The organism is Candidatus Thiodiazotropha sp. AKAK3, from assembly GCF_058244645.1.
On record NZ_JBSYOQ010000050.1, the window covers coordinates 115,343 to 173,013 of the forward strand.

Sequence of the window (57,671 nt, forward strand, 5' to 3'; positions counted from 1 at the left end):
AAACGGGGTGAAGGTAAATTCAAGCGTATCTCATGGGATGAAGCCCTGACATATGTGGCCAGTAAAATGGTTGAAATCAAAGATACCTACGGTCCGACTGCGCTAGTGGATCAGAGTTATGCCGGAGCCTCCTATGGGGTACTGCATAAATCGGATCAGATCGAGGGTCTGCTGGGTCGCTTCCTGGGAATGTTTGGCTGTCGCACCAGCTCATGGTCGGTGCCCTCATACCAGGGAACCACCTTCAGCTCGCGCATGACCTTCGGTACCATTGAAGATGGTAATGAGGATGATACCTTCGCCCATTCGAAGCTGATGATCATGTGGGGCTGGAATCCTGCCTACACCTTCCATGGCGGCAATACCTTCATGTATATGCGCATGGCTAAACAACGTGGATGTAAGTTTGTTTTGATCGACCCGCAATACACCGACTCTGCAGCCGCGTACGATGCCTGGTGGATTCCCATTCGTCCCAATACGGATGCAGCGATGATGGCGGGCATGGCCCACTATATCTTCACCAGCAACCTGCATGACCAGGAGTTTATCAACAAGTTCTGCCAAGGTATGGATGCCGGAACCATGCCTGATTGGGCCAAGGACAAGGAGAACTTTAAGGACTATATCCTGGGTAAATATGATAATGAGCCAAAAACCCCGGAGTGGGCTTCGAAAATCTGCGGTGTATCGGCCAAAGACATTATCAAACTGGCCGATATGTATGCCCGTACCAAACCGGCTGCTCTTAAGGCATCCTGGGCACCAGGCCGAAACGCTTATGGTGAGCAGTACAACCGCATGGCCGCAGCCCTGCAGGCGATGACTGGCAATATCGGCATCCTGGGGGGGTGCGCTGAAGGTGTTGGCAAGGCCTGGCATGCGGAAGCAGTGGCCTACCCCTATGATCAATACTCAAATATCTGGTTCCAGTCCATCAAGTCTGATCGTTGGGCACACTGTGTCCTAAACTATCCGAATGTAAAAAGAGAAGAGATTGGGCTATGGCCGCGTCAGGACAAAACAGACGGGCAGATCCCCAATATCAAAGGCATATTCTGGCAGGGATCTGATTGGTTCAATCAGCTAACCAATATCAATAAAGAGATTGAGGCGATCAACAAGATGGAGCTTGTGGTCTGCATGGATTCGACAATCACTCCATCAGGATTATATGCAGATATCCTGCTACCCATAGCAACGCACTTTGAACGGCATGATGTGGCGCTACCCTGGTATAAAGGCCACTACTATATTCATCGCCCCAAGGTCATAGAGCCCATGGGAGAGTCAAAATCCGATTTCCAGGTTTTCACTGAACTAGCCTACCGGATCGGCGGTGATGTCTTCGGTCAGGCCTTCAACCCAAAAGCAAACCGGGACTACTTTCATACTAATGACAATGTGGATGAAGCCTATCTCAAGGAGTGGTGGGAACAGAAAGTGATGGCTCACCAGCATGTGGATATGTCCTGGGATGAATTCAAACAACGAGGCGTCTACAAATTTAAACTCGACCAACCGCACGTTGCCTTCAGGGAACAAATAGAGAACGGGAAAGCGTTCCAGACCCCTTCCGGCAAAATTGAAATCCTGGCCTCACAACTGGCACAGATCACCGACTGGAAAACAACCATGTATGGCTATGAGATTCCCTATATACCTAAGTGGATCGAGCCATGGGAGTCACTGAACAGTCCTAAGACCAGTGAATATCCATTTCATCTGATCTCGCCCCACCCTCGTTGGCGTACCCACTCCATATTCAATAACTGCAGTTGGCTGCGCGAGACCTATGAACAGGAAGTGACGCTGAATGCCGCAGATGCAAAAAAACTCGGTATCAGAACTGGCGATACAGTTGAGATCTGGAATAAGCGTGGCCGGGTCGTGGTGCCGACCTATGTCACAGAGCGCTGTATGCCAGGGGTGGCGGTACTGCATGAGGGAGTATGGATCGACCTGGATGAGGAGGGTGTCGACCGGGCTGGCAATCCAGATATGTTAACCCTGGATGAGCCGAGTCCTGCCGGAGCTTTCGCCTACAACACTGTATTGTGCAATATCAAGAAAACGGATCTGGAGCATCGGCCTGGCTGGGACCAACAGGCCACATCACGAGCTCATGTCTTTAGGCGTGATCTTTAATCCTGGAGGTTAGATCAATGACAAGTAAAAAAGATAAGTCCAGGATTAAAGCTGCAGTAAAGCGACGCAAGCGTGAGACCTACACACCGGTAGTGCCTGATAAGCAGCTGGGATTCGTTCATAACAATGTTGACTGTATCGGCTGCCGGGCCTGTGAAATCGCCTGTAAAGATAAGAATGGACTGGCTGCTGGCCCCAGATTCAGACGGGTTCAATACATCGAGGGTGGTAAGTATCCGGATGTCTATGCCTATAAGGTCAACATGTCCTGTAACCATTGCGAATCACCCGCCTGTCTACCCACCTGCCCCACTGGGGCGATTTTCAAAAGACAAGTGGATGGCATAGTCGATATCGACTCCACCTTATGTATCGGCTGCCGGCGTTGTGAAGCGGCCTGTCCTTATGGTGCACCACAGTTTGATCCTGGGGATAACATCGTTAAAAAATGCAATATGTGTGTTGACGAGATCGAAGCGGGCCGCAAACCTTATTGTGTCATGGCTTGCATGATGCGGGTGTTGGATATTGGCTCCATCGATGAAATCTGGAGAGGCAGTTTAGAGACGATTGCTGTCGGTCCAGCAGATAAAATTTCAAAACAAGTAAAGAACATGGCCGACATTGAGTTAACTAAACCCTCCATCGGTTTTGTGGCGCACAGCAAAGGAAAGGTTAAATAATGAATCTGTCAGTTGATCAGAACGAAGACTCAAATCAAGCGCAGATAAAGAGCTTTATGCAAGCTATCGCTGATGACCTGCTAATGCTGACCCGCTTGCACATCAAGGAACCGGATGCGGAATTGCTTGAGATATTGGTGAATCATGAATTTCCCAAGACAATGGGCCTGAAACTTGTCAGTGAAGATGGTGAAAAGGCATCTCACTTTATGTGCCAGATGATTGAAACTTTGCCATCATCATTCGATGATGAGTTTCTCGATCTGCTGGCGGCGGATTATGCAGACATCTATCTGAATCATAGTCTGCAGGCATCGCCGTTGGAATCAGTATGGATCGATGAAGAGAAGCTGACCTGTCAAGAGAGTATGTTTCAGGTACGAGCCTGGTACGAAAATTATGGTCTGAAAGCGGAAAACTGGCGCATCCGACCGGATGATGACTTGGTCTTGCAACTTCAGTTCATCTCTCATCTATTTTCCATTGCTGATTCCGTCCAAGAATTAGAGGATATTGCCCGTTTTATGGATGAGCATCTGCTGCGCTGGCTTAGTCAATTTTCAACACGTGTTGCTCATCGGTCTGCGACACCCTATTTTTCAGCTGTCGCTCTTTTGACAGGGGCTTATTGTGAAGAGTTAAGGGATCTCATGGCCACGATCACCAACCAGCCCAGGCCATCAGAGGAAGAGATCGCTGAGAGAATGAAGTCTGGTTCGGTGAGCCAAGAGGTAACGCTGAGTTATATGCCAGGCATGGGGCCGGCAGTATAGGTTTTTTTATGATCACTCGAAAACAATATATCTCTTAGACTCATGAGACCTCTAAAAGATCTAATCAATAGGATACGACAAGAAGAGAGATTACCGGTTATAAACCCGGACCGTTGTGTGCACTCCCTGGTAGAAGTCGCCAGTTGTTCCGCTTGTGTGGATGTTTGTCCCGCACAAGCTTGGAGCCTGGATGATGAAGCATTACAGTTCGATGCGTCACTTTGTAATGGCTGTGGTCTCTGTGTACCGGTCTGCCCGGAGAGTGCTGTCACAGTCCAATATGAGATCCTCATCGGTGATTTGGGAGAGGGAAAGATTGCACTCTGTGCCTGTGAACAAACTGGGATGGAGGATAACCAAGGCGTTTTACCCTGTATCAACCTAATTGGTTTGAGCGACATACTTAAACTCTATCGTCAAGGTCATCTGCATTGGGTGAGCGCAACCGGTAGTTGTCCTGAGTGCCCGCATGGTAGCAGCACAACCCTCTTTGAACGGATTCAAGAGATCAATAGTGCACTTGTTGAGGAAGAACTCCCGCTCATTGAATATCACAAATTGAGTTTCAAGCAATGGCGACGTGTCCAATCCCGAATGGATGTAAATCCCGTAACGTCAAATCTCAGCAGACGGTCATTCTTACGAGATGTGATGGGCAGCGGCGTCGAAACCGCTTCCACCCTCTTCAAACTGAATGAACAAGCTGCGAATGTTTTTCCTTCACCGGGTGAACTGCTGCCTAATGGGAAAAAATCATCAACCTGGCCCTACGTACCACAAATCAACAGCAACCGATGTGATGGTTGTGATGCCTGTGTCAAAACATGTCCTCATAATGCTATTGCACTCATTACTGAGCCAAACAAAACATTTTATGAAATCAGACCTGAGGCCTGTACAGCATGTGCAATTTGCCGGGATATATGTGAGAAAGAAGCCATCACTATCTTAAAGTGGTCGAGGATGCCGCAAAAGAGTCTGACCCTAAATACCTTTACTTGCACAAGATGTGGCAACATTGCACACCCCCCTTCAGAAGCCCCCCAACAACTTTGCAGAATATGTGCTCAAGTCAACCATCACAGTAACCTTTATCAGGTAATGGATTAATAGAACCTATGCGGTAAATTGGGCGACCCTCAGAGCCACGATAGGCGATGAAATATAACATTTTCGTAACAATTGCTTTGTTGATACAGACAATGCAGTTTTCCTATGCTCTACTTGAAATCAAGTTCGAGAAGTCTGGAAACATAATACTATGACCAACTGGCACAAATCTGCTTGTATTGTTCTTTGTTTAAAGTTTTCCCTACTCTTGATGGCAGCACTGATCACCGCCAGCTGCTCATCTGAAACACCAGAGTCTGAACAAAAACCTGTCACCCCCAGTAAAACCATCGATAAGCAAAGTGAGTTTGCTCCGGGATTACCGTGGCTGAACGTTGAGCGTCCACTGACACTGAATGACCTGCTGGGCAAGGTTGTTATTCTGGATTTCTGGACATATGGCTGTATCAACTGCATCCATGTACTGGCTGATTTAAAAAAACTGGAAGAGAAATATGGCCATCAATTGTTGGTGATTGGCGTGCATACACCAAAATTTGATAACGAAAAAAACCTGCAAACCTTAAGGAAAATCGTGATTCGATACGGCGTCGACCATCCTGTAGTCAATGATGTGAATGGATTACTCGGAAGATATTATGGCATGCGTGCCTGGCCTACGCGGGTGATAATCGACCCTGAGGGTGAAGTACTCGGCAATGTGGTAGGAGAAGGTCGATATGATCAGATCGACAAAAAAATATCTGAGCTACTAGAGCAACACAGGCCAGCTATTGATCCTTCCCCCATACCAATGAGGCTTGAGCGGGAGGGAGATGATGACACACTCTTGTCAGCGCCGGGAAAAATCGCTGTATCAAAAGAGCATATAGCCATTAGCGATACCCTCAACAATCGTATAATTGTCACCGATCATAATGGCAAAATCGAGCACATCATTGGATCTGGTGCTGTTGGTCGCCGGGACGGCAGTTTTACTAATGCCAGCTTCAGCTCCCCGCAAGGAGTGGCTTTTGTTAACAATGATATTTATGTTGCGGATACCGGAAACCATTTACTCAGACTGATAAACCTAGATAAAAACAGAGTCAGCACCATCGCAGGTAACGGCTCTCTGGAACGAAAACGTAGCGGTCAATATCAAGCCACATCTATCGGTATGGCCTCGCCTTGGGCACTCGCTTTATTGGATGACAGGCTGTTTATTGCCATGGCCGGTAGCCACCAGATCTGGGTTTATAACATCAACAACAAGCAACTTGGCGTATTTGCCGGATCAGGACGCGAGGGTATTGTGGACGGCGATGCGGAGCAGGCCACATTCAGTCAACCAAGTGGGCTGAACATCCACGACAATTGGTTGTACATTGCGGATTCTGAAGCCTCCGCAGTTCGACGAATTCATCTGCAGAAAAAAGTGGTAGAAACTTTGGTGGGTAGCGGATTATTCGATTTTGGAGACAGGGATGGCAATCTGAAAAGTGCCAAGTTACAACATGCACTTGGTATATCAGTGAAAGATGAGACGTCGATTTATCTCGCTGACACCTATAACCACAAACTCAAAAAGCTCGATCTTGAGTCATCAACTGTGGAATCGCTAATTGGTGATGGCAAACCGGGCTTTTTAAGTACTGTAGATGGCCAACTTCAGTTAAACGAGCCAGGAGGATTGACCCTGTATGAGAACAGGCTCTATATCACAGACACCAATAATGATCGTATTGTTATCTATGACATTGAAAGCGGAAAACCGACACTCCTGGATATAATACCTAATGAGTAATACGGACTGAACAATCAATCCTACGACCCATCAGGTTAGAACCAGGATCTATGCATCAGTAAAATCCAACCCTTTTTATCGGATTGAATCCAAACTACTACAGACTATAGGAAGGGAGCAGCAGAAAAATGGGAAACCATTAATCCTTTTTATTGGGACGGCTTCCCTTCCTAACCATGCACAGCGCAATTGCGAATGGTCTATTTAGTCGAAATTCCTTATCGGATGCAGTCTTTCAAACTGACTCCAGGAATCAACGAAATCACGACAGTCGCAAGGATGATCACTGGACTGATCAACACTAATCCCAATGCGATAGGCTGGATGAGTAATAGATTGATGTCGTTGGCCAGTAGGTGAGCTGTCACTTCAAGTAACATACCACCAATTAGAAAAATGCCCGCCACAGAGACGATACGACGCAGATACTTACAATTTAAAAATGACATAGTACACCTCACTACTCGCGTATTAGTCACAACTAACATAATGCCGTTTAAATAGCTTTCTAGCACTGACAATCCTCAATCTGCACTATAAGCCTGACAAACCAATAATGTTCCTTCCTATCCTTGTTGTCGGCAATATTAATAGTTTCTAAAGTATTAAACTAGTCGTAAATACAATAATTTACATTTCATGAAGTAACCAGAAACCGTGATAAAACATTAACACTCTGTTTTTATTGTATTTTTTGCATAATTAGCAGCCTAATCACAACTATGATCCTATTTTTGAGGGAGCCATATATTGAATTAAGAACGCCTTATCAACCTCTATCAAGAGGATTGGAGGCTGCAAGCCCCTCCCCTTTCTGCTAATAATCTCTCGATGCATTCCAAAGTGGTGTCTCATCCGGGATCTTCGTTCAGATCTGCACGCGACCAAGATAAGGGACGAGCCAGCGATTTTGTTCCTATTCTTTTCGAAATTGGCGAAATTAGAGGACAACCATGTCAGATTTCTCGCTAGACCCAGATATTATCTACCTGAATCATGCTGCCGTAGCCCCCTGGCCTACCTGCTCCGTTGAAGAGGTAGTGGCGTTTGCCCATCAAAATGGCACCTACGGCTCTCAAAACTACCTCCAATGGTTGGCAAAGGAGGATGAATTACGCACTCTACTGGCCCAGTTGATCAATGCCCCCTCTAAGGATGAGATCGCCCTGCTGAAAAGCACCTCGGAAGGTCTCTCCTTTGTTGCTTATGGGCTGGACTGGCAGGTGGGCGACAACATTGTGTCAGTTGCTCAGGAATTCCCATCCAATCGCATTGTCTGGGAGTCTCTGCAGAGCCGTGGGGTTGAGTTACGCCTGCTAGATTTGGAGAGCAGCAAGCAACCTGAAGAGGCGTTGCTAGCGCTTTGTGATGAACGTACGCGGCTGATCTCCGTCAGTTCAATTCAATACGCGAATGGGCGAAAGACAGATTTGAATACTATTGGCGACTACTGTCGCTCGAAAGATATCCTGTTTGTCGTCGATGCCATCCAAAGCCTGGGCGCATCTCCTTTTGATGTAGTGCAATGCAAGGCCGATATTGTTGTTGCTGATGGGCACAAGTGGATGTTGGGCCCCGAAGGGCTTGCACTCTTCTATTGCCGGGAATCGATTCGGCAGAGACTCAAACTGAATGAGTATGGCTGGCATATGGTCGAGGCAATGGGTGACTTTGATCAGAAAGAGTGGCAGCCTGCAGATAGCGCTCGCCGTTTCGAATGTGGCAGTCCGAATATGCTAGGTGTTCACGCTCTGCATGCCAGTCTGACACTGCTGCTTGATCAGGGTATTGAATCTGTCTCCTCCAGGATTGAGGAATTGACTCAATTTATAATCGATCAAATCGATCTACTCGGTTTTCAGCTACTCACACCCAGAGCCCGGGAAATGCGCGGCGGAATTATTACTTTCTTTGTGCCTGACCAGGATAATCAACTCCTCTATCAGGCACTTATGGAGCAACGGGTGATGTGCGCCTATCGGGGAGGAGGCATCCGCTTTTCCCCGCATTTCCACAACACAGAAACACAGATTATGGAAGCCTTCAATCGCCTCAAATGCCTACTGTAGTGAGGTTATATTAATAGTTGGTAATTTTATGATTCAAATCAACATTTTTTTCTCTTTCTGATTTATATTATTAGTCAGGTCCAGGAAGTCATATCAGTAGTCTTGAACCTCTTTTACCGATGAAATTTCATGTTGAGGTTTTGACGCCCTGAGTCCTCCTAAAAAACATAACAGATGAGTTAAGTTGGAGAGAATTTGCCATGAAAAAAACCTTAAAATCCGCTGTGATTGCAGCTATCGCCGGTTCCGCCCTGCTTGCCACACTTCCCGCGCAGGCATTCTGGGGCCCTTTTGATTGGTTTGATGATGATGACTACTACGGTGGTCCTTGGGGCGGCGGTCCCTGGGGCTATCCTGGTTATGGCTACGGCTACCCTGGTTATGGGTATGGTTATCCGGGTTATGGCTATCCTGGCTATGGTTACGGCTATCCGGGAGCTTATCCTGGTTATGGTTATGGATACCCCTATGCTGCACCCGCTGCGCCAGCACCTGCAACACCATCAGAATAATAAGCAATCACTACGATAAAAACTCCCCGCTGTCATGGCGGGGTTTTTTATCTGCTATCATTTCAAGGCCTAAACAAAGATACTGCTTCCTGGCACCCCCTGCCCTTCGTTTTTTTATCTGATTTGACTGACTCTATGAATCTACCTGATAGACATATTTCTCTCGCCCACGGCAATGGCGGCCGATTGATGCGTGAACTGATAGAGATGCTGTTCGCCCGGTATCTTAAAAATCCTAACTTGGACGTCCAGGCCGATGCAGTCAAACTACCCATTGATAGGATGGGAGATCTAATGTTCACCACTGATGGTTTTACTGTACAACCACTAGAGTTTCCAGGTGGCAATATTGGGTCTTTAGCGGTACATGGCACTACCAATGATCTTGCAGTATCAGGTGCCATACCAAAATATCTCAGTCTTAATGCATTTATCGAAGAGGGTTTCGAGGTTGAGGCCCTGGAACGTATCATTCAAGGCATTGCCAGCGCAGCTAAAGCCATCGACGTAGCCGTGGTTGCAGGTGATACCAAGGTGGTACGGCGAGGCGAAGGTGGTGGTGTCTATCTAGCCACTACCGGCATTGGCATCAAAGCACCCGAGATCAACTTAGGGATCTCAAATATTCAAGCCGGTGATCGTATTCTTGTGAGCGGGCCTGTTGGTGACCATGGTATTGCGGTAATGCTGGCGCGTGAGCAGTTTGGTTTAAGTGGGGCGTTGATGTCCGATGCGGCAAGTGTTCTGCCCTTCACTCAACAATTACTGGATCTACCAGGCTTGCGATTTATGCGCGACCCTACCCGAGGGGGGCTGGCAACTGTTGCTCATGAATTGAGCCGAGGAACTGGTCTTCGAATCAACCTTGATCAATTGGCCATTCCTGTGCGGGATCAGGTGGTTTCCGTATGCGAAATGCTTGGGTATGACCCGCTATTTCTGGCGTGCGAAGGGAGAGTCGTGGCTGTGGTCGCTGCAGATGAGGCAGAACAGGCCCTCAGCAGATGGCGTAAACTGCCTGACGGAGAACTAGCGGCAATCATTGGTGAAACAGAGGCAAATGACCCTTATGTGGTTTTGCATACTGAATTGGGCGGATCGAGAATTCTTGATGAGCTTGAAGATGACCCTTTGCCAAGAATCTGCTGAAACATTCCAGTGATGCAAACCAACATCTATGATTATCCGTTTTAGTTTTTTAACCCGGCAACTAAATACCTGTGTAAAGCGCTTATGGGTGGTGTACAGTTAGGACCTGTTAACACTCAATTGTATGAAAACAGACAAATCAGCTATTTCTCTTTTAATCTTTTCAATGAGTTAGTTTTGGATTGATAATTGCAATGGATTCAATCTCTATAAGCTGTTTGAGTTGTTGAATCACTCATATTATTTCAAGTAGCCAAATCTATTAAGCAGGTGGAACGATTTGAAAGAAGATTCCATGAATAGTCATGATCCATGGCTCGTCTACCAGATGTTGCTCAATCAACTATCTGACAGCGGAGAGGTAAAAGAGGTACTGATTGGCCTTACCTGGACATTGGCCAGAGGATCATCTTCACTAGGGCTGGCAATGAGTCCGGGCACAATGACCAGAGTCCTTCCCTGGTCTGGCACCCTTAGGGGTCAAGATCTTCAACAGCTGGCTACCTGGGTGAAATCATGGAACCCCTATGAAGCCACTGTCGGTATGGCCTGTATCAATGCAGTTCTCAATAACCAGAACAGTCTTGCCGAAAGTGCCACACCACTATTTCCTACCGGCCCGGCCAATCTGAGTGTCTTTGAGTATTTCAGACCCAGACTATCAGGCAAAAAAGTAGTGGTCATTGGTCGATATCCTGGAATTGAGACTCTTGAAAGTGATGATATCGAGTTGATTATCCTGGAGCGAAATAGCACAGAAAATGACCTGCCAGACCCAGCAGCTGAGTATGTTCTCAGGGATGCGGACTGGGTATTTCTAAGTGCTACCACATTGATCAATAAGACCTTTCCACGTTTGGCAGAGTTATCTGCAAAAGCGAAAATGGTACTGATGGGTCCAACCACACCCTGGGTCCGGGAGCTGGCTGATTTTGGTATAGACTACCTGGCCGGGGTACAGGTAGTTGATTCAGATTATCTCAGGCAAACAGTCAGCGAGGGTGGTGGAACCCGTATTTTTGAAACGGGTGTTCGATATGCCGTGGCAGATTTATGCAGTGATGAATTAACCCGCTTGAAAGATGCTATCGGCTCAGTGGTCTCCCAAAGAGAGCAGCTCAAGAGTGATATGGAAGCTTGGTATCAGCGTAACTCTCAATCCTACCCTCAGAAAAAGTTACTTCTGGAATTGGATCAACATCTCTCAGTACTGGATACACGCTATAAAAAACACTGGGATGCCTGGCAAAACCCCACCGACCTCAAGAACATAGCCATGAAGTCGGCGGAGGAATAAGCATCGAATCGTTTGCTTATAGGGAATAGCTTGGGTCAGCGGATTGTAACGCCTTCACCCAATCCGCTGATGTTCGCAAAAAATGAGGCAGCGCCAGCACCAAGATTACGCGCCAGACGATCCCAAACCTCCTCCTTGTGGGTGAAATCAACAATCTCTTTAGCACCGATAATCTCTCTTGCGACGTAGCTGCTACTGCCGAACTCATCAATCAGGCCTAGCTTCAAGGCTTCTTCACCGCTCCAGAAGAGACCACTGAAGAGCTCTGGATGCTCATCAACTTTGAGTCGATCACCCCTACCCTCTTTTACAGTCTCGATAAACTGTTGATGCAACTGATCGAGCATCTGTTTCACATGGCCTACCTCTGACTCTATGAGTGGAGAGAAAGGATCAAGAAGGCCTTTGTTTTCACCTGCAGTTAACAGACGCCTTTCAACACCCAGCTCTTGCATAGCATCAACAAAGCCAAATCCATTGATCAGTACACCTATGGAGCCAACAATACTGCCTTCATCTGCATAGATTTTATCTGCAGCAGCTGCAATGTAGTAGCCGCCGGAAGCACAGATATCAGAAACAACGGCATATAGCGGTATATCGGGGTGCTTCTCTTTCAAACGCACTATCTCTCGATTGATATATCTTGACTGAACCGGGCTTCCACCCGGGGTATTCATGCGCAGAATGATGCCTTTGGTTTTTTTGTCTTCATAGGCATCACGCAGCGCAGTTACCACCTTATCTGCGCTGGCTTTTGTTTCTGATGAGATGAGACCTTTCACATTGATCAATGCTGTGTGTTCTGAGGCTGAAATATCATCAACATGCAGCTTATCTGCCCATAAAAACATACCCAGAATGATAAACAGATAGGCAAATGTAAGTAGTTTGAAAAAGATACCCCAGCGTCGACTTCGCCGATTTTCTGCGACTGTTGCCATCACCATACGATTGAGTAAATCTCTTTCCCACTGAGTGGGCTCGGATTGATTTCTCTGTTCCTCTTGACTCTTATCTGACATTAAAATAGTCCCACAAATAATTGAAATATATGATTTTATATATTGGAAGAAGAAGTTTTTTCTAGATATGAATCCAACCAGTCAGGTATCTCTGTTATGCGATCGACGCAAGCAAGGGGAGCGTGTTTGCGCAATCGCTCTGGAGTATGTACACCATAGGTAACACCCAATGAGGGCATACCGGCATTGAGCGCCATTTCAAGATCGTACTCGGTATCACCGATCATCAATGCCTGGTCGGGATAGGCGCCACTGACCTCAAGAATCTGGTTAAGCATTTCTGGATGGGGTTTAGAGAAAGTCTCATCAGCGCATCGGGTAAAGTGGAAAAACCTCTCCAATCCAGTTGTCTTCAGGGCATGATCCAACCCCTGACGCCCTTTACCTGTCGCTACGGCCAACATATATCCCCTAGCAGCGAGGTTTTCAAGTGTCTCACGCGCCCCTTCAAAGAGTTGGGAGGGCGCTTCACTGCCACTGAAAAAGTGTACCCGATAACGTGCTGCAATCTGTAGATGCAGTTGATCATCACTTTCAGGAAACAGCTGATGCACCGCCTCGCGTAATCCGAGACCAATGATATTACTGATCGCTTCACGCTCAGGAACCGGCATCTCAAGATCCCGTACCGCTGCCTCGACACAGGCTACAATACGGGCTTCTGAATCCATTAAAGTTCCATCCCAATCAAATACTAACAAGCTAAATTTCATATTAACTCTTAAGTCTATTTAAAACCTGATCCAACTCTTCGGGTAGTGGCGCTTCAATCACCATATCCCGTTTTTCGCCTGGCCAGCGCAGGCTGATTTTATAGGCGTGCAGAAACAGTCGCTTCAGACCTTTCTCTTTCATTGCCCTATTGCTGGCTGTATCACCATACTTCTGATCACCAAGAACCGGCGAACCCAGCCAGGCAGTATGGACTCGAATTTGATGAGTGCGCCCGGTAATCAGCTCTGCCTCGACCAAGGTCGCCTCTGAATAGCGCTGCAGGCGCTTGAAGCAAGTCCGTGAAGGTTTTCCTTCTGCATCGACACGAACCACCCGCTCACCACCCTGTAAGGTATTCTTTTTCAGTGGCATATCGACGACTTGTACGCCTTTGCGCCAACTTCCCGCAAGCAGAGTAAGATACCGCTTATCGACCCGGTTTTCCCGAATCAGTTCATGTAAAGTTCGTAATGCACTGCGTCGTTTACTGATCAGCAGACAGCCAGAGGTATCCCTATCCAGTCGATGCACCAGCTCAAGGTGCTTCTCTTCAGGACGGATTTGGCGAAATATCTCAATCAATCCAAGATTGACACCGCTGCCACCGTGAACAGCAAGCCCCGATGGTTTATTGACTACAAGAAATCGATCATCCTCAAATACAACCGCCTGACTGAGAAGATTTTTAAGGGATTCTGATACCTTGTTTTCCTGCTCTGACGGAGTAGGCAGCCTCACAGGGGGAATTCTAATCGTATCTCCCGTATTGAGTTTATAGTGGGCTTTTATCCTGCCTTTATTGACCCTCACCTCCCCTTTTCTCAAAATACGGTAGATGTAGCTTTTCGGAGCCCCTTTGAGATGTCGAAACAAAAAGTTATCAATTCTTTGCCCGGCAAACTCCTCACTGATGTCAATGAACGTGACTTTTAGAGAATTCTTTTTTGATTCTGACATTTAGCGCCGATTTAATTGCATTGTAAGATTGATGTTCCGGGTGAAGGTTGCTATATTCAGCTTAGTTTTTCAGGCGCCGGCTTGCATACGAACCTCTGTAGCAGCCGACGTCAGTGCGGTAAGTAATCCGTGTTGCAGCCCGATTTTTCGTTTTGGCGCAGCCCGTATTACCAGCCAAGCGCACAGGTGCCGTTGGGACCTAGCTCTTAATCTGAACCCTCACAGCCGCGCCAGAGCAACTATCGAGTGTCAGTCCGTCTTAATTCGGAACTGGCTTTGGTGACATGTACCGGGCCAAATGAACACCCATAATGCACTCTCTGCTCTGAGCGCCTTGATTGGTTCAGCCATAAGCAAACCCCAAGCGGCGGACTTTAACAGTTTTTCAGCCGTCCGAGCTAGCTTTCTGGTTTGGAACACCCTCCTTGTCCCGGAGGTTGCTGACTGATGCTCTGACCAAAGCAGGTGGAATTTTTACCTGTGGCGATTGGAGTTGTACGTCATGCGCAATGGGATTGGATGTCGGACAGCTGTACGGATAATAAAATATGAAACGTATGTTGATCAACGCAACTCAACCTGAAGAGTTGCGTGTAGCCATTGTTGATGGCCAAAAACTTTTTAATCTTGATATCGAAATCCCTGGTCGGGAACAGAAAAAAGCCAATATCTATAAAGGACGCATCACCCGCGTCGAACCGAGCTTGGAAGCGGCTTTCGTAGAATACGGCGCTGAACGTCATGGCTTCCTCCCCCTCAAAGAGATCTCCAGAACTTACTTTACCGAAAAGGCGCGACAGGCTTCCGGTCGTGTCAATATCCAGGAGGCTTTGAAAGAGGGCCAAGAGGTTATCGTTCAGGTTGAGAAAGAAGAACGAGGCAATAAAGGCGCCGCACTGACCACCTTCATCTCATTGGCAGGACGCTATCTGGTACTGATGCCCAATAATCCTCGGGCCGGAGGGGTCTCTCGCCGAATCGAGGGGCAGGATCGTACCGAACTGCGTGAAGCGATGAGTGAACTACAGATCCCTGATGATATGGGACTCATCGTGCGCACTGCAGGTGTCGGCAAAAACAGCGAAGAGCTTCAGTGGGATCTCGATTACCTGATTCAACTCTGGACTGCCATTGAGCACTCTGCAGAGAAACCCGCACCTTTCCTGATCTATCAGGAGAGCAATGTGATCATTCGATCCATACGTGACTATTTACGGGTGGATATCGGCGAAATCGTTATCGATGACCCTGAAGTCTATAACCAGGCTGAACGTTTCATCAACCAGGTTATGCCTCAATACGGCAAGAAAATGCGTCACTATGACGATGAGGTTCCGCTTTTCAGCCGATACCAGATCGAAAGCCAGATTGAATCTGCTTTTCAACGCGAAGTCAGCCTCCCTTCCGGTGGTGCTATCGTCATCGATCACACAGAGGCCCTGACTTCTATCGATATCAACTCCGCCCGGGCAACCAAGGGTGCGGATATCGAAGAGACAGCACTGAATACCAACCTTGAAGCTGCAGACGAGATTGCCCGCCAACTCCGTCTACGGGATCTTGGTGGACTGTTCGTTATCGATTTTATCGACATGACACCCTCCCGCAATCAACGGGAAGTGGAAAACAGACTCAAAGATGCCTTGAAACAGGATCGGGCTCGTGTCCAGATAGGACGAATCTCCCGCTTCGGCTTGCTGGAGATGTCGAGACAGCGTCTTCGTCCCTCTCTGGGAGAGGCCAGTGAACAGGCTTGTCCGCGTTGTAAAGGTCATGGCACGGTCCGTGGCGTTGAATCCCTCTCTCTATCGGTACTTCGTATCCTCGAAGAGGAGGCCATGAAGGAGAATACAGGCCGACTCATGGCACAATTGCCCGTGGACATGGCAACCTTCCTGCTGAACGAAAAACGTCAGATGATCCATGACATCGAGAAACGCCAATCGATCGAAGTCGTGCTCATTCCGAACATCCATCTGGAAACCCCCAATTATCAGATTGACCGGATACGTGTCAGTGACCTCCCAGGTGAGGATGACGCGATATCAAGCTATAATATGGTCTCTGATGAGAGATCTGAATCTCCAGAATATATCAACACCAAGCAGGTTAAACCTGAACAGCCGGTGGTTAAGTCGATTGCTCCGGCCAGCCCTGTTCCACAAAGAGCTGAGCCGCCAACACCTGCAACTCAAGGTAGTGAGACTGGTTTCCTGAAAAAGATATTCAGTATCTTCTCTTCGAAGGAGAGTGAACCAGCTCAAGCAGAGACTGAAGAGAAAAAAGCAACTACACCTCAACAGTCTGGTGCCAATTCAAACAACCGCAACAGAGGCCGCAGATCGCCGAATTCAGGTGGGCGCAATCGCAGACCTGCCAATGGAGAGCGTCGCAACGAAAACAAAAACCAGGACAAACAAAGTAACAGACGGCGCACACCTGGAAACAACGCCGCTAGCCAGGAAAAGAGACAGGCTGATGATAAAAAGCCTCAGGAACAGATCGCTGAGACTACCGCGACTACTCAAGCCAGCGAAACTGATACAGCAGCAACTAAGCCTAAGTCACGACGGGGACGTCGTGGCGGCCGTAGAAGGCGCTCCGCTGCTGAAAGAAACAGTGAACAGACAACGGCAAATAAGGTTTCCGAAGAGAGAAGTGAAGAGACCACTCAAGAAAAGAGTCAGGAACAACCTAAAAAACAACCCAGGGCTCGGAACAAGCCTGCTAACCAAAGGTCTCCAAGATCAAATAGAGCTGAGTCCAAGGGTTCGACAGAGTCACAGGATGGTCAGAAAACAGGTGGCGTAGAAAATACAACACCTGCCAAGAGCAGTTCAGGAGAGGCAGAGACCAAAACAGCCTCAGCCGAGCCAAGTTCCGTTCAGCCGGAAAAGGTTGAGGCGCAAGCTAAAAGCAGTAATAAATCAGATCTGGCTGAGACCAAGCACGCCAAGCCAGCTGAGTCAAAACCAGCCTCTGAGGTTGCTGCATCTAAGCCGGCCACTGAAACACCGAAGCAGGTTACTCCTAAAGCTGAATCCTCACCCAAGCCCAAGCAAGCTGAATCTAAAGCGGCCAAACCAGCTACGCCTGAAGCGTCAAAGGCACCCAGGCAGACTCAGACTAAAACTGATACGAGTAAATCTGGCCAAGTAGAGACTAAAGTCACTAAAGGTGCTGCGAGTGAAGCAGTGCCAGAGCCTCAGAAACAGCCTCGCAATAAACCTAAAGCAGCTGAAAAAGTGAGCAAGCCACGTCCGAAGGCAAAACCCAAAGCGGTGAAACTACAGCAAGTTGAGACCAAACCAAATGCTGTCGCACCTCAAGCACCTAAGCCAAAGTCTGACGCCCCTGCTCCGGTAGAACAGAAACCGGCAAAGGCGCCTGCACCAAAGGCAACTATCGAGAAGGCTCAGGAGAGTAAAGCTCAGGTTGAGTCAAAATCTGTTCAGGTTGAAACGAAAAAACCGGCACAGCCTGCACCTGCTGCCTCCAAAAAAGCTGATGTTGCCGATGCTGGTGGAGAATAGCTGCTTATATCGTGTTTTATATCCTGACCTGAGTTAAGACGTAGTCCAGATATGGGTTTGCCATCGTAGTAGGCAAACACCATAGCTGAACTGCGAAGAAGATCCCTGGGAAACCTCTGAAGAGGTTTGGGGTTGATCTTAACTGAGATTACGATCGCGGATATGCTCGAGAAGACCACGAGAGGCCGCCTCAACCAAATCAAATACACGCTCAAATCCTGCTGCACCACCATAATAAGGATCTGGCACTTCCTGCTCCTTCAGATGGGGAGCGAAATCCATGAAAAGATGTAAGCGCTCTTCAGCGCCGGTGGGACAGAGAGCACTCAAATCTTCGTAGTTAGAGCGATCCATGGCCATTAGATAGTCGAACTGTTCGAAGTCCTCGACTGTAACCTGGCGGGCTCGCAGGTCACTAAGATCGATACCACGTTTATTTGCAGTTTCACGAGCACGACGATCCGCTTTACCCCCGGTATGGTAGTCGATGGTACCAGCAGAGTCGGTTACGATTATTTCACTAAGGCCCTCCTTTTCAACGATGTCACGAAACACGCCTTGTGCAGTGGGGGATCGGCAGATATTGCCCATGCATACGAATAATACTTTTACTTGTTTCATAGTGTCCTAATGTGTCTGATTAATAAGGATATTTTATTATTTCTATCCTATTTTGTCCCATAGTGTACAATGCTGTCTTGTACACAGGTTTGTACACAAATCATTGATAAACACTATGAACGAAAAAAGCATACAAACATTGCAGTGGGAGGGTAAAGACAAGGTTATTAACCTTGGGCCCGGCCTCTATATTCAAGTTCGTCGCTCATCCAAGAGCTATATTATCCGTAAAACAACCAATGGCAAGCAACATGTAATTACCCTTGGTAAGTCGCCGATGATGTCGCTGAGGCAGGCACGATTTGAGGCTGCTCAATATGCCCTGCAAAACGCGGTGAGCAGTGTCACTGTGAAACGGCTTATTGAGCAATACACTAAGGACGTGGTCGATCCGACCAGCAAGGTGCCGAAACAGGTATACGGCTACCTCAAACATATCAAGAAACAGTTTGGAAGGCAGAAGGTTATCGATGTAGAGCGTTTCGATCTGGTGAATTTTATCCAGCAATACAGCAGCGAGCGTGGCGCGCGTTCAGCTGACCGGCTGCGTTCCTATTTGAAACAGCTGTTCGACTACGCTGTAGAGCTAGGTTACATCAGGGGTGAAAGCCCGATGGTCGGCGTCACCAAGCGCGTCACCGGTTACATCGCCAAAAAGCGCAAACGCGTGCTCACGCCTGACGAAATACGTGCTGTGTGGTCGTGGAAAAATGCGGACAAAGGCTGGCAGAAAACCGAAGATAACGCCCGCGTGGTCAAGTTCCTCTTGCTTACTGGGCTGCGAATCGGCGAAGCTCAGAAAGGCTACGTGGATGGCGACAAGTTCAGAATCGATGACACCAAGGGTAAGCATGGTCAGGATGAAAAACGCCCACACTGGGTGTACCTCACCAAAACAGCCAAAGCACAATTACCCCTACCCAAATGCACGGCCACCAACATCCAGGCCTGGCTTAAACGAAAGCTAGAGAGCGAAGGATATAAAAATAATGATCGCTATACTCCGCATGATTGCAGACGCACTTTCTCAACACTTGCGAATGACAATGGGGTCGATCCCTTTATCGTCGAGCGTGTAATCAATCATACCCTTCAAGGCACGATGGCAGACTACAATCATGCGGAATATGAGAAAGAGCGGATTAAATGTGCAAAGGTGGTGGAAACTGTATTGCTACAAACTTTCGAATCATTGGGTTAAGGAAAAACTCGGATAAGAAGTCTTATGACAAACACCAAATGGACACATGAAAAGCTGATGGCGGAAGCTAGTAAATACGAGACAAAACAGGAGTTTCGTAACAAGAGCAGTAACGCGTATGCTGCTGCAAAGTACCGTGGAATTATAGACGAAGTTTGTTCTCATATGATCCCAGCCCATAGAACTTGGACTGATGAAATGTTGGCAGCTGAGGCAAAAAAATATCAATCTAAAATTGACTTCAAGAACGGTTCAGCTGGGGCGTATCAGGCAGCTCATAATCGAGGGCTTATAGATAAAATCTGTACTCATATGGATAGCCGAAATCCCAAATGGACTTATGAGAGCATAAGAGAAGAAGCTTCTCAATTTAAAACCAGATCAGAATTACAAGAGAATAACCTTGCTGTTTATAAGGCCGCGTTGAGACGTGGTATTTTAGATGATGTCTGTGCTCATATGATTGGTCTGAAGACTGATTGGACATATGAAATGCTTTTATCGGAAGCTAAGAAATACAGTTCAAGAGGTGAGTTTGTCGCTAAGAGCAATGCCTATCAAATAGCTGTGAAGCGTGGCGTTTTAGATGATTTATGCTCACACATGGAGCCGCTTCTTATCATGTGGACAGATGGTATGATTTTTGAAGAGGCAGCAAAGTTTAATTCACGAAGTGAATTTAAAAATCAAAGTTATTTAGCATATGCAGCAGCCCAGAAAAGGAATATTTTGGATAAAGCATGTGGCCATATGGAATATAAATATAAAAATTGGTCAGATGAAGAGATTGCTCAAGAGGCTTTAAAGTATGAAACCAGAAATGAATTCCAAATGGGTTCTTCATCCTATCAAATAGCTATAAAACGTGGAATCCTAGATGAAGTTTGCTCTCATATGAAATACACAGAAAGAGTAAATTGGACGTCAGAATTGCTAGCTGAAGAAGCATTAAAATACTCAACCCGGGGAGACTTTTATAGAAAAAGTCAAAATGCATATGCAGCGGCCAGGCGGTTGGGAATATTAGATGACATAGCAGAGCACTTAGAATATTTAGATACCTATAATACGAGGGACGTGGTGTATCTGTGGCATGCTGAGGGTGACTTATTTAAAGTTGGCATAACCAGTGAAAATTTAGGTGATCAGAGAATTTATGATGTTGCCAAAGACGCTGGATTCACCCCTGAGATAGTTATGTTGGAAAATGTGGGTACTGTGATGGCTAAGAAAATTGAAAGCCAAATACTCAAGTTAGGTGAGTCAGTGTCATTCAGAAGTAAATTTCCAGGCTCTAGTGAATTTAGGCACTTTTCTTCAAGTGACTTAAACAAAGCAATTGAAATTATTAAAGCTGGTTAAATGATCTATTTGGGATCAGTAGTGATAGATCCAGAATCAATTGATCGTATGATTTATTATTATTCTATTTCTGTATTCCATTATGCGCGTTGTAAGTCAATTCTTCGGTTGATATATCTGATAAAAATAGGTATGAGCGGTATTGATAAGATGTTTGTCTTTAAAGCCGTTCAGCTATGTGAACAGTTGTCTCTCTAAAGCGTTTCTTGAGTTTAAATTTTATCGAATTAGTATGAGTGCGCTTGTGCATATCATACCCAGCATGTTGCAGTTAAAATTTATATATTTTGCTGTGGTTATTTTTTGTTATTAAAATTGCTGAGTACGGTCTATTTTCGTTTGAAGAGATCTGATCTACATTTAAATTATAAAACAATGACTTGGCTAGTTCGGTCGCAATATATCAACCTGATTCAGGAAAAATTTATCCCGTTTCCACAAAAAAATCATGTTGTTCTTCACGTTTACTAATCGTCAAATTCTAATTTATTGACTGACTTTGTGTTTTACGTACATAAAATATTTAACCGTTGTAAACAAATTAACACTGTTAAGAACAGGAAAGGACGGTTAAATGAAAGTACAAAAACTCTCATATTCAATAAAGGAAGCTGTGGAAGCAACTTCATATTCTAGAACTCATATTTACAAAATGTTCGATGAAGGTCGGCTTAAAAGATATAAGCGAGACGGCCGTACATTTATTAAGGCTAAGTATCTTGAGAAATTAATAGATGAAGATGAACAAAATGGTCGTCAGGGTTAGTAGTTATGAGTATAAAAGTTATGACACTGGTATGGCTTTACTTTCCGCATGGGTCTTCGCTCTTGCTTCTTATGCTTGCTTTGGCGGATTGGGCAGACGATCAAGGGAAAGGAATATACCCGTGTAATGCAACGATAGCAGAAAAATTGCGTCTTGATATTCGTCAGACTCAACGCCTTATGAAAAAATTAATGGATTGTGGGTTTATTGGTAAAGATGGGTTTTCTGAACAAGGAACTAACAGAGTAAAAATTCTACTACCAAACCTCCTAAATCGCCCTAGAAGTTATTTAAAAGATCATGATAAGTACAAGAGTATGGTTGAAGAATACTTAATGCTTGCAAGTCCTACTGGAGACAATAATGACGGTAATAGTGACATAGATGTCACCCATGAGGTGTCATGTGTGACGCAAAATGTGACTCATGAGTCACCCAATACACTTACTCCATCATCTAAATCTTCTACACCACCACCACCTGCTGGTGTCGTGACTCTTGATGATTATCGTGTACCTGACTGCCTTGTTAATTATCCAAGTGATGTGATCCAGTTGTTAGACATGGCAAAAGAAGAGGATCGTCAGAGCATACTGGATAAAGTTGAAATACAGGTCGTAGGAGGCATAAAAGGCGAACGATCTGAAATCAAAGATCCAGTAGGGTTCCCGGGGGCTCTATGCAAGGCTTCACGTAATGGGCAGTATCGCGATAAGCAAGAAGCAAGGAATAAGCCAGACGAAAACGAGGTTAGATTGCGCGAACTCAGGCTTGAATACAACGAAAAGATTAATTGTCTCGATACGTTGAATCGACTGCTCACTCATGACGTGGAAAATCCATTACTGCTAGTCCAGGTTGAGCAGGTGCAAGAGGACATTAACATATTGTTACAGCAGATTGCTGAGCTTGAGAAATAGCTGGATTCAAAATGAGCATTACCGAATACGGTAAGACATTCAAACAGGGCATGGCACAAGATCTGCGGATTGCCGAATTCGGTAATGAAATTTACTAGGAGAAAAACATATGAACACTTTTTATTGCGCCCGAAAAATGCTCTTGTTCATATTTATTTATTCACTAAGCTGATAAGTATTAATGCAAGCCGTGTGTGAGGTCACCTGATGTTACCTTGTAACACCTGGTGACCCCTCACAACCTTGCAAGAGGGCTGCTGCCCTCGTTGACTCCCGGAGGTAAAGCATGGGTAAAAAACTCAGTGTATCTGTAACCGGATCTGAATATGAAGAACTAGACAGCGCATCTAAAATAAGTGGTGTAAGCAAAGGTGGGCTGCTCAAGATTGCCTACTTTGGTCGCAACAATGTTGTCGTAAAGCGGCGACCACCCGCTGACAGAGTTGAGTTGGCGCGTATAGCAGGGTTGCTCGGTAAAGCGGGCAGTAACATCAATCAGGTGGCGCATGCAATCAATGCAGGCAAGGTGCCGCCATCTGCTGAGCTGGTAAAGGGCATTACCGAAACGAAAGAAGGTATTGAAGAAATCGGTACACTGATTAGAGAAGCCTTAGGAGGTAAAGCATGAGAGATTTTCCAATAATACATACCTGGCGTGATTGCTTGATTAACTTTGAGGGGGAGACTTTCTATGATGGCTCAGACATGGGAGCCATTGTGATTATGAATGAGTACCACTTTTCCTATCTATACGAATATCGTCACAAGAGTAAAACATCGATATACGGATCTGCAATGCTCAGCCTATGGACCTGTAATCGTGATGGCGAACTTATAGAGTTATGGTACGACTTTGCTGTCGATGACAGCTTGCCCGGTGATCATTAAGGCCTCGCAGCGGTCTAATTCAGCGGAGTTGTCAGTGCATTTACAGAGTCACGAAAATGAACGTGTAACGGTGATCGAGACTCACGGTCTTAATGCAGAGGATATTGACGGTGCGATTAAGGAAATGATGGGCGTCGCTGCAGGTTCTGCAGCGACTCAACCCTTGTTCCATGTTTCTATCTCACCCCATCCAGATGAAACTATGAGCGCGGAGGACTGGAAGTTCGCCTGGGACCTGTATACCGAGCGAATGGGCCTTGAAGGTTTGCAGTATGCAACTGTTGGGCATGACAAGCATGACCGTCATCACCAGCACAGGGCGTATAACCGCGTACACCCTGCCACCCTCAAGGCACGCAACCTGTCATGGACTCGTGTAAAAAATGAACGCATAGCACGCGAGCTGGAGGTGCGACTGGGACATAAGATCGTTCCGGGTAAGTTCAATACGGCGGTGATTCGGCAACTCGAAAAAGAAGGCCTGCGCGACATCACTAACCAGCTACGGGATATTGGTAAGGCGCCGACAGATGGCCCTGCATATTCCCATGGCGAATGGGAGCAAGTAAAGCAGGGCAAACCGATCGATATCGAACGTGCTCTGCTGGCCGAAGCCTGGGAACGAAGCCATGATGCAGAGAGCTTTAAGCTGGCTGTGGAGGCGGCGGGTTTTGTCATTGCTCAGGGTGTTAGGCAAGCTGTAGTCATCAATGCTGAATGCACTCCTATTTCATTGAAGCGCTCCATTAACAAGGCTCGCAAACAATGAGGCTTGCCAGGCATCAAGCTTTCTGAGTTGAAGGCACGTTTGCCAGATAATCTGCCGATCGTGGAACAGGCTCAAAAGAACAATGGAGCCAGTCGGCGGGATGCTGAGTCGATTAAGCGCCAGGCGCTTGCTTTGCCGGAATTCGGTCAACTGTCGATGAAACCGCGTAAACCCTTGCAACGGGAGACCAGTTCATCTTCGGGTTTATCTTCCACTTTGTCACCCAAGTTATCACTAGAGCCCAGCGATCCACTCTGGCTACAACGTCGCAGACGGCAGTACCATCGTGCTTACAAGCGGCCCATCCCACCCGAGCTGGTGCGCTACATGCGTTTCGCACAGGATCAACAGGGCGGTATCTGGCTGCACAATCGTTACGGCGCTCTCATTGACCGTGGCGATGAAATAGGCGTGCGCCTTGCCGGGGATAGGGCCGAGATACTGGCCGAGGCCGCGGTCAAACTGGCTCTCGCCAAGGGCTGGACCGACGCCGTGGTCAGCGGTGATGAGGCCTTCAGGCTCGCCGTGATGAAGTCGGCAGCCAAACACGATCTCACGCTGGATCTCAGTGATCCACAGAACCGCCAGCTGTGGCTACAGGCTAACCCGGAAACATTGCAAGAGTCATCACCAGAGTCGTTGCTGGAGCCACCGGCATCCCCAGATGATGCACAGCCTGAACCAGGCCTTGAATCAGATCTCACAACTCCTGACGAGGTGGCACCCTCGCCAGCTCCTTCACCAACCATGAGGTAACAACCATGATACTAATGCTGACTATCGAACAACTCCGCAGGGCTATTACCAAAGCTAAAGAAGAGTACCGACTGCACGCGAAAGATCCCGATGCCGACCCATGCATGCTTGACTTGATGAAGATCAGAATCAAGGACTATGAACAGGAACTACGCGATAAGGTACAGTGGGAAGAGGAGCAAGAGAAACGAAACTCCCCGAAGAACTGACCCTGGCAACGAAAGGCAGGGAAGCCCCTTCATCATTACCTGCCAATGAACAGATAAAATTGGATATAGAGTCGTAAGATAGTTCGTCATGCCCCTGTAAGTGTTCAAGCCGCGAAATCCTGACCCCGTGACGTGTTTGCCGCAATCCTTCCCTAAGGCAACTGGCCCGACCGTGTCCTCGTTCCTGCGGGCCGCACCAATCGGGCCAGCTGGGATGGCAACACCCTCGACACGTGGTCGTGGAAACCGCGTTTTCACACCACAACAGGAGGCAAAAATGAAAACATACATGCTAAGACTCATCACCACTTTCCTCGTCATTTTCACAACACAGGTAATGGCGTGCGCTGAAGAGGACACGACCGAACCCGTTGATTTTTCGGGGTATGAATTCGAAGTGGACGAGGAGTAACTCTTCTGGGCGGGTAGCAATACCCGCCTTCAACTAAAACATTGGTTAATACTTATGTTTATATTATTCAGCTAGCTGTATGGTTAAAAAGTATAATTAGTGTGGCCGTATTTACTCTCTACAGTAAACAAAGCGCGTATATGTTGCATAAGTGCAGAGATGAAGCGGCAAGAAGATCTATGAGTCAAGATTAAGAGTTTTAAGTTATGTGTATGGAGACAATACTGGGTTTTCTGTTATTACAATCAAGCGATTGCAGCACCTCGTAAGAGCTACATATAGGTGTTTCGGACAATTAAATTTGTGAGCATCTAGTATAAGAACTGTATCAAATTCCAAGCCTTTCGTTAAAAGCGTTGTTCCTATATGACGACCATGCACTCTACGACCTTGCCTCCGAATTATATTTCTTTGCTTTTTCATAGCCTCATAGACGGTTGATCTATCTGCTCTGGCAAGAGAAAGTGCTGAAAGGATGGATTTATATATTTCCTTCCTTGTGCAGTTTACACCTGTTATTTTATTAATATGCTCTAAGGTGCGATCAAGATCATATAATGATGTTACTGAGTTAGTTACATTGGCAAGATTCTCAGATATAGCTTTGTCAGCATCATCCCGCTTACGTTTTAGCCCAGTGTCATTAAACCAATTGTCCAGACCTGACTTATCGAACAGTTCATATGCAAGGTTTCTGATAGCTAGAACTTTATCTGTTAGGTTTACATTGTCACAAAGTTTGGAAACTCTATAAAAATCTTTATCATCTATACTTTCTATAGGTGATATGCCCTTAAATTGCTTAGCAAACTTAATCCTTGGGGCATTCCGCTCAGAAATAGGATGTATCACCAATAAACTATCTTCTGAGAGGAGGCTGTAGATAGTGGTTTGATAGTTTGATCTATGCCTGTATATATCCCTCTCAGGTGCTTGAACAACTTGAATCTGAGCGTAATTTCTTAAATCAACATCTTCGCCTTGTTCTAAGGCGTCACGAATATTATGCAAGTCCTGACCTAACCCATTACTTCCTGCATTATTCCATCTGTACGGAGTTGATAAAGCTGGAGCTTCGTGAAAATCATGTAAGTCGTTATCAAAATCTACTAATACCTGTCCGCCAAACCCGAATATCCCTTGTAATGGGTCACCAAAAATGTGGGTAGGTATTTTTTCTGAAATTGTTTGTATCAATTCATGTTGTTCTTGAGTGCAATCCTGGTATTCATCTATGAATATTCTTTCATAGGTTTTAAATAAAACATCCTGTACTACATTCGTAGAACAAATAGCCTTTGATTGTGAGAGTGTGAAGCTATGATATTCATTTGAATCTTCCTGCTCTGGAGTATCAGTACCTAGGTAATAAGCATTTGTGTATTTCTGTGCAAAGCTACTTATGGTTTCAACGTGAAAATATTTTGGATCAACTAATTGAGATTTAAGCTTTGCTTTAATCGAAGAAATACCAGCATGGGTATGGGTAAGTATTAAAGCTTTTCCTTTAACGTATTTGATGCACTCAGATAAAGAATATGTTTTCCCGTATCCTGCTGGAGATATTACTTTTGATTTTGGGTAGGATAAAAAGCCCTCATAGTCCATCAGCTATCAACCCAATTGCTAATCCCTTGAAGAGATTCTTTTAGCTTAGTCTCATCTATTTGATCAAAGTATTGAAAAATAATCTGGCCTAGCTTTTGCCCATGATCTATTCTTTTAAACCACTCTTTCTTTGATACGCACGATGATCCTGCTAATGCTTGACGCAACTCTTCTGTATCCCCAATATCAGCAATCCAGTTATCTGGTAAAGGTCCAGATGTATATTTACTTCCAACTGATGCCTTTATTGAATCTTCTGAAATATTATGAGCAGCTTTAACGTATTCAACCAACTCTACAATCGCTTCCCAAGGCAAGTCTTTGAACACTTGCTGTTCAATTTTAATTCCATCGTCGCAATCATAGATTTCGATACCATCATCTCTAAGAGCATCCTTTGAAGGGTTTAGCTCATTGTCGCAATCTGAATCACAAAAGACCGAGGTATCTATGCCCGCTGTTTTAATATTACCCGCTCTCTCAGTAAATGAATGTCCAGTTCCATCAACGTAAGCGCAATCTTTCAGGGATAACTGCTCTTTGCCTATATTCCTTCTATATTTATCTAATGCACGGCATATACCTACTTCAGTTGCCCCCTCACAAACAATTACTTTCTTAGCAAAAAATGCCTCCGGACAGGCTCTTATAACACCCTGCAAAGCATCATCATCGATATCCAAATTTTTAGAAAGGATCTCACCTGATAATTTATTGGCAACCAAAAGAATTAAATCTTGACTGTTTAGCTCTGTAATAACCTCTCGGGAGTGCGTCGTAATGATAACTTGACCAGAACTATTGTCCTTTAAATTTCGAATGATTTGCTTAACTCTATCAGGTTCCAGGCCTTGCTCAATTTCGTCGACTAATGCTATTCCTCCATCATGTGCAACAGCCGTTTGTATAGCTATTGAAGCTATTCTTCGAGAGCCTTTACCCATTAATCTAAATGGCACTTTCCCATCATGCAGACTCACTTTGCCTTCACTGATTGAAATGTCTTTAAAATCAATAGTGCTATTAGCATTATCTAACCCAAGACCAAGTCCTGCGGCTTGGGTTTTTATTTTGTTAGTTATGCCTTCTAGATATGTAAAGCTTTCATCGTCAAGCTTTACTTTAGCCTCCCTCATGGCTTCAAGGACATGCTTGCTTTTTTCACCATCAAGATCGTCAGTTTTAAGGAGAGAATACAAGGGGTTTCCCTGACCCCATGAAAAATGGCTATCTAGGTAATCAGAAATCATAAAACAGTTTAGCTTTGCTCGATCACCCTGTTTAATTTCCTTTGGCTCTTGCACTCGTCCAGTTATTACCTTCCATGAGGGTTCTAAAGTATCGCTTACGGTAAGCTGAATAGTTAATACAGCTTCACCTTCTTCACCAATGTCTTCTGATATATTGCCTTCAGTATCAACAGTTCTAAGATATAAACCAAATTTCGACTCGGGTTGAAGACTGTCTGGAATTTCAGCCAAAGAAATCGTTATTTCAATTGGCTCGTCCGTTGCTAATTGGTAGAAGTCTGTGTCATAAAATGCATGATTCCACCTGGGAGATAAGGCTGCTTTTATTGCCTCAAGCACTGTCGTCTTGCTGCTATCCCCACGCCCAATCAAACAAACCACATTCCCAATGAATTTCTGTGAAAATGACTTAATTCCTCGAAAGTTCTTTATTTCTAGTTCAATTATTTTGCTCATCGGAGCTTTCTTCCTTGGTTTCGTTATTTTCTTGAGATAAGAATTCGAGTAATTGCTTTAGTTTTTCAAGTACCTCATCAAATGTTATTACATCTACATCTTTAGAATTTTTTCTAAATATCTCAAACGATTTCTGTTTATCTTCGCCCTCAGGAATCATGCCTATAACAAGAACGCAATGTACTGAGTAGGCTTCTATATCATAAATTCTTGAATTGTTTTTAATTGTCGCAATTTCAGTTTGCAGCTTATATTTTTGATCTAACGTCTGGTTTATAGATCCTGATAATTCAGTTGTTGGGGGAAATAAACCTTCCCTATATTGTCTGGAATTAAGCAGCTTTGCTTGAGGCTTCTTAATTTCAACGATAGCTGTATTATTTGTTTTAACATTCTTACTTAGAAAGTCGGTAATTTTGTCGCCTTGACCTGAAAGCTTTCTCCCACCAACAGATGCCTGATCTTGAAGTTTTATAATGGGATAGCCAAAAAGGAGATTTAGTATGAAAGGGTATTCTTGAAATAATCCCTGCCATTTATCTTCGGTAAGGTTCTTAGTCATCATCTCCTCAAATGATGAGATAAGTCCTTCTAGCGTTACTAATTCAATCTTGTTTTTTAGCTTAACTAGGGAGTTGCTATCATCACCGAGAATTTTCCTGGCATTATTCGATACTGTTTTTATAATATGTTTTCTTTCGCTGTCGGATATATTGATATTGTCTAAATCTGAAGCCTGGGCAATTGATCTCTCAATATAGGTATCCTTAATATCTAGTGGCTTTTGGAGGTACTTTTTATCATCGATTAAATAGCACAAGGTATTATAAATAGATGCCGATTTGACTTTTCTTGCTGTTTTCTGAGTTGCGTTAGAAATCCTGTTAATCCGCTTTCTTAGTTCATCAAACTCCGAGAACTTCAATGTCAGAGTCTTGCTAACTTCATCTATTTCAGTCTCGCCATTATTATCTATAACCAAATGCTCAAACCCCATAGACTCAATAACATTCGGTATGAATCTAAATTCCTTTAAAAACCCCAACCCATAATTAAAGTCCCTAACGAATCCTGTAGGCAAGGCTTCTAATATGCCTTCAACTTCACCTTGTTCTTGCGCCCCACCAAAATCAAAGTTAGTAAGAGTTATGCTTTTTAGGTCACTGTATTTTGGCTGTAAGAATTGTGGGTGGGTTGCCAGGGTATTTATTGGAAAGATTGTTATATAATTATTCTTCTCATTTATATCTAGAATAGGAACGACATAGGACATTGGATCATCCTTATTCAAACCAGCATCTCTTAGCTTCTCTACTGGCGGCACAAAGCTAAAGCTATTAAATCCAGGGTGCTGCTCATCACAAAGCAAAAGTCCTCTAGGTTGATCTAGAATAATTGGGTTCGCCATTTAGATGTTTTCCTGATATTTTGTTGAATTATTAATCCAGCATGACTATTTAATTCTTTATCAAAGCTGCTGATTCCGTATCATATCGATAGTCACCAATCGTACCGTCTTTGATCCTTTCTACAACTTCGTCAATAAGAAACAGCGGAACAAGAAACCATTCTCTAGGAACAACTGGTTTACCAAATCTATCTATAATTTCTATTTCCAGCTTGGCGTTGTCAAAAAACCTATGGATCAATGCTTCAAGTTTTTTTCGGTTGATGTTGAATAACTCGTATGTAGCTACAACCTCAACATCTGCCATTAAGTAAGTAGGATCTGTTTTTGCATTAGCGATACGCTTTTTCACTTCACCGCCTGTAACTCCAATCTTATGTATTACATCTCTGCTTTTGTTTACTACAGGGTGATCAAGCTTGCTACGCAACACATAGATTATCCCACTGGCCAGGTCATCTTCTTCGGTAACATCATCAAACAGGGGACCATAACTGGTATCAGTGATACGTCGACCAGCTTCATCTTCCCATAGGCGCTTTTGTAACGAATGCATCAATTGGTTGCTTTCTACTCCGTTATCGAAAATCACTCTTAGTCGATATTCGTTTCTACCATCTTTACCAATAAATGCCTCGCCGACGGATGCTATAAAAGCTTTCTGGCCACCGACGATGAAAAAGTTGCCTTTTTCGATGCTGCCATCTTTGTTGAATGGGATTGTTTTTCTAAGACCCGCATCCAGATCTGATTGAACAGCCTCAAATATTGGTTTGAACTTATCAAAATCTCGACATGGTTTCCTGGTGCCCACTTCGTCAGACTTTTCTCTTTCTTTCTGAGCTTGTGACTTTACATGCTTTAACTCAGTAATATCATTTACTTTGGGAGCTTCTACACCTAATTGGGCCAAAAGCTCATCATCATCTACTTCATCAAGAATTTCTTCTTCATATTCTACATCAGTGCCATCGAGTAAGCCCTGGGCATCCATTTCCATAACTAATTCTCGGCACTCTGGTAACTTTCTAATACGGTCTAGACGCGTAGCGTATAGACGCTCGAAAATATCTTTATCTTCACCATGTCTAGGTGCGTGACCATGCTCTTCTACAAAGCGTTGAATTTCCTCAAAGCCTGCTATGATGCGCTCCTGCTTAGGTGTGAGCTTTGCCTTCTGTTTTGCTTTTGCTTCTACACCTAAGGCATCTAGTAGCTCCAAGTCAGATAATTCAGGCATTCGCTTCCTCCGTAGCTTTTCTTTGCAGGAAGGCAATACCTTCAGCCATACGTTTTTCCCAAGGGTCAGCGGCCGTTAACTCAGGTAAACGGCCGCGCTCCTGCTTGAACTTCAACGCTCTTTTGGCAAGCTCACGAGCTTCTTCATGGGTTAAATTGATTTTTTTAGAAGCAATGACAGCTGCAACTTGCTTCAAACTTTCCTCACTCATTGATTTAGCAAGAATTGAATATGCTTCGCTAAAGGGGTTAATGCTATCTATCAGATCTATATCAAGATCTCTGACATCCATTGCAAACTTTCTGACGCCATCTATCAATGCGGTGCTACCTATCTGTTCCGTATCATCAGAGGTGATAAGTTCTTTTGCTTTCTGGGTAAGATTGAGTGCCGCTATTGCGTGTTGTCGAACGGCTTCTTGATCTTCCTCATCAAGTTCAGGGTACCTTTCTTTAACTATCTTACCCATTCGCACTTGAGTAAGCTCTTCAGGAACCATCTCTGAATCAAATAAACCACGCTCTAATGAAGTCTTGTCTTGAACAAAAGCGGTAATCACTTCATTCAAGTCTTCCTTACATATCCTCTGAGCATCATCACTCTTTGGCTCAGCTAGTCCAGCTATCTCTATCTGGTACTGGCCAGTGCTTTCGTTTACGCCAACATTTGTTTCACCAGGCTTATACCCACCTTCACCATAGTCATAGCCTTCTTCAGGGCCGCTTTGAGGCGACTTAGGTACAAAGTTAAATCTAGGCGCTAATACTTGCTCCATAAGCAGGCTGGCAGCGATGGCCTTCAGGGTGTCATTGACGGCATCAACAACAACATCTTCTTCTGCACTCGGTTCTGCAATTAGATTCGTAAAACGAGCATGGGTTTTACCTTTAGCATCGCGAGTTGCTCGACCGATAATTTGAATTATCTCAGTAAGACTCGAGCGATACCCTACAGTTAAGGCATGCTCACACCATATCCAGTCAAAACCTTCCTTTGCCATGCCAAGTGCAATAATAATATCGACATGATCTCGATTGTTCTTTTGTGCTGGGTCTTTTAATGCAGCGGATACTTTCTCACGTTTTGAATCATCATCTACTAAATCGGCAATTTTAAGTATTCTTCCTTCACTAGTTTTCACTAGATGAAATCCAGTTTCTGGATCAGTGCCTTGCCAATCGCCCAACTCATTCAAAATATGATCAACTTCCTTGTGCTTATCTTTGGTGCTTTCACGGGAATTCACACTAGGAATATGAATAATGGTTTTTTCATTGGAATCTAGAACGCTCAATATTTCATCTGAATAAGCACCTGAATAAAAGTAATATCCAATATCTAAGGTTTTCAGGTATTCATAACCATTTAACTGTTCATAGTATGTGTAAGTAACTGTCTCAAAGTTGGCTTCATCAGATGGATCAAGAACAGCTTCGGCATCGCCTCGAAAATAAGAGCCGGTCATGGCGATAATATGAACTTTGTCCCTTGCTAATAGTTCGCCGATTTGCCGACCTAGAATATTATCTGGATTAGATGAAACATGGTGAAACTCATCAACAGCTATCAGGCAATTATCAAAAGATTCGACTCCGTAGTTTGCAAATGCATTTCTAAAAGTAGCATGGGGACATACTAATACTTGATCGTCACTTTCGAGAAATGACTTTACCGCACTTGCCTTACTTCCATCTTCACCTGGCGCATTACATAAGTTCCATTTAGGCTCTACTTTCCAATCCCAATAGAACCCATAATCAGAGAGAGGCTCGTTATTAAAACTCGAACCAATTGATTTCTCAGGAACAGTTATAATTGCTTTTCGAATACCTTGATTATTCAACTTGTCTAAAGCAATAAACATCAAAGCACGACTCTTGCCAGATGCAGGCGGCGACTTTATCAGTAGGTATTGTTCACCCCGCTTTTCGTAAGCACGCTCCTGCATAACTCTCATGCCTAGCTCATTTGACTTTTTCGAGCTACCATTGGTTGCATAGTTAACGGAGACTGAAGGTACTGACTTATGTTCCATATTAGTTCACCTTTTTATTCTTCTCAGATGAGCTAATTACTGTCATCTGCGTATATAATTCAAATAGTTTTTCTAATCGCTCAGTATCGTTCTTGAATTTACGGCCTATATAAATCCGCTCAAGTACTTCATCATTTCTTTCATGGGCTTGCCGTAATTCTTCAGGCATATTTTCAGGGTCATAAAGATCAGCTATGGTCGCTGGATAATACGATTCCCGAATCAATAGAATATCTTCTGCACATTTAGTAAGGTCTGAGATATTTTTTTCAGTAAGCATAGGCACAGGAAATGTATGCCATCCCATCTTATTCGAATAACTTATCCTTGTTTCTAATTTTCCACAAACTGCCGATATCCAAATCAAATGCAACTTTGAGGAAATGATAGCTAAATTAAAAATAGGGGCGTCATAGAGGACGTATGCTAGATTAGTTACTCTCGCATCATTGCCATATAAATCTACTGGTAAATATGCCCGTGCCTCAGAGCTTCTTATTGGAATTATTATTGCGCTTTCTTTACTGGAATTCATTTCTCGAAACTGGTGTGGCCTATTAGCCATAGAACGTGTTCCAGCATCTTTGCTACTTAATCGCCACTCCTCAACTTTGTCGATTCTTGATTTTATCGATTTTATTTTTTTTGCTTCGTCTAAATCTGAATCTTCAATCCAAATGCACTGGCGACTCTTTCCGTTAATAACTTCTGTTGATCCCCAAAGAGGTTTTAGCCATTTCTTTTGCTCATCATTGCTCAAACCAAGTTGAGAAATTTCATTGGACTCTACAATAAGGTGGCCTCCATCATACGGTGCATTACCTAATGACATGGGCGTTATATTTGAGATGGGCTTTGTTTTTCCTTCAACAATTATTTCAGATCCTGGAATTAAATAAGGCCCGATAATATTTGTTGCTATTTCTATCTCGTCTGAATTATCCACAACTTGAAATAATCTTTTTTTATTAGTATTTGTCTTCGATAAGCCAACGACTATTACCGTTACACCTGCGTTGTGACTTGCAAGATTGCGCCATTTAAAAGAATGATAAGCAAATTTAATATTTTGGCCCAACTCATACAATATAGGCCAAAGGACAGGTACCTGGCCGCCTTGGCAAATTGAATTCGTACTTACAAAGGCATAGTCAGTATTGTCATTTTTAGCGTATTCGGCAGCCTTAACAAACCATCCTGATACGTAATCAAGGGTTCCACTTCTTTTCGTGTACTTACCACAAACAGTTTTTAAATCTTCCTTTTCTTGTTTTGTTTGATTTTTTGTTCCTTTGTATGGAGGATTTCCACAAATATAAGTTTCACCACCTTCATTTTCAAAATCTATTTGAGCTTGCTCAACAGGCGTATCGAACAAATCATCACCAGCCATCTTTACAGAAGTACCAGTAGGTGGCCATATTGACAGCCAGTCAATTCTTAAAGCATTACCACTTGTAATCCAATTTTCTGCATCCAAAGGCAAAAACTCAGCTAAAGCCAGTTTTTGCCCTCTGTAAGATAGGTCGCACTGATATTCAGCAATAATTAAAGCTAGTCGGGCAATTTCAGCAGGGAAATCTCTTAACTCAATGCCTCGAAAGTTTGTTAATGGGATTTCTGATTGCTTATTAATTTCCCCGCGTTTGTTATTGATTTCGGCTTCTATCTCTCGCATTTGCTTATAAGCAATTACAAGAAAGTTTCCTGAACCACACGCAGGGTCGAAGACACGAATGTTGGATATGCGTTTTCTAAGATTAAGTAGTTTTCGTGAATTATCTCCAGCTAGTTTTAACTGCTCTCGAAGATCATCAAGAAATAAAGGATTAAGCACTTTTAAAATATTTGGAACACTGGTGTAGTGCATGCCTAAACTACCGCGCTCCTCCTCATCTGTCACTGCCTGAATCATTGAGCCAAAAATATCAGGATTGATTTGTGTCCAATCCAAGCTACCAACATGTAATAAATATGAGCGCGCTATTTTTGAGAACGCTGGTGTATCTGTGCTGCCAGAAAATAAGCCGCCATTTACATAAGGAAATTTATCTGCCCAACTCCGAATATTTTCACTCTTACGTCTATCTCGCTTGGTATTCATTGCTCGAAATACTTCGCTTATTACCTCATGAGTATTAGACGAATTGCTTTCGCTCATTTGTGCGATGGTGTCAGTGAATAAGTTTTTTCCACCAAAAATATCAGTGTCTTCGGCAAAGAAACAGAAGATTAAACGAGCCATAAAATGGTTCATGTCATGACGACGTTCTGCAGTATCCCAATCAGGGTTTTTGCTCAACAGTTCGACATAAAGTCGGTTTAACCGACTGGTTGCCCGAATATCAAATGAACTATCACGTATCTGTTTAACAGTGCTAATTCCCGCCAAAGGCAGAAAGAAACCAAAGTGATCTGGAAAATCTTTATATTCACAAGCAACCGATTCACCACTCAAAAGATCTTCTGCCTCAAAGTATTTCCCATCAGTAGTGAGAATAAACTTGGCCTTGGCTTTAGTGGTGGCTGGCGTTTTGCTAAGCTGGGTCAGCGTGTCAGCCGTTTTACCTTCAGGGCAAACGAGGATGTGGATGTTATTTCGTTGGAGGACACCGCCTTGATCTTTGAAATCAGAGGCATTCGTTGAGCCTTTCTTGTCACTCTTAAGGCGCTTAATAGTCGTTTCTTTATTGCCAAAGGCTTCTAAGAAGTCAAATGGGAATGTAGCCGGATCGAACTCCTGTTCGGCTAATATGGATATTGCTTCTTCGATTTCTACGGCATTCAATGGCATTTAACCTTTGTTATTCATTTTTTGTTCTTCTATCCATGCAGAAACATCTTCTTGTTTGAAGCGCCAACTTCCCCCTACCTTGAAACCAGGTAATTTCCTACTGGTAGCAAGTCTATATACGGTTCTTTCGTTGACTTTAAGGTATGTCGCCACCTCTTTAACAGTCATTATGTTTTCCATAAATAACCTTTGAGTTTGGATCTTAATATGGTGTCAAAATAGTACAATCTAGTACATTAAAATACAATCTGAAAAGGGTGAGGGTAGCTACGATCTTAAGCATAGGGTATGCCAATATCTGATGTACTGTGCTGGAATAAGATGATGGTTTAGTTGTATACAGATTTGTACACAGATGACTTGTAAAGCTTATATAGCGGTATTTATTGTTTGTTGCCCATGCAAACAAATAGAACCTGTATCTTCTTCTCATCTGTCATTGTGTTTTACTCGGATCCTATGATCATACCTTTGAAACTTAATGGTTAGTCAGTGCCAAAAAGGCTTAACCATAACTCTGAATATATTCTACCCTATTGGCCGAGTCTCTGAATCCTCTGTTAGGCAGATAAGGTGGGCTTGAAGCCCCTGACATTCTAGTATTAAAAGGACAGGCTGAAGATGACCTATTTAATTGCCGAGTTACTAGGAATTGATCAATGAGCGTTATCTTTTTGGTCTGAATGGCAGCTTCATTCTAGGTGGCACACCTTTCACATCCTTTTCTATTTGCAGTTCGAGTTTTATTTTTTTGCCCCGACGCACGACTGTAGCACTGGCGGTATCAACGGTTTCCAGCTTCCAATCATTCTGGTTCATTCCCTGAGCAACTCGGAGTAATCGATTGTTATTAAGGTCTCTGATAACCGCGACTCTATTCTTAGGCGTAATAACCACACCCTCCAACCTCAGCTTCAGTGGTGCTTGACGGACAATGGGTGATTTTGCCGGCTCATCAGGCTCTTCAGGAGGTAGACGCCCCTCTCTGAATAATGGTCGTTCAGTGATCTCAGAATAGATATTCAAGGGTACAGGCGTAAATGGCGAGATGCTAGCATTCTTCTCAGTATCAGCGGATGATCCTGTGCCATTCTCAACTGTAGATTGTGCTTGAGGCGGATTGAACCATTGAAAATAGAGCAATGCAGTGGTGATACCAATCAATATCAGTAGCAGTATGGTCAGGGTGTTAAAAAAAGTTTTCCAAGGGCTCATGAACCAAGACTCTTCATATAACCCACCAATTTGAAATCGATATCAAGCAATTCCAACGCTCGCTTGATCTTCTCATTGACAGGTAATCTACGTCTGGCAACGGGACGACTGCGTATCGTGATCTCCTCAACAAACAGATACGGTTTCTCACTCTCCAGCTTGTGGAAAATAGTGACGCTATCTTGAAGAGTGCTTTTCATCCTGACACGTATTGCCACTCTTACAAAACCATCCTCCTCATCGTTACCTATAATCTGCGTACTTAGAATCTCCCCCTTTGCTGCTGATACAACTCCCTTTACCCTGCGTTGTAATTCCGCCTTAGCCAGGGAATCGGTTTCACTTTGAAGATAACGTCGATCAGATGCTCTTATACGTTTCAATCGACCCGCTTCAGATTGGTAGTAACCTGCTTGTGAAGCGATACGTTTATAGAGTTGAATCTGATGTTGCTGACTACTTATCTGATCATCGTAATGCTGATTTAGTGACCAAATCGGGTAGATGACTGCAAACAGAACAATGGAAATCAGCAGTATCAGGATAGTTAATGCAAGCAGTTTGCTTTGTCTGGGCGTCAATGTGTCATACATGGCGATAACTCCCATGTAACAGGACTTGTCGATTGCAGTGAATCACCTGCACTTCCCGAAGCTGTGGCCCTGTGACACGCAACATCACCCTTCACCCTGTAGATCTGCGATCAGCTCTGCTGAGATATGGAAACGTTCTGTATTGTTCTTTTTATTCTGAGTTACTGGCGAACGAAAGGATACATTGCGAAATAATTTGGAGGACTCTATTAGTGGAATTAAAACAGCCGAGGCAACAGATTGGCCATGTATATGTACTTTGTCGTCTCTGATTTCGAAGTGGCTGACCCAAGTGTCATCTGGCAGTAACAGGGTCAATTCATGCAGTATCTCCAGCATCTGCCTCGAAGATCGTTTCTTATCCAGCAGAAAACTGTTTTCGCGCTCCGCCTCTGTCACCGCATCTCTTAGTTTTGATACTTCATTGGCCTGTTTTTGGCTGTTGAGCAATTGCTGTTCAAGGCTGGAGGCCAGAATTGATTTCTGCCATACGGGTAATATCAGATTACCAAACAACACAAGCAACAACACAAAAAACAGTAGAAGATTGATTAATCGATAACGTTTTCGTGGTTTTTCACGTTTTTCAGGCGGCAATAAATTGACCGCATTAAGTTTGGGGTCTGCCTCCTCGCAGGGTGAGATGGCGTTTATCCTGACATCATTCTCTTCCAATTGCTGAAGTGCACTGGCAATTTTATCCACCGGAGCCAGGATCAGAGTGATATCCAGGATTCGATTCTGCTTGTCACGTCCGTTGATGACATGGTCGTAGTAGACCTGACTTGCATTGAAAGGGGTCTGGCGATCCATCTCAAATGAGAGCACTTCTCGTAGGTTCTCTTCTGCCTCGATGGGTAAGGTGACTTTTTTGAACAGATATTTCTTTCGTTCCAGACACAAGCGTATTTCGCTTGCTGAAGCCAGTAATCGCTTCTGATCCGGATTCTCAAAATCGATGACCTTTAAGTAATTCTCTGCGACCTCTTCACCACTCAGTCCGTGGTTGACTATGCGTAGTGCCTCATTCTCATACAACAGTTGAGCCGGCCGACCACCACTGAACAGGGCGCGCAGAGGCTCTGGCAAGAGCGTACTGATCTCACCACTCCACCATGTCCAGAAACCAAGCCATCGATATCTCAGGGATTGTACTGCCATATCAAGATTCTAACCGGTTTTAACCCTCATAACGACTCATGCCAGGAATGAATCGAATAAGGTTCACTCCCACTGCTTCTCAAATCGACATCCGCTAGAATCCTCGCCTGACTCCCCTGCTCGGTATGGGCATCAATCTGGATCCGATAGACTTTGCTCTGCGACTGCCCGCCCCCCTGTGAAAAATCCAACTCCGCCAACTCACTATCGATCTGATCAAGTGCATCAGTCAACTCAGAAGAGAGTTGACCTGCACTTTTCAAAAGGGTTGCCAGCTCCTTGGAGGCGAACCTGAAATCGACCACTGAGCTGACGGCGTTGAGTGTGACATAGGGACGAAGCTTATTGACACGATCTGCATCAAACCCCATAACGTAGCCCAACTCCTCAAGGGTCTTCAAATCTTGACCCGCTGTGATATAGGCGTATCCAGCTGCTCGATAATCCGTATCTTCTGCACCTTGAAGACGACGCAGGTCATCGCTGTCACGCCAATCATTCAGTCTGTCAACCAATGCCTCCCTCTCCTGAGGATCATCTGTAAGCAGAATGAAGAGCTTATTGAGTTGATCCCTGTTTGCCTTGTTCAAATCAAGCAGTCCGGATACATTTCGAATAGCGATTTTTATCTCACCCTGTTTTGTCTCCAGGGGATAGATTTGACCATTGAAATTCCAGCGGCTCTGCGGATCAGTAACCATCAGTTCCATAATTGCCCGATTAAATCCACTCTGCGCCATCAGTCTCGCTTGCAGGGCATCCTTAGCATTACCGGCGAGTCGACTTTCAACCTTTGAATGGGTTGAAAAGCTGGCCGCAACGATAGTCAGGAGTGCCACCAGCCAAAGAACCAGAACCAGCGCCACCCCTTTTTGCCGATGATATTTAAATTTCTTTACCATATTATCAATAGGTTACCTGGGCTCTTCAGACATTAACTGCTTTGTCGCCTGATACGAACAAAGTGCTCCTGTGGGTAATCCACTCCTTCCTCTGTATGACTGATTTTGATCAACTCAGGAAAGTAGCGGTAGCTCTGCTGCCACTGCTCTGTCCACTCTGGTTGAGGACGATTCTGTGGTTTTCCGTAAAAGCTGAATTCGATATTTTGCAGCCCGGAGATCAAAATGCGTCGACGACCTTCCTCAGGGAGTGAGAACTGCTGTATGTTTGGATAGTAGGGTGCATAGTAGAGCACCAGACTTAATCCCAATTCTGAATCCCGCTCTTGGACTAAGCGATATTCAAACAATCCACCCGATTGATATTGCTGCGGAGCAGGTGCGATAAACTGAACATGCCCGGCATCCCCTGAGAATGCCAACTGACGAACCCGTTTCTGCTGCCAGGTGAAAGGCAGTAGATTTCTTATCAGATGCTCAATCCGGGCCGATGTGAGATGCTCGGCTATTTCAACCTCACTTCGCTCTGAAACACGCTCCCAGCCTTTGATATTCAAAAACAACATCGACACAGATGTTGTTGTGATCACAGCAAGCAGTAGCAGGGCAATCATGATTTCCAGCAGGGTAAAACCACCACTGAGAATATGGGCACGAGATCGCTCTCTATTGAGTTCTACATGATCAGGGTTTTGCACGGATAACTCCGATGCGGGTAAATGAGATCTCACGGGTTCCACCAGGGGAATCCCAGGAGACAGTCAATATCTCCTCAACAGGAATCAAGGGCAGTGTCAGTAACTTCTGTTCTTGCCAGGTATGGGGTTGACGCAGATAGCGCCAGGTATAGGCATCTTGATCAACACCCTCCTGGGTATAGTTCTCCACATCGATTTCCGCACTCATCTGTTCAAGACGGGACTGGGCAACTGACACAGCCTCGAAATATTGCATGGCAACTTGATGATTCCTCACTGCGCCCGAGTTTATTCTCAGTATCACGCTCATTGTCATAGCGAGTATGATGAAGGCGACCAGCACCTCTATCAGAGTCATACCCTCACACTTCGAATCGAGCATCTTCTTTTAGATCACGGCTGTTGATGATTTGCACCCTGCTGGTCAACCAATCCACTGCGATAACAAAAGCTTGTGCTTCATTACCGAGACGAATCAACCCCCCACTGGAGCTACCATCTGGATAGAATCGCAGAACCAGGGTTTGTTGGCGATCAGCGACCTTCTGACTCGCAAAACTAATACCATCTGGTAGATGCCGAACTACTCCCTGATTGACCAGGTCGCTTTGATAGCGGCTGTTCTCAATATCAAAACGCATGCGGGACTCTCTACCTGTAATTATGGCTGTCTGCTGTACGTAACGAATCTCCTGAGCAAGATCACGGGTTGCCGCTTTCAGTTTGATTGCTGGAAACGCTTTATGCAGTAAGGGCGGCGTCAAAGAGAACAGCATGCCCATCAAGACCAACACCAGCAACATCTCAATCAGAGTAAAACCTCGGCAGCGTTGAGCCAGTTGCCTGCTCATAACGCGACCAGAGAGTTGACGCCTAAAATAGCCACCAGAATCGACATCACGACACCGGCGATAATTAATCCGAGCACCAGTATCATCACAGGCTCAACCAGGCTAAGTGCCCTTTTGATCAGAGTTTGCGTTTCGAGGTCGAGGATATCAGCTGTCTGCATCAACATCGGCTCCAGTTGCCCTGACTCCTCACCAACACGAATCATCTGCAGCGCAAATTGAGGAAATTGAGCATGTTCAGCCAAGGGATCGGCCAATCTGTGACCCGACCTGAGGTGTTTAATGACATGATCCATGCCATCCGCAATTACAAAGTTGCCAATTGTCTCTTTAACAATTGCTACGGATTTGAGCAGTGGCACGCCATTTTCCAATAGCGTGCCGAGCGTTCTGCAAAAACGAGCGGCCTCAACCTGTCTGACAATCGGTCCAACCACACCAAGATTGAGCAGACGGGCGTGCCAACGTTTTGCTGTACGTCTTTTACTCATCTGCCATTTGAAATAGAAAACCAGCAGCATGACCCCCAGGGCTAAAACCCAGCCATACTCCTGCAGGAATGACGCCATGCCCATGGTGATGCGCGTAGAAAGGGGTAGAGCCTCTCCCATATCCATAAACAGTTCGCTGAACTGAGGAATTACATAGGTCAATAGAATCAGGATTGAGCTAATGGCAACAAACAGTAATATGGCCGGATAGATCAGAGCAGAGATCAGAGAACTTCTAACCTCCTGCGATTGCTCCAAGTGAACTGCCAGACGTGAGAGTACATTTTCCAGCGCCCCTCCCGCCTCACCGGCACGAACCATCTGTACATAGAAATTGCTGAAAATCCCCTCCTCTTTTGCCAGGGCATCAGCAAAAGAGTGTCCACTCTTCAGACTGTCACGGATGCTGTTGATATGCTGGCTGAAAAGTGATTCAGCGCCAGCAATTGAAACCAATATGCCAAGTGCTGATTCGAGTGGCTGACCAGATTTCAATAGGGTTGCAAGTTCACGGGTAAAAGCGACAACCTGCCCCTGAGGAACCTTCTTGCGTTTGAACAGTTGACGAGGCGCAGCCCGAATAGTCTCCTGGCTCTCCTCAATACGGATTGGCACCTGCCCGCTAAGATGAATCTGGTTTACTGCATGCTCACGGCTTACTGCATCGAGCATTCCCTCTACAACCTCACCCTCGGGGGTAACCGCCTTATAGAGATATGATGCCATTAACCTTCCTGAGTGACTCGCAGCACTTCTTCAAGGGTGGTAATACCTCGGGCCACTTTATGCAGTCCATCGTCATACATCGATTTCGCTCCCTCCTGCTTGGCACAGGCAGCCAAGGCATGCTTATCTTTACCCTGAAGAATCAGAGACTGCATCGCTTCGCTCAATTCGATCATTTCAATGATAGCGCTACGACCACGATAGCCACTACCACCACACTCATCACATCCAACTGCCTTGTAGAGGGTTGGTGCTTTGTCAGATCCAGTGAAACGGGCAAGGACTTCAGGTGGCGGCGTATAAGGCTGTTTACAATGCCGGCAGAGATTTCGTACCAAGCGTTGTGCAACCACTGCGTTAACTGTTGAGGTAAGAAGAAAGGCCTCAATCCCCATATCGAGAAAACGGGTAATACTGCCTGCCGCGTCATTGGTGTGCAGTGATGAGAGAACCAGATGTCCGGTAAGTGCTGATTGAACCGCAATCTTAGCCGTCTCCTGGTCACGTATCTCACCAATCATGATCACATCCGGATCCTGACGCACGATGGATCGTAGAGCTTCTGAGAAACCCAGACCTATACTGGCTTTCACCTGTATCTGATTCACCCCCTCGATGTTATATTCCACTGGATCTTCAACCGTGAGAATCTTTCTCTCAGGACGATTCAGATAGTTCAGAGCAGCATACAAAGAAGTGGTCTTACCACTACCGGTAGGCCCGGTAACAACAACAATGCCGTGGGGACGATCGAGGATCTCCAATAGACGCTTTTCCGTAGCGCTTTCAAAACCCAGACTGGAAAAATCCAGGTTCACCTCATCCCGTTGCAGCAACCTGAGTACCATACTCTCCCCATGCAGGGTAGGCACGGTAGAAACACGAAGATCCAATGTGGCGCCATGCACTCTAACTTTGAAACGTCCATCCTGGGGCAGACGGCGCTCTGCGATATTCAGATGGGCCATAATCTTAATACGTGAAATCAATGCAGGCGCCATGTTGATAGAGGGGTGTTCCGTCTCACGTAACAATCCATCAACCCTGTACCGTATCTTCAGAACTTGCTCGAAAGGTTCGATGTGGATATCGGAAGCCTTGCTGGATACGGCACGGGAAATGATCTGATTGACCATCTTGATTACCGGCGCTTCACTGGCAAGCTCTTTGAGTTGCTCAACATCATCCAACAGCAGTTGGTGTTCCAGGCCATCGCCCTCATCACCAGAACCACTCTTTTGTAATTCGTTAAAGTGCTCCTGTATGGTCTCGTCGATTTCGCTGGCAATACCAACCTGAAGCTGCACCGACTTACCACTGATCAACTCCAGTGCTTCAATGACATAAAGATCACTGGGATCGACCATAATCGCCAGAATGTGGTCATCAATATGATCGAACACCACCAGGCGATGCTGCTTCAGAAAGTTTGCAGAGATATTCTCGCTGAGATTGGCCAGATCGGGGTAATCCTTTCGTTCTGCTAAGGGTACGCCACAAATATCGACCAGGGCTGTGGCCAGATCCCGATCTGAGATCAGGCCAAGCTGGAGTAGAATATTCCCTATAGATTCGTCACTTTGTTGACTCTGCTTGAGTCGAACTGCTCGATCCGCCTCAGCAATACCCAAGCGGCCTGAAGCAACCAAAGCAGCGCAAAGCGGCTGACTGGTGTAGACAGGTTCCAGTTGCTCCTGCTGTTCGGAGGTAAGGGTTTCGTTGTTGATGCTTCGACTCGTTGTATTCATCCCACGCCTGTATTCGGACTACGGAAATATCCACACATTACTATTGAAGTTTAGAGCCTGATAACACTAAAGCAATGGACTCTGCAGGAATCATTTGCTCACCCTGCAGAGCTGATTGGTGCAGTTTATTCGTTACATCACACTAGTGGTGGTCAGGCAATAAGATTCTATATTCCCGATCTTTCAGCGCGTTTCCTGTTGAAATCATCCTGAAACAGTGTGGCATCTCGAATCTTTTCCCGTAGTTCCTGGGAAATATCGTAGGCCTCTTGAGGATTACGAACCACTTTAGGCGTGAGTGTGACAATCAATTCCGTGCGACTGACATCCTTTGTGGTGCTGCCAAACAGACTGCCCAGAAAAGGAATCTGCATCAGACCAGGTATGCCGGTTTTGCCGCTACTGGTGTTCTCTCTTATCAATCCACCCAGAACGACGGTCTGGCCGTCATGCACAACAACGGTACTCTCTATTGTACGTTGTGAAATAGCAACATTGCCACCACCACCAATTGCAGGCGCCGATCCGGGTGTACTCACCTCCTGATTGACCTCCAGGGTGACCATCCCGCCCTCATTGATACGAGGCGTGATCTGAAGCAAGGTACCTGTATCTCTGAACTGAACTTCAGAGACAATCGGCGCATTCGGATCAGAGGTACTTTGGGAAGCTCGGGTCACGATTGGAATCTGGTCGCCAACCCGGAAACTGGCAGTCTGATTGTCGATGACCATGATCTGTGGAGCAGAAAGAAATTTAACCGAGGACTCATTTTCAAGTATATCGAAAAATACTTTCAGATCATTCAGGTTATTGAATAATCCCAGAGCAAAGCCATCACCTCCGACGCTACCAGGTAGAGGCGATCCCAAGCCACCCTCATAGGGGCGACCGCCTCCTGTGGAACCATTAAAAAACCAGCGCACACCATAGCTCAGATTATCTGAAAGTTGCACTTCAGCAATCGTTGCCTCGATCATGACCTGTTTGGGCGCTACATCCAGGCGGGTGATGGTGGCTTTGATCTTCTGGTAGTCCTTGGGGCTTGCCATTACCAGTATGGCATTGTTATCCGGGTCAGCAATTATCGTTGCAGATGATGCCGCCCCAGCTGAAGCCGATGGCTGGGCTGCACCACTCGCAGCAGCACCACTGGGCATCTGAGGCTGATCTTTGGTCAATGCGGCATTCCTATCTGCATTACTGTTATTCAGATCAATACCTGAAGCTGTCGGTGAACGGACATTTGAACGTAACAATGGGTCACTACTGCTCAACCCTCCCGAAGCAGAAGGAGTGGTCACTTCATTGCCAAAAATACTCTGAAGAATTGTGGCAATGCTCTCCGCTTTACCATTTTTGAGATGGTGAACATAGAGCCGACGATCTGGCGACTTATCGCTGCCCTGGTCAAATTGTGCAATCAAGCGGCGCGCTTCATCGATATATTTTGGCTGCTGACTGATCACCATCACCGCACTCAGGCGTTCAACGGGAATCAGTTTAATCATATGGCCCAGGGGAGAGGCTTCTCCATCCCCCAGAATGTGTTTCAGCTCTTCAGTGAGGGTTTTTGCATCAGTGTATTTCAGCGGAATCAGGCCGAAAGACATACCACTGAGCCAATCCACATCAAACATTTTAACGGTTTGCAGCAGGTTGTTTATCTTTTGGTAAGAGCCACTGAGAATCATCAGATTCCTACCTGCATCAACCCGCACCTGTTCAGCATTGGTTGTGAATGATTCGAGGATTTTTTTCATCTCCAGAGCGGAGATGTACTTCAAGGGCACGATCTGTACACCCTGGCCAGCTTTCATTTTCCCTTGCCCTTTGCCTATCGAGGGTTTCAAGGCCATCCCTTTCAACTCCCCAGCAGGCAAAATCTTATACAGCGCACCGTTGCGAACCATTACCGCACCATTCATTTGCAGAATGTTTTCCAAAATCGGTAATACCGCATCTATAGATACTGGATAGGTTGTGTGGATGGTGACTTTGCCCTGAACCTTCTCATCAATGAGGTAGTTCTCTTGCAGTATTTCCTCAAAAATAACCTTCACTACTTCACGAAGATCTACTGCTTCGAAGTTGAGGGTAATATCACCTTTTGCTGGTTGGGAGCCGGCTTTCGACTGGGCATTCTGGTTGAGAAATTCACCACTCCCCTGTCGAATAAAAAATTCGGGCTCCCGCTGAACCTGCTGTGAGAGTACGAGTTCATTGCCATCCCCTGAATCTGAGCCAGGCAGTTCGGGTCTCTTGGGGGCAGTATATTGATAACCGTCATTAGCCTTTGTGTCGGAAACCTGAGGCTGTTGGGCGCAGGAAGCCATTAGCAGGGTCAGGCCTGCAGACAGAACGACTACCAACAATCTATTGTCTCTTATTCCCATTGGCTTACCTGTGGTCATTTCCTATGCTCGCAGCAGTGCGGCTAACTCAATAAATCTCTGAATATCTCTAGTTCTTTGGTAGGTAGCGGCTGAACCATGTCGATTCTGTAAAAATTGAACAGAAGATCACACTCTGTATGCTTACCAATCAACATGAAAAAACTTCACTCCATCCCATCACCTCCCTGTATCTGAATCAATCAGATGTTCCCTTATACTATCTCAGCAGATTTCCGTTGATAGTATGATTCATGGGAAGGTGTATTTATGCATAGGGTAATGCCTTACCTTTGATGCATAAAAACCCTACCTGCCATCTACTGTCTTACCTTGGGCCGGTTTAATGAAAAACCACTAATCACAACCATCTATAGAGTATATGTGCTTTATATTCTTATAATTTACATACCAGGTCAGGTAGTAACATACCTCATACTCTGGTAGTAGTAGTCTGCATATCGCACTATTGGTACAAAGAATATAGTTAATAAACTGATACTGTGGAACAAGGGCCTGTTAACACTAATCGAATAGGCCCTAGTATAAACAGTATCCTTCCCCATTAAGGAACTAATCGTCTTTTATGGCGAATGCAGCATGCGACACCAACTCTCTAGCATACTTTTTGTAGTGGCAATCACCACCTATCTGCCCTCTGTAAACGCAGCAGCGATTCTCACAGCTGATGTGGAAAGGTTGGTTGCGGATGCCAGTCAACGGACATCAGTCCCCGTCATAGTCCGTTTCGAAAAAGAGTATGAAATCAGTGAGCTTAAAGAGGCCCATCGTAAAGCACATCAGTATAAGAGCGCCTCTGATAGTCAAAAAATCAATCGCAAGCAGTTTCGCACAGGTGTATTTAGCAGTCTGAAAAAGCAGACTCAGAGAGCCTCAGCTGCAGTTGCCAGGTTACTGAGAAAACATGGTGTCAAAACCGAGCTTAAGATGCTATGGACAATCAATGGTATCGCCCTCGATCTACCTGCTGATCTGGTGGATGATATCACCGGACTGCCCGGCGTTGAGCGTGTGACTGCTGATATGCGTTTAACCATGAGTTCCCCTGAGGTTGAAGACAGTGCTGCCATACCCCAGTGGAATATCGACAAACTCAATGCCCCAAATCTATGGCAGCAGGAGGTATTTGGTGAAGGTGTAGTCGTAGGCATCATGGATTCTGGTGTCGATGTCAACCACCCGGATCTTTCAGGCCGCTGGCGAGGAGGCAGCAATAGTTGGTTCGACCCCTACCAAGAACACGATCTACCGGTAGACCTTGTCGGTCATGGAACACAAGCCCTTGGACTGATTCTTGGGGGAGACGAAAGTGGTTATCAGGTAGGTTTGGCTCCTGAGGCAAAATGGATTGCCGCAAAAATATTTGATGATGGCAATCAAACAACTCTGAGCGCGATTCACCTGGCTTTTCAATGGCTGCTCGATCCGGACGGCGACCCATTGACTGATGACGCACCACATGTAGTCAACAACTCCTGGGGTTTTGCCAGCACCATCAATCAATGCTATCAAGAGTTTGGCGAAGATATTCGCCTGCTACAGGAGGCCGGCATAGGTGTCGTCTTTGCAGCAGGCAATTACGGCCCTTCTACAGCTACCAGTATCAGTCCTGCCAATAATCCTGGCGCTCTGTCTGTAGGCTCTATAGATCAATCGGAGCAGATCGAGCTCTTGAGCAGCCGCGGCCCCAATGCTTGTGATGGCGGCGCCTACCCCAAACTTGTGGCACCCGGCGCACTGGTTTTCACTACCGACCTGCTACCGATAGCCTACAACGTCGTCTCCGGCACCTCATTCGCAGCACCTCATGTCACTGGTGCTATTGCGCTGCTGAAAAGTGCCTTTCCTGAGCTACCTGTATCGCAGATCGAAACTGCTCTATATGACTCTGCAGTCGACCTTGGCGAAACAGGAAATGACGATCAATCTGGCTACGGCCTGGTTGATGTCTCAGCCGCTTATGAGCTGCTCTTCAGTAATTTCGGCTCTGATGAGCAGAGCCAGCTTATATTCAGCGAGCCCTTCTACTCTGTCAATGAATCCACACAGCAACTGATTGTCACTGTAAGGCGCATGGGAGGTACGACCGGTGAAGTCTCTGTCGACTTTGCTACCAGTGGTACTGATGCCCGCGCCAACGTCGACTATTTACGACAATCAGGACGATTAATCTTTGCCGATGGCGAGACAATGCGCAGTTTCGAGATCCCGATTATCAATGACCGGGAAGATGAGGAGAATGAGTCTTTCGTTATTAGCTTAAGCAATGTAGAAGGTAAGGCCTCTTTAGGAGATCAAAGCGAAGTCGAGGTATTGATACTTGATGATGATGGCGCGGGTTCAATTGCTTTCAGCACCGTCTCAGTTGCTGTTAATGAAGCCAATCGAGAAGCCCTGATCAGCCTGGTTCGCACTGGTGGTAGTGATGGCACTGTAGATGTTGAGTATCAAACTATTTCTGATACAGCTACTGCCGAAAGTGATTTTATTGCCACTGAGGGGAAGGTTCGTTTTCTCTCAGGAGAGACAGAAAAGCAGATCTCGGTCGAATTGATCGATGATAGCCTGTTTGAAGGCAGTGAGTTATTTCAGATAGTGTTAACTGACATCGAAGGAGAAGCAACAATCGGTGAGCCTGCATCGACAACCATAACCATACTGGATGATGACCCGGACAGCCGGTTTGCTTCGATCTCACTTGAATCCGTGAGTTATGAAATCAGGGAAAATGATGGACAAATTACTGTAAATTTGATTCGTGAAGGAAATCTCGACACTGAAGTATCTGTAGCATACAACACCCTCGATGGCTCAGCGACGAAGAGTGAGGATTATATCCCTAGAAACGGTAGAATAACTTTTGCCGAGGGTATCAGCCGTCTGCCATTATCGATTGAGATAATCAATGACACTTTGTATGAAACTGAAAGCAACTTCACCCTAATCCTATCAGATGCCAGTAACGGTGCAGTGATCTCCGATCCTGGAACGGCTATTATCCGCATAATAGAGGATGATGCACTACCCTTTGTCTCTATTCAGTCCCCTACTCCCCGTTCATCATCAAACCAGGGAAGTTCAGAGTTGGGTGGTCAACAAAGCAGTGATCAAGCGGCTGGAAAAAGTGAAGCCAAGGGTAGCTCTTCACTACAGATTTTCGATCTCAACTTAAGAGGCTATGGAGAATCGAATGGACGTGGGATGAAAACCAGCCAGGAGCAGGATGGCGATTCAAACAAGGGTTCCGATGAAGAAAACAGTGAAGATTCGTCATGTGGTTCAGACAGTGGTCACTCTAACTGTGATACTGAAACAGATGAGACAGATCAAAAGTCAGATGTGACCTCTGAAGAGAGTTTATCAAAGAGCAGTACTACCGAGGATCTATCTGAATCAAATACAGGGGGTACTAAGAGTTCAGAAGAAAACAAAACCCCTGATGCCGCAACTGATTCTAATCCCACATCACCTATTGCAGAATAACTACGACATTTGTGCCCTATGTAGGGTGGGGCCATGCCCCACCAAAACAGGTTAAATAACTCGCTACCAATAGATTATCACTCTATATCTTGAATAAGATAATTGGCTACATTGTACTATTTTTCAACTCAATATGGTGGGGCATGGCCCCACCCTACAGCTCTATTTTTCCACCATACAGATCATAAAGAAGTGGAAAATGTTGGTGTAAGTCATATCTCGATATATGAGTGTCTATATGTACTGCAACTGATTCTGATCCCTCATTACCTAATGCAGGATAACTTCGATATTAGTGACCTAGGTAGGGTGGGGCCATGCCCCACCAAAATGGGTTAAATAACTCGCCATCAATAGATTATTACTCGATATTTAGAATAAGAAAATTGGTTATATTGTAATATTTTTCAGCTTAATAGGTGGGGCATGGCCCCACCCTACAGCACCATACAGGTCATAAAGAAGTGAAAAATATCAGTGTAAGTCTTTTCTACCAAACGCTAAAAACAGAGTCTATAACCTAAACTGATGTTGTCAGTTAGCAGTCATTACTATGACACTATTGACGTACTCTCATTTTCCTCAGGAGTCTTTTTTCTTCGATAACTCACAAAGCCCATCAGGCCAGAAGCGAAAAGCCAGGTAGCTGCAGGTAATGGCACTGGATTAGGTGGGTTGGTAGATAAGGTAAGTTCCGCGTCCATCGATAAATTATATGAGGAAAGTATTGATGGATCAGTAGCCATAAGACCAGCGCCAGCAATAGCGAATCTCTGCCCATATCTCAGATTATCAAGTGTCACCGAGAAATCCTCACCCAAATTGTATGTTTGTCTTGTGTTCAAATTGATGAGCAGAAGTTCACTATTGTACATACCACTATGGGTTCCACTGAAAGTTACACTGGCCCTATCCCTCCAATTATATGTGCGCGTATTGAAATCGAACTCATCCCAAAATGCCCCAGAAGTATCAATTGAATAGTTACCATCCGGATTGTCAGGAGTGACATAGAAAGTTCCTACATTATAGGTAGCGGCATTAACACTAAAGATTGGAATAAGAAGAGAAGCAGCTACTAAAGTTTTTAGATATTGTCTTTTCATAATTTAGTCCCTTATTAAGTTTCTTCCGATCGACCCACGACAGAGCTTAGCATTGTAAATCCCGAAAAACGTGATCCCTGTCAAGTAAGATATTCTTTTTCATATTGAACATTAATATTTTACAATTCTATAGCGCACAACATTCAAAACCGACATAGCCAAAGATTGTTAATACTGAAATGGGAAACGCTTACCAACTAAATATACGTTGTTTCTACGTTACAGTTCATCGTAAGACTATGATCACTTAAGAGCGTTAAAAAAGAGAATCCACCAGAGTACTCTTTTTTCAAGAATATTTTTCCTCCGCCCCCTCTAACATAACTGAACAGACTATCTATACTCATGTAACAAGAGTAAAAACACTACAATCTGGAATCCCTTATGACTGATATAACAAAACTACTGGGTTCTGAGGCCGAACACCTGTTAGGCCATCAATGCAGGACTATTGATCAAACCGCACTTCATCTTCCTGGCTCCGACTATGTGGACAGGGTTGTTGCAGACAAGGACCTCAAGCCAGGCGTATTGCGCAGTTTACAGACCCTCTTCAATACTGGTCGCCTGGCAGGTAGTGGATACCTTTCAATACTACCGGTGGATCAGGGTGTCGAGCACTCAGGAGGTGCCTCCTTTGCGCCCAATCCGATCTATTTCGACCCGGCTAAAATTGTCGAGCTGGCCATTGAGGGGGGATGCAATGCGGTTGCCTCTACCTTGGGAGTGCTGGGTGCAGTGTCACGTCGCTACGCTCACAAGATCCCATTTTTGGTTAAGCTTAACCATAATGAAATGCTCACCTATCCCACGATTTACGATCAAACCCTGTTTGCATCAGTTGAACAGGCATTCGATATGGGGGCGGTAGCCGTTGGCGCCACAATCTATTTTGGCTCCTCTGATTCCCGTCGCCAGATCATGGAGATCTCTGATGCCTTTCAACAGGCTCATGAACTGGGTATGGCAACAGTCCTTTGGGCCTATTTAAGAAACAGCGCTTTCAAGGTTGATGGCGTGGACTATCACTCTGCCGCTGATCTTACCGGACAAGCCAACCATTTGGCTGCCACCATCGCAGCAGATATTGTGAAACAGAAGCAAGCAGAGGGTAATGGCGGTTATCGAGCAGTTAATTTCGGTAAGACTCATGACAAGGTCTATAGCGACCTCACCTCTGAGCACCCAATCGACCTGGTACGTTACCAGGTAGCAAACTGTTATATGGGTAGAGCTGGACTGATCAACTCGGGGGGCGCCTCCTCCGGTCAGGGTGACCTGTCCCAGGCTGTGCGTACGGCAGTCATTAATAAGCGCGCTGGTGGCATGGGTATGATATCCGGGCGTAAGGCCTTCCAGCGTCCAATGGAGGAAGGGGTCGAGCTGCTTAATGCCATCCAGGATGTCTATCTTGACTCTAATGTGACTATCGCCTGATTGTTGGAATCTTATTCTCCCAGCAATCAAATCTGTCATATTAATGGTTATTCAATCTGGATCGAAAAATCAGACATGCTTACTGATCCCGTCGTTGCGGCACATAACACCTACTGTCCTGATTAAATTCAACGGTAGGTTGCGGCCCTGCCGCACCATGTCCAACTGAAAAGAAAACCACCTATCGAGCCGCTATACAGACGACGCTGATGGAGATGAACAAACTACCTGGGGTTTCTGGGGAATCGACACTCTTATGGTGAGGCAGGGCCTCACCCTTCTGATGTGAGCTTGGACTCTGATTTTAGTAACTCTTATTCATGATATTTTGAAATTCACGAATGAATAGGGGGTTTTTGAGAATGGTCGCATGTCCCGCGTTAAAGCCATATAGCCGAGTAGCCTCTGTTTGCAGTGCCAATGGAATCTGACTCTCCAGGTCAACCACCCCATCGTCTCCCTCACCACTCTGATAAGAAAATACCAAATGATAAGGCAATTTACCTGGCCAGGGCCAATTCCTGATATTGTCTAAAAATTCACTGTTTTTCGCGATATCTCTCCAGGAGGGAACGACAATTGGAGATGACTTCGCTCCAAATTCAGCACTGGCCATACCATCCATGGGGCTGTTGATTGTCATTGCCAGACCGATAACAGGCTGGTGTTCACTTTCGTAATATTTTTTAACGGTTGATCGCATCACCAACCCGCCCATACTATGAGCGATCAGATAGAATGAGTCGAATCGATATTGACTCTCTAACTGGTTGATGCTTTTCACAAGATAGTCGCTGACAATATCGAGTCTCAAGCCACTGGGATAGTGAAGCACCCAGGGTTGAAATCGACTCTCATCCAAACTTTTGGTCAACTCAGCGAACTCAAGCGGCGTACCACCAGCACCATGAATAAAAATCACCGGAATACGATCTGCTTCAGGAGCAGAGAGCATATAGAGCCCTATACCCACCTGATCTATGAAGGAGATGGGTCTCCATAATCCAAGGGTACCAATCTCACGGGAGAACCTTGGATCATCCAGAGAAACCCTCTCTCCAGTATGGTCCTGTTCAATATTAAACGAGATATTGTCTCGATTTGTTTGTTTCGATATCAGATTTTTCAGCGCCAGATTGTTCAGTTCAATATGATCACTGGCCCCAAGTACCAATGGGGTTGCAGAAAATATATCATCACCACCATATATTACTGCTGGTTCTGTTTGCTGGTAGAGATTGTCACGATTTGTGTCCTGAAATGCTGCAACATAATAGCTACCTTCCGTAGCATAGAAGCGAAATTTACCTGCGCCCTGTAGAACATATTTTCGCTCAAGTTTCGGTGCAAAATCCTCTTTTGTAAAAAGCAGAATAACTACTGGCGCATCACTCTCACTTTCGATAGTGACACTACCGGAAATAGTACCAGCCTGATTAACACCCTCGGTCTGTTGGAAAATTTCCATCAAAGAACATCCACCACTCATCACTGCAATAATGAGCATCATCAAAAGCCTGTTTGTTACTATTTGCAAGATCGGCAGTCGGGATAATAAGCCTAGATTATCGGGGGAATTTAATAGCTTCATTTTTACTTCACTACCTGTCTATTTTTTTTAATCGGCGCTAAAGTAGAGTATTAACAAAGATTATAAAAAGTCCAGCCACTGGACTGTCTGCTGGGGAGTTCAATAAAAATGAGTGGGTCAAGAAATGGCATCATCGGACTAACCATGGTCTGTCTATCTCTCTGTGGATGTAGTGAACCTCCTTCGGCTGAACCGGTAGATGTGGTGCGTCCAATCAAGAGTTTTCTGATTGAAACAACGTCCAGTGGCGCTATCCGCACTTTTCCAGCACGGATTGATGCTGGTCGCAGGGCCGAACTCTCTTTTCGGGTATCCGGGGTACTCAATCAGTTGCCAGTCAAGGAGGGTGATCAGATAAAGGCGGGGCAACTGGTTGCGGCACTCGATCCAACCGATCTTGAAATCGTCTATAACGACCGAAAAGCCAACTATGACAAGGCTAATCGTAATTTTAGTCGCGCTAAGGAACTGATCAAGAAAGGCAATATCTCCAAAATGGATTTCGACAAGCTTGAAGCGGAATTCAAGAGTGCCAGCGCAGCCCTTAAGGCGGCGCAGCAGGACCTCAACTACACCAAGCTCACGGCCCCCTTCAATGGCAGCATTGCACTACTCAACATTGACAACTATGAAGAGATACAGGCCAAACAGCCGGTACTCGTCCTACAGGACATTTCTGAACTCGAGGTAAAATTCGATGTACCTGAGAGCCTGCTTCGGGGATTGACATCCGCAGACAGAGAGAGAGCCAAAGAGAATGTTCTGGTTACTGTCTCCTTCGCCGACATTCCCGGCAGCCGTTTCCCGCTGACCTTTCGCGAGATAACAACCCAGGCAGATGCCAAGACCCAAACCTTTCAAATTACCTACACCATGCAAAGAGTGGATAGTGCCAATATCCTACCGGGCATGACCGCAAAGGTGACTGTTGATTTCAGTAAATTAAGTAGTGACAGCACAGTCTACACAGTACCAGCCAGCGCCATTGTTGGTGACTACAAACTTGACCCCCTGGCCTGGGTTGTAGAAGCAGAGAGCATGACCGTCGAACCCCGAGTGGTAAAGGTTGGACGTCTCCTCGGTGAAAATATTGAAGTCTTTGAGGGGTTAGAGCCTGGAGACCGTATCGTCACAGCCGGCACCCCCTTTCTGGTCAAGGGCATGAAAGTACGACTGATGCCGGACAAAGAGCAGGCCATGCAAAGAGCGGAAGATCTGAAGTACCAGTAACGGGCGACAAAAAGAAGAATCATTAAGGGGCGCACATGAATATCGGGGAATACTCCGTACGCACACCGGTCATCTCCTGGCTGCTGGTCATCATACTGGTCGGTGGTGGTCTACTCAGCTTCGACAAGATGGGCAAGTTGGAAGACCCGGCATTCACCATTAAAAATGCCAAGGTAATCACTCTCTACCCCGGTGCCTCCGCACAGGAGGTGGAAGATGAAGTAACCTACCATATCGAGGATGCTATCCAGCGCCTTGAGCAGGTCAAGCGGATCAAGATGTCGATCTCCAGACCCGGCATGTCCGACATCTCCATAGAATTCAAGGATAAATACCGAGCGGGAGACTTCCCCGACATATACGATGAGCTGCGACGCAAGATTGCAGACATGAAGAACAAGTTACCACCGGGCGCCCAGGCTCCGATGGTAATCGACGACTTTGGTGATGTGTATGGTGCCTATCTGGCTGTCACCGGTCAGGGATACACCTGGCGAGATCTATGGGATTTCGCCGACTACCTCAAACAGGAACTGGTTTTAGTGCCAGGAGTGCGTAAAGTCTCCATCGGTGGCACACAAAAAGAAGTTGTCTATGTGGATATCTCACGTGAGCGGCTCGGCGAACTGGGTATCTCTCCTTCAGCCATAGCCCAACTGCTGCAGTCCCAGAATACGGTGGTCACCGCAGGCCACGGCAGTGTCAATCGCGAACGTCTGCGTATCGTACCCAGTGGCGAGTTACAGTCAGTCACCGACATAGGCGATGTAATGGTTGCCTCTGAAGATAAACGCCTTATCTATCTGCGGGACATTGCCCAAATCACCCGTGCATATGATGAAGTGCCCAGCCAGATGTACTACCTGGACGGCAGGCCGGCACTGACCATAGGTATCTCCATGCAGGCTGGTGAAAATGTGGTGGCGGTGGGTGAACTACTCAATGCCAGAGTTCATGAGCTGATCGGAAGTATCCCTGCCGGCATGCAGATTAAAGAGATCTACAATCAACCCTTGGAAGTGGAAAAGTCAGTCAGTGGATTCCTGGTCAGTGTAGGTCAGGCAGTGGCCATCGTGATCATAGTCCTGCTGCTTTTTATGGGGTTGAGGGTTGGTCTGATTATTGGCGCCGTACTTCTGATCACCGTCTCAGGCACTCTGTTGCTGATGTACATAGACGGTATCGAACTACAACGGATCTCCCTTGGCGCTCTGGTTATTGCTCTGGGTATGCTGGTGGATAATGCCATCGTAGTCGCCGAGGGAATGCTGGTACGTATGCAGAGCGGCATGAGTGCGGCCAACGCATCCAGGGAGACTGTGGCGAAGACCATCTGGGCGCTGCTCGGAGGTACTGTTATCGGCATTCTGGCCTTCTCTGCAATTGGACTCTCTCAGGACAGCACCGGTGAATTTGCCAACTCTCTATTCTGGGTCATCCTCTACTCACTGCTGCTCTCCTGGGTCACCGCAATCAGTACAACCCCCCTACTCTGTTCAATACTGCTGAAACCGGGTTCGGCTGAGGCGGGCCAGGGTGAAGACCCCTATGGTAAAGGCGTCTTTAAACTGTTTCGCGGTGTAGTGGACAGCGCCGTGCGATTGCGCTGGATT

General features: G+C 45.5%; 47 protein-coding genes (2 of these 47 running past the window's edge). 23 read left to right on the forward strand and 24 right to left on the reverse strand.

Annotated features, from left to right (window positions below; translation table 11 throughout):
- The 5 genes from AC4IE7_RS10960 to AC4IE7_RS10980 all read left to right on the forward strand — a co-directional run.
- On the forward strand, window positions 1-2,148 hold the 3' portion of the coding sequence (locus AC4IE7_RS10960) for a molybdopterin-dependent oxidoreductase (protein WP_490776879.1). The gene continues 417 nt to the left of window position 1, outside the view; 2,148 of the gene's 2,565 nt are visible here — the last part of the coding sequence; the start codon falls outside the window, past its left edge; the stop codon is at window positions 2,146-2,148.
- A gap of 17 nt (window positions 2,149-2,165) precedes the next feature.
- A complete protein-coding gene (locus tag AC4IE7_RS10965) occupies window positions 2,166-2,831 on the forward strand; it encodes a 4Fe-4S dicluster domain-containing protein (protein WP_490776880.1) in 666 nt (221 codons plus the stop codon).
- Window positions 2,831-3,604: a TorD/DmsD family molecular chaperone gene (locus AC4IE7_RS10970; protein WP_490776881.1), complete on the forward strand. Its 774-nt coding sequence runs from the start codon at window positions 2,831-2,833 to the stop codon at window positions 3,602-3,604. The genes AC4IE7_RS10965 and AC4IE7_RS10970 overlap by 1 nt, the downstream gene beginning before the upstream one ends.
- A gap of 42 nt (window positions 3,605-3,646) precedes the next feature.
- On the forward strand, window positions 3,647-4,714 hold the full coding sequence (locus AC4IE7_RS10975) for a 4Fe-4S binding protein (protein ID WP_490776882.1): 1,068 nt from the start codon (window positions 3,647-3,649) through the stop codon (window positions 4,712-4,714).
- Between the two features lie 151 nt (window positions 4,715-4,865).
- A complete protein-coding gene (locus AC4IE7_RS10980; RefSeq protein WP_490776883.1) occupies window positions 4,866-6,461 on the forward strand; it encodes a thioredoxin-like domain-containing protein in 1,596 nt (531 codons plus the stop codon).
- A gap of 218 nt (window positions 6,462-6,679) precedes the next feature.
- On the opposite strand, the gene AC4IE7_RS10985 is transcribed toward AC4IE7_RS10980, so the two are convergent.
- Complete coding sequence (locus AC4IE7_RS10985; protein ID WP_490776884.1) at window positions 6,680-6,910, reverse strand: hypothetical protein; 231 nt, start codon at window positions 6,908-6,910, stop codon at window positions 6,680-6,682.
- Window positions 6,911-7,414: 504 nt separating this feature from the next.
- Between AC4IE7_RS10985 and AC4IE7_RS10990 the strand changes: the two genes are divergently transcribed.
- The 4 genes from AC4IE7_RS10990 to AC4IE7_RS11005 all read left to right on the forward strand — a co-directional run bounded on the left by AC4IE7_RS10990 (window position 7,415) and on the right by AC4IE7_RS11005 (window position 11,488).
- On the forward strand, window positions 7,415-8,530 hold the full coding sequence (locus AC4IE7_RS10990; protein WP_490776885.1) for an aminotransferase class V-fold PLP-dependent enzyme: 1,116 nt from the start codon (window positions 7,415-7,417) through the stop codon (window positions 8,528-8,530).
- Between the two features lie 200 nt (window positions 8,531-8,730).
- Window positions 8,731-9,042 (forward strand): hypothetical protein, encoded by a 312-nt coding sequence (locus AC4IE7_RS10995; RefSeq protein WP_490776886.1) that lies wholly within the window; start codon window positions 8,731-8,733, stop codon window positions 9,040-9,042.
- 135 nt (window positions 9,043-9,177) lie between these two features.
- Entirely contained in the window at window positions 9,178-10,191 is a 1,014-nt protein-coding gene (gene hypE / locus AC4IE7_RS11000) for a hydrogenase expression/formation protein HypE (protein WP_490776887.1), read from the forward strand.
- 295 nt (window positions 10,192-10,486) lie between these two features.
- Complete coding sequence (locus AC4IE7_RS11005; RefSeq protein WP_490776888.1) at window positions 10,487-11,488, forward strand: Rossmann-like domain-containing protein; 1,002 nt, start codon at window positions 10,487-10,489, stop codon at window positions 11,486-11,488.
- 35 nt (window positions 11,489-11,523) lie between these two features.
- Here the strand turns inward: AC4IE7_RS11005 and AC4IE7_RS11010 are convergent, their stop codons facing one another.
- The 3 genes from AC4IE7_RS11010 to rluC are packed head-to-tail and all read right to left on the reverse strand — an operon-like array spanning window position 11,524 to window position 14,184.
- Window positions 11,524-12,513: a S49 family peptidase gene (locus tag AC4IE7_RS11010; protein WP_490776889.1), complete on the reverse strand. Its 990-nt coding sequence runs from the start codon at window positions 12,511-12,513 to the stop codon at window positions 11,524-11,526.
- Window positions 12,514-12,548: 35 nt separating this feature from the next.
- Entirely contained in the window at window positions 12,549-13,226 is a 678-nt protein-coding gene (locus tag AC4IE7_RS11015; protein WP_490776890.1) for an HAD-IA family hydrolase, read from the reverse strand.
- 1 nt (window position 13,227) lies between these two features.
- Window positions 13,228-14,184 (reverse strand): 23S rRNA pseudouridine(955/2504/2580) synthase RluC, encoded by a 957-nt coding sequence (gene rluC / locus AC4IE7_RS11020; protein ID WP_490776891.1) that lies wholly within the window; start codon window positions 14,182-14,184, stop codon window positions 13,228-13,230.
- Between the two features lie 548 nt (window positions 14,185-14,732).
- Here rluC and rne point away from each other — a divergent pair.
- Complete coding sequence (rne, locus tag AC4IE7_RS11025; protein WP_490776892.1) at window positions 14,733-17,717, forward strand: ribonuclease E; 2,985 nt, start codon at window positions 14,733-14,735, stop codon at window positions 17,715-17,717.
- Between the two features lie 138 nt (window positions 17,718-17,855).
- Here the strand turns inward: rne and AC4IE7_RS11030 are convergent, their stop codons facing one another.
- Window positions 17,856-18,338, reverse strand: a complete 483-nt coding sequence (locus AC4IE7_RS11030) for a low molecular weight protein-tyrosine-phosphatase (RefSeq protein ID WP_490776893.1) — start codon at window positions 18,336-18,338, stop codon at window positions 17,856-17,858.
- A gap of 115 nt (window positions 18,339-18,453) precedes the next feature.
- Here AC4IE7_RS11030 and AC4IE7_RS11035 point away from each other — a divergent pair, with 115 nt between their 5' ends.
- The 9 genes from AC4IE7_RS11035 (at window position 18,454) to AC4IE7_RS11075 (ending at window position 25,209) form a co-directional block, all read left to right on the forward strand.
- Window positions 18,454-19,539, forward strand: a complete 1,086-nt coding sequence (locus AC4IE7_RS11035; RefSeq protein ID WP_490776894.1) for a tyrosine-type recombinase/integrase — start codon at window positions 18,454-18,456, stop codon at window positions 19,537-19,539.
- 24 nt (window positions 19,540-19,563) lie between these two features.
- Complete coding sequence (locus AC4IE7_RS11040) at window positions 19,564-20,901, forward strand: hypothetical protein (RefSeq protein ID WP_490776895.1); 1,338 nt, start codon at window positions 19,564-19,566, stop codon at window positions 20,899-20,901.
- 574 nt (window positions 20,902-21,475) lie between these two features.
- Complete coding sequence (locus AC4IE7_RS11045; protein ID WP_490776896.1) at window positions 21,476-21,667, forward strand: helix-turn-helix domain-containing protein; 192 nt, start codon at window positions 21,476-21,478, stop codon at window positions 21,665-21,667.
- Between the two features lie 5 nt (window positions 21,668-21,672).
- Window positions 21,673-22,587, forward strand: coding sequence for a helix-turn-helix domain-containing protein (locus AC4IE7_RS11050; RefSeq protein WP_490776897.1), 915 nt, complete (start codon window positions 21,673-21,675; stop codon window positions 22,585-22,587).
- A gap of 286 nt (window positions 22,588-22,873) precedes the next feature.
- Window positions 22,874-23,215, forward strand: a complete 342-nt coding sequence (gene mobC / locus AC4IE7_RS11055; protein ID WP_490776898.1) for a plasmid mobilization relaxosome protein MobC — start codon at window positions 22,874-22,876, stop codon at window positions 23,213-23,215.
- Complete coding sequence (locus AC4IE7_RS11060; RefSeq protein ID WP_490776899.1) at window positions 23,212-23,475, forward strand: hypothetical protein; 264 nt, start codon at window positions 23,212-23,214, stop codon at window positions 23,473-23,475. Before mobC ends, AC4IE7_RS11060 begins: the two co-directional genes overlap by 4 nt.
- Window positions 23,476-23,509: 34 nt before the next feature.
- Complete coding sequence (locus AC4IE7_RS11065; RefSeq protein WP_490776900.1) at window positions 23,510-24,244, forward strand: relaxase/mobilization nuclease domain-containing protein; 735 nt, start codon at window positions 23,510-23,512, stop codon at window positions 24,242-24,244.
- Between the two features lie 3 nt (window positions 24,245-24,247).
- Window positions 24,248-25,000 carry an LPD7 domain-containing protein gene (locus tag AC4IE7_RS11070; RefSeq protein WP_490776901.1) on the forward strand — a complete coding sequence of 251 codons (753 nt, stop codon included), beginning with the start codon at window positions 24,248-24,250 and terminating at the stop codon, window positions 24,998-25,000.
- Between the two features lie 5 nt (window positions 25,001-25,005).
- Complete coding sequence (locus AC4IE7_RS11075; protein WP_490776902.1) at window positions 25,006-25,209, forward strand: hypothetical protein; 204 nt, start codon at window positions 25,006-25,008, stop codon at window positions 25,207-25,209.
- Between the two features lie 616 nt (window positions 25,210-25,825).
- Here AC4IE7_RS11075 and AC4IE7_RS11080 read toward each other — a convergent pair.
- The 17 genes from AC4IE7_RS11080 to gspD all read right to left on the reverse strand — a co-directional run bounded on the left by AC4IE7_RS11080 (window position 25,826) and on the right by gspD (window position 47,211).
- On the reverse strand, window positions 25,826-27,229 hold the full coding sequence (locus tag AC4IE7_RS11080; protein WP_490776903.1) for a UvrD-helicase domain-containing protein: 1,404 nt from the start codon (window positions 27,227-27,229) through the stop codon (window positions 25,826-25,828).
- Entirely contained in the window at window positions 27,229-28,935 is a 1,707-nt protein-coding gene (locus tag AC4IE7_RS11085) for an ATP-dependent nuclease (protein WP_490776904.1), read from the reverse strand. Before AC4IE7_RS11085 ends, AC4IE7_RS11080 begins: the two co-directional genes overlap by 1 nt.
- Window positions 28,919-30,343 (reverse strand): Shedu immune nuclease family protein, encoded by a 1,425-nt coding sequence (locus AC4IE7_RS11090; RefSeq protein WP_490776905.1) that lies wholly within the window; start codon window positions 30,341-30,343, stop codon window positions 28,919-28,921. The genes AC4IE7_RS11085 and AC4IE7_RS11090 overlap by 17 nt, the downstream gene beginning before the upstream one ends.
- Window positions 30,344-30,392: 49 nt before the next feature.
- Complete coding sequence (locus tag AC4IE7_RS11095; RefSeq protein ID WP_490776906.1) at window positions 30,393-31,583, reverse strand: GIY-YIG nuclease family protein; 1,191 nt, start codon at window positions 31,581-31,583, stop codon at window positions 30,393-30,395.
- Window positions 31,576-33,618 (reverse strand): DEAD/DEAH box helicase, encoded by a 2,043-nt coding sequence (locus AC4IE7_RS11100; protein ID WP_490776907.1) that lies wholly within the window; start codon window positions 33,616-33,618, stop codon window positions 31,576-31,578. Before AC4IE7_RS11100 ends, AC4IE7_RS11095 begins: the two co-directional genes overlap by 8 nt.
- Window position 33,619: 1 nt before the next feature.
- On the reverse strand, window positions 33,620-36,412 hold the full coding sequence (locus tag AC4IE7_RS11105) for a class I SAM-dependent DNA methyltransferase (RefSeq protein WP_490776908.1): 2,793 nt from the start codon (window positions 36,410-36,412) through the stop codon (window positions 33,620-33,622).
- Entirely contained in the window at window positions 36,413-36,580 is a 168-nt protein-coding gene (gene mads1 / locus AC4IE7_RS11110) for a methylation-associated defense system helix-turn-helix domain-containing protein MAD1 (RefSeq protein ID WP_490776909.1), read from the reverse strand.
- 498 nt (window positions 36,581-37,078) lie between these two features.
- Window positions 37,079-37,627, reverse strand: coding sequence for a hypothetical protein (locus AC4IE7_RS11115; protein WP_490776910.1), 549 nt, complete (start codon window positions 37,625-37,627; stop codon window positions 37,079-37,081).
- Window positions 37,624-38,220, reverse strand: a complete 597-nt coding sequence (gene gspM, locus AC4IE7_RS11120) for a type II secretion system protein GspM (protein ID WP_490776911.1) — start codon at window positions 38,218-38,220, stop codon at window positions 37,624-37,626. The genes AC4IE7_RS11115 and gspM overlap by 4 nt, the downstream gene beginning before the upstream one ends.
- Window positions 38,221-38,304: 84 nt before the next feature.
- Entirely contained in the window at window positions 38,305-39,381 is a 1,077-nt protein-coding gene (locus tag AC4IE7_RS11125) for a PilN domain-containing protein (protein ID WP_490776912.1), read from the reverse strand.
- A 26-nt stretch (window positions 39,382-39,407) separates the two neighbouring features.
- On the reverse strand, window positions 39,408-40,283 hold the full coding sequence (locus tag AC4IE7_RS11130) for a type II secretion system minor pseudopilin (RefSeq protein WP_490776913.1): 876 nt from the start codon (window positions 40,281-40,283) through the stop codon (window positions 39,408-39,410).
- A gap of 32 nt (window positions 40,284-40,315) precedes the next feature.
- On the reverse strand, window positions 40,316-40,981 hold the full coding sequence (locus AC4IE7_RS11135) for a prepilin-type N-terminal cleavage/methylation domain-containing protein (protein ID WP_490776914.1): 666 nt from the start codon (window positions 40,979-40,981) through the stop codon (window positions 40,316-40,318).
- Complete coding sequence (locus tag AC4IE7_RS11140) at window positions 40,968-41,339, reverse strand: type IV pilus modification PilV family protein (protein WP_490776915.1); 372 nt, start codon at window positions 41,337-41,339, stop codon at window positions 40,968-40,970. The genes AC4IE7_RS11135 and AC4IE7_RS11140 overlap by 14 nt, the downstream gene beginning before the upstream one ends.
- A 4-nt stretch (window positions 41,340-41,343) precedes the next feature.
- Window positions 41,344-41,832, reverse strand: coding sequence for a GspH/FimT family pseudopilin (locus tag AC4IE7_RS11145; RefSeq protein WP_490776916.1), 489 nt, complete (start codon window positions 41,830-41,832; stop codon window positions 41,344-41,346).
- Window positions 41,829-43,049, reverse strand: coding sequence for a type II secretion system F family protein (locus AC4IE7_RS11150; RefSeq protein WP_490776917.1), 1,221 nt, complete (start codon window positions 43,047-43,049; stop codon window positions 41,829-41,831). Before AC4IE7_RS11150 ends, AC4IE7_RS11145 begins: the two co-directional genes overlap by 4 nt.
- A complete protein-coding gene (gene gspE, locus AC4IE7_RS11155) occupies window positions 43,049-44,797 on the reverse strand; it encodes a type II secretion system ATPase GspE (protein WP_490776918.1) in 1,749 nt (582 codons plus the stop codon). Before gspE ends, AC4IE7_RS11150 begins: the two co-directional genes overlap by 1 nt.
- A gap of 167 nt (window positions 44,798-44,964) precedes the next feature.
- A complete protein-coding gene (gene gspD / locus AC4IE7_RS11160) occupies window positions 44,965-47,211 on the reverse strand; it encodes a type II secretion system secretin GspD (protein WP_490776919.1) in 2,247 nt (748 codons plus the stop codon).
- Between the two features lie 579 nt (window positions 47,212-47,790).
- Here gspD and AC4IE7_RS11165 point away from each other — a divergent pair.
- Window positions 47,791-50,694 carry a Calx-beta domain-containing protein gene (locus AC4IE7_RS11165; protein ID WP_490776920.1) on the forward strand — a complete coding sequence of 968 codons (2,904 nt, stop codon included), beginning with the start codon at window positions 47,791-47,793 and terminating at the stop codon, window positions 50,692-50,694.
- 551 nt (window positions 50,695-51,245) lie between these two features.
- Here AC4IE7_RS11165 and AC4IE7_RS11170 read toward each other — a convergent pair.
- Window positions 51,246-51,800 (reverse strand): VPLPA-CTERM sorting domain-containing protein, encoded by a 555-nt coding sequence (locus AC4IE7_RS11170; protein ID WP_490776921.1) that lies wholly within the window; start codon window positions 51,798-51,800, stop codon window positions 51,246-51,248.
- A 384-nt stretch (window positions 51,801-52,184) separates the two neighbouring features.
- Between AC4IE7_RS11170 and AC4IE7_RS11175 the strand changes: the two genes are divergently transcribed.
- Complete coding sequence (locus tag AC4IE7_RS11175) at window positions 52,185-53,237, forward strand: class I fructose-bisphosphate aldolase (protein ID WP_490776922.1); 1,053 nt, start codon at window positions 52,185-52,187, stop codon at window positions 53,235-53,237.
- 304 nt (window positions 53,238-53,541) lie between these two features.
- Here AC4IE7_RS11175 and AC4IE7_RS11180 read toward each other — a convergent pair whose 3' ends face one another.
- The gene (locus AC4IE7_RS11180) at window positions 53,542-54,705 is read right to left on the reverse strand and encodes an esterase/lipase family protein (protein WP_490776923.1); all 1,164 of its coding nucleotides are present in this window, start codon (window positions 54,703-54,705) and stop codon (window positions 53,542-53,544) included.
- 231 nt (window positions 54,706-54,936) lie between these two features.
- Here AC4IE7_RS11180 and AC4IE7_RS11185 point away from each other — a divergent pair, with 231 nt between their 5' ends.
- Both AC4IE7_RS11185 and AC4IE7_RS11190 read left to right on the forward strand, forming a co-directional pair.
- Complete coding sequence (locus tag AC4IE7_RS11185; RefSeq protein WP_490776924.1) at window positions 54,937-56,058, forward strand: efflux RND transporter periplasmic adaptor subunit; 1,122 nt, start codon at window positions 54,937-54,939, stop codon at window positions 56,056-56,058.
- Window positions 56,059-56,093: 35 nt separating this feature from the next.
- On the forward strand, window positions 56,094-57,671 hold the 5' portion of the coding sequence (locus AC4IE7_RS11190; RefSeq protein WP_490776925.1) for an efflux RND transporter permease subunit. Its footprint extends 1,467 nt past the window's final position; 1,578 of the gene's 3,045 nt are visible here — the first part of the coding sequence; the start codon lies at window positions 56,094-56,096; its stop codon lies beyond the right edge, outside the window.

Coding starts and splice junctions, on each gene's coding strand:
- mads1 (WP_490776909.1), bottom strand. CDS start 36,580: ATGACTGTTAAAGAGGTGGCGACATACCTTAAAGTCAACGAAAGAACC.
- AC4IE7_RS11090 (WP_490776905.1), bottom strand. CDS start 30,343: ATGGCGAACCCAATTATTCTAGATCAACCTAGAGGACTTTTGCTTTGT.
- gspE (WP_490776918.1), bottom strand. CDS start 44,797: ATGAATACAACGAGTCGAAGCATCAACAACGAAACCCTTACCTCCGAA.
- AC4IE7_RS10975 (WP_490776882.1), top strand. CDS start 3,647: ATGAGACCTCTAAAAGATCTAATCAATAGGATACGACAAGAAGAGAGA.
- AC4IE7_RS10965 (WP_490776880.1), top strand. CDS start 2,166: ATGACAAGTAAAAAAGATAAGTCCAGGATTAAAGCTGCAGTAAAGCGA.
- AC4IE7_RS11145 (WP_490776916.1), bottom strand. CDS start 41,832: ATGAGCAGGCAACTGGCTCAACGCTGCCGAGGTTTTACTCTGATTGAG.
- AC4IE7_RS11170 (WP_490776921.1), bottom strand. CDS start 51,800: ATGAAAAGACAATATCTAAAAACTTTAGTAGCTGCTTCTCTTCTTATT.
- AC4IE7_RS11150 (WP_490776917.1), bottom strand. CDS start 43,049: ATGGCATCATATCTCTATAAGGCGGTTACCCCCGAGGGTGAGGTTGTA.
- AC4IE7_RS11100 (WP_490776907.1), bottom strand. CDS start 33,618: ATGGAACATAAGTCAGTACCTTCAGTCTCCGTTAACTATGCAACCAAT.
- AC4IE7_RS11045 (WP_490776896.1), top strand. CDS start 21,476: ATGAAAGTACAAAAACTCTCATATTCAATAAAGGAAGCTGTGGAAGCA.
- AC4IE7_RS11010 (WP_490776889.1), bottom strand. CDS start 12,513: ATGTCAGATAAGAGTCAAGAGGAACAGAGAAATCAATCCGAGCCCACT.
- AC4IE7_RS11130 (WP_490776913.1), bottom strand. CDS start 40,283: ATGGTAAAGAAATTTAAATATCATCGGCAAAAAGGGGTGGCGCTGGTT.
- AC4IE7_RS10995 (WP_490776886.1), top strand. CDS start 8,731: ATGAAAAAAACCTTAAAATCCGCTGTGATTGCAGCTATCGCCGGTTCC.
- AC4IE7_RS11050 (WP_490776897.1), top strand. CDS start 21,673: ATGAGTATAAAAGTTATGACACTGGTATGGCTTTACTTTCCGCATGGG.
- gspD (WP_490776919.1), bottom strand. CDS start 47,211: ATGACCACAGGTAAGCCAATGGGAATAAGAGACAATAGATTGTTGGTA.
- hypE (WP_490776887.1), top strand. CDS start 9,178: ATGAATCTACCTGATAGACATATTTCTCTCGCCCACGGCAATGGCGGC.
- AC4IE7_RS11085 (WP_490776904.1), bottom strand. CDS start 28,935: ATGAGCAAAATAATTGAACTAGAAATAAAGAACTTTCGAGGAATTAAG.
- AC4IE7_RS11080 (WP_490776903.1), bottom strand. CDS start 27,229: ATGGACTATGAGGGCTTTTTATCCTACCCAAAATCAAAAGTAATATCT.
- AC4IE7_RS10990 (WP_490776885.1), top strand. CDS start 7,415: ATGTCAGATTTCTCGCTAGACCCAGATATTATCTACCTGAATCATGCT.
- AC4IE7_RS11095 (WP_490776906.1), bottom strand. CDS start 31,583: ATGCCTGAATTATCTGACTTGGAGCTACTAGATGCCTTAGGTGTAGAA.
- AC4IE7_RS11115 (WP_490776910.1), bottom strand. CDS start 37,627: ATGAGCCCTTGGAAAACTTTTTTTAACACCCTGACCATACTGCTACTG.
- AC4IE7_RS11140 (WP_490776915.1), bottom strand. CDS start 41,339: ATGACTCTGATAGAGGTGCTGGTCGCCTTCATCATACTCGCTATGACA.
- AC4IE7_RS11180 (WP_490776923.1), bottom strand. CDS start 54,705: ATGGAAATTTTCCAACAGACCGAGGGTGTTAATCAGGCTGGTACTATT.
- AC4IE7_RS11030 (WP_490776893.1), bottom strand. CDS start 18,338: ATGAAACAAGTAAAAGTATTATTCGTATGCATGGGCAATATCTGCCGA.
- AC4IE7_RS11035 (WP_490776894.1), top strand. CDS start 18,454: ATGAACGAAAAAAGCATACAAACATTGCAGTGGGAGGGTAAAGACAAG.
- rluC (WP_490776891.1), bottom strand. CDS start 14,184: ATGTCAGAATCAAAAAAGAATTCTCTAAAAGTCACGTTCATTGACATC.
- AC4IE7_RS11185 (WP_490776924.1), top strand. CDS start 54,937: ATGAGTGGGTCAAGAAATGGCATCATCGGACTAACCATGGTCTGTCTA.
- AC4IE7_RS10980 (WP_490776883.1), top strand. CDS start 4,866: ATGACCAACTGGCACAAATCTGCTTGTATTGTTCTTTGTTTAAAGTTT.
- AC4IE7_RS11125 (WP_490776912.1), bottom strand. CDS start 39,381: ATGGCAGTACAATCCCTGAGATATCGATGGCTTGGTTTCTGGACATGG.
- AC4IE7_RS11005 (WP_490776888.1), top strand. CDS start 10,487: ATGAATAGTCATGATCCATGGCTCGTCTACCAGATGTTGCTCAATCAA.
- AC4IE7_RS11175 (WP_490776922.1), top strand. CDS start 52,185: ATGACTGATATAACAAAACTACTGGGTTCTGAGGCCGAACACCTGTTA.
- AC4IE7_RS11060 (WP_490776899.1), top strand. CDS start 23,212: ATGAGAGATTTTCCAATAATACATACCTGGCGTGATTGCTTGATTAAC.
- AC4IE7_RS10970 (WP_490776881.1), top strand. CDS start 2,831: ATGAATCTGTCAGTTGATCAGAACGAAGACTCAAATCAAGCGCAGATA.
- AC4IE7_RS11040 (WP_490776895.1), top strand. CDS start 19,564: ATGACAAACACCAAATGGACACATGAAAAGCTGATGGCGGAAGCTAGT.
- gspM (WP_490776911.1), bottom strand. CDS start 38,220: ATGTATGACACATTGACGCCCAGACAAAGCAAACTGCTTGCATTAACT.
- AC4IE7_RS11015 (WP_490776890.1), bottom strand. CDS start 13,226: ATGAAATTTAGCTTGTTAGTATTTGATTGGGATGGAACTTTAATGGAT.
- AC4IE7_RS11075 (WP_490776902.1), top strand. CDS start 25,006: ATGATACTAATGCTGACTATCGAACAACTCCGCAGGGCTATTACCAAA.
- AC4IE7_RS11105 (WP_490776908.1), bottom strand. CDS start 36,412: ATGCCATTGAATGCCGTAGAAATCGAAGAAGCAATATCCATATTAGCC.
- rne (WP_490776892.1), top strand. CDS start 14,733: ATGAAACGTATGTTGATCAACGCAACTCAACCTGAAGAGTTGCGTGTA.
- AC4IE7_RS10985 (WP_490776884.1), bottom strand. CDS start 6,910: ATGTCATTTTTAAATTGTAAGTATCTGCGTCGTATCGTCTCTGTGGCG.
- AC4IE7_RS11165 (WP_490776920.1), top strand. CDS start 47,791: ATGCGACACCAACTCTCTAGCATACTTTTTGTAGTGGCAATCACCACC.
- mobC (WP_490776898.1), top strand. CDS start 22,874: ATGGGTAAAAAACTCAGTGTATCTGTAACCGGATCTGAATATGAAGAA.